The 56,946-nt window shown below is 72.9% G+C and carries 48 protein-coding genes and 1 pseudogene (2 of these 49 cut by a window edge); 27 read left to right on the forward strand and 22 right to left on the reverse strand.

The genetic code is table 11. The annotated features are described in order from the left end of the window. On the forward strand, positions 1–468 hold the 3' portion of the coding sequence (locus ACYUD3_RS01410; protein WP_470962138.1) for an FAD:protein FMN transferase. Its footprint begins 255 nt before the window's first position; only the last 468 of its 723 coding nucleotides appear in the window; its start codon lies off the left edge, out of view; the stop codon is at positions 466–468. 88 nt (positions 469–556) lie between these two features. On the opposite strand, the gene ACYUD3_RS01415 is transcribed toward ACYUD3_RS01410, so the two are convergent. Beyond that, the gene (locus ACYUD3_RS01415) at positions 557–2,560 is read right to left on the reverse strand and encodes an ArnT family glycosyltransferase (protein ID WP_470962141.1); all 2,004 of its coding nucleotides are present in this window, start codon (positions 2,558–2,560) and stop codon (positions 557–559) included. A gap of 364 nt (positions 2,561–2,924) precedes the next feature. Between ACYUD3_RS01415 and ACYUD3_RS01420 the strand changes: the two genes are divergently transcribed. The 3 genes from ACYUD3_RS01420 to ACYUD3_RS01430 are packed head-to-tail and all read left to right on the forward strand — an operon-like array spanning position 2,925 to position 5,544. After that, positions 2,925–4,181 carry an ABC transporter ATP-binding protein gene (locus tag ACYUD3_RS01420; protein ID WP_470962144.1) on the forward strand — a complete coding sequence of 419 codons (1,257 nt, stop codon included), beginning with the start codon at positions 2,925–2,927 and terminating at the stop codon, positions 4,179–4,181. Further along, positions 4,181–4,879 (forward strand): ABC transporter permease, encoded by a 699-nt coding sequence (locus tag ACYUD3_RS01425; protein WP_470962147.1) that lies wholly within the window; start codon positions 4,181–4,183, stop codon positions 4,877–4,879. The genes ACYUD3_RS01420 and ACYUD3_RS01425 overlap by 1 nt, the downstream gene beginning before the upstream one ends. Further along, on the forward strand, positions 4,876–5,544 hold the full coding sequence (locus ACYUD3_RS01430) for an ABC transporter permease (protein WP_470962150.1): 669 nt from the start codon (positions 4,876–4,878) through the stop codon (positions 5,542–5,544). Before ACYUD3_RS01425 ends, ACYUD3_RS01430 begins: the two co-directional genes overlap by 4 nt. Before the next feature lie 56 nt (positions 5,545–5,600). Here ACYUD3_RS01430 and ACYUD3_RS01435 read toward each other — a convergent pair whose 3' ends face one another. From ACYUD3_RS01435 to ACYUD3_RS01450, 4 genes are read right to left on the reverse strand one after another with little or no spacing between them, the layout of a single operon-like run. After that, a complete protein-coding gene (locus ACYUD3_RS01435; protein WP_470962153.1) occupies positions 5,601–6,191 on the reverse strand; it encodes a GTP-binding protein in 591 nt (196 codons plus the stop codon). Then, the gene (locus ACYUD3_RS01440; protein WP_470962156.1) at positions 6,178–6,603 is read right to left on the reverse strand and encodes a DUF742 domain-containing protein; all 426 of its coding nucleotides are present in this window, start codon (positions 6,601–6,603) and stop codon (positions 6,178–6,180) included. The genes ACYUD3_RS01435 and ACYUD3_RS01440 overlap by 14 nt, the downstream gene beginning before the upstream one ends. Before the next feature lie 54 nt (positions 6,604–6,657). Beyond that, the gene (locus tag ACYUD3_RS01445) at positions 6,658–7,164 is read right to left on the reverse strand and encodes a roadblock/LC7 domain-containing protein (RefSeq protein ID WP_470962159.1); all 507 of its coding nucleotides are present in this window, start codon (positions 7,162–7,164) and stop codon (positions 6,658–6,660) included. Next, positions 7,161–9,695: a sensor histidine kinase gene (locus tag ACYUD3_RS01450; RefSeq protein ID WP_470962162.1), complete on the reverse strand. Its 2,535-nt coding sequence runs from the start codon at positions 9,693–9,695 to the stop codon at positions 7,161–7,163. The genes ACYUD3_RS01445 and ACYUD3_RS01450 overlap by 4 nt, the downstream gene beginning before the upstream one ends. A 368-nt stretch (positions 9,696–10,063) precedes the next feature. Here ACYUD3_RS01450 and ACYUD3_RS01455 point away from each other — a divergent pair, with 368 nt between their 5' ends. The 5 genes from ACYUD3_RS01455 to tatA all read left to right on the forward strand — a co-directional run bounded on the left by ACYUD3_RS01455 (position 10,064) and on the right by tatA (position 16,359). Continuing rightward, complete coding sequence (locus ACYUD3_RS01455) at positions 10,064–11,026, forward strand: ABC transporter substrate-binding protein (protein ID WP_470962165.1); 963 nt, start codon at positions 10,064–10,066, stop codon at positions 11,024–11,026. Positions 11,027–11,051: 25 nt separating this feature from the next. Next, complete coding sequence (locus ACYUD3_RS01460) at positions 11,052–12,866, forward strand: aromatic amino acid ammonia-lyase (protein ID WP_470962168.1); 1,815 nt, start codon at positions 11,052–11,054, stop codon at positions 12,864–12,866. A 292-nt stretch (positions 12,867–13,158) separates the two neighbouring features. Then, positions 13,159–13,500 (forward strand): ArsR/SmtB family transcription factor, encoded by a 342-nt coding sequence (locus tag ACYUD3_RS01465; protein WP_470962171.1) that lies wholly within the window; start codon positions 13,159–13,161, stop codon positions 13,498–13,500. Next, positions 13,490–15,955, forward strand: coding sequence for a magnesium-translocating P-type ATPase (gene mgtA / locus ACYUD3_RS01470; RefSeq protein WP_470962175.1), 2,466 nt, complete (start codon positions 13,490–13,492; stop codon positions 15,953–15,955). Before ACYUD3_RS01465 ends, mgtA begins: the two co-directional genes overlap by 11 nt. Positions 15,956–16,083: 128 nt before the next feature. Continuing rightward, a complete protein-coding gene (gene tatA / locus ACYUD3_RS01475) occupies positions 16,084–16,359 on the forward strand; it encodes a Sec-independent protein translocase subunit TatA (RefSeq protein WP_470962178.1) in 276 nt (91 codons plus the stop codon). Between the two features lie 108 nt (positions 16,360–16,467). Here the strand turns inward: tatA and ACYUD3_RS01480 are convergent, their stop codons facing one another. Together ACYUD3_RS01480 and ACYUD3_RS01485 are read right to left on the reverse strand one after the other, a co-directional pair. Next, a complete protein-coding gene (locus ACYUD3_RS01480; protein WP_470963878.1) occupies positions 16,468–16,941 on the reverse strand; it encodes a DUF6114 domain-containing protein in 474 nt (157 codons plus the stop codon). 20 nt (positions 16,942–16,961) lie between these two features. After that, complete coding sequence (locus ACYUD3_RS01485; protein ID WP_470962181.1) at positions 16,962–17,570, reverse strand: DUF6230 family protein; 609 nt, start codon at positions 17,568–17,570, stop codon at positions 16,962–16,964. A 473-nt stretch (positions 17,571–18,043) separates the two neighbouring features. On the opposite strand from ACYUD3_RS01485, the gene ACYUD3_RS01490 reads away from it, so the two are divergent. After that, positions 18,044–18,682 (forward strand): Tat pathway signal sequence domain protein, encoded by a 639-nt coding sequence (locus tag ACYUD3_RS01490; RefSeq protein ID WP_470962185.1) that lies wholly within the window; start codon positions 18,044–18,046, stop codon positions 18,680–18,682. A gap of 27 nt (positions 18,683–18,709) precedes the next feature. On the opposite strand, the gene ACYUD3_RS01495 is transcribed toward ACYUD3_RS01490, so the two are convergent. Then, positions 18,710–19,591: a lytic polysaccharide monooxygenase gene (locus ACYUD3_RS01495; protein ID WP_470962187.1), complete on the reverse strand. Its 882-nt coding sequence runs from the start codon at positions 19,589–19,591 to the stop codon at positions 18,710–18,712. 492 nt (positions 19,592–20,083) lie between these two features. On the opposite strand from ACYUD3_RS01495, the pseudogene ACYUD3_RS01500 reads away from it, so the two are divergent. After that, a pseudogene (locus ACYUD3_RS01500) lies at positions 20,084–21,523 on the forward strand (S8 family peptidase); the annotation flags it as partial. Between the two features lie 413 nt (positions 21,524–21,936). On the opposite strand, the gene ACYUD3_RS01505 reads toward ACYUD3_RS01500, so the two are convergent. Further along, positions 21,937–22,581, reverse strand: coding sequence for a ScbR family autoregulator-binding transcription factor (locus tag ACYUD3_RS01505; RefSeq protein WP_470962190.1), 645 nt, complete (start codon positions 22,579–22,581; stop codon positions 21,937–21,939). A gap of 175 nt (positions 22,582–22,756) precedes the next feature. Here ACYUD3_RS01505 and ACYUD3_RS01510 point away from each other — a divergent pair, with 175 nt between their 5' ends. The 5 genes from ACYUD3_RS01510 (at position 22,757) to phsA (ending at position 30,091) form a co-directional block, all read left to right on the forward strand. Continuing rightward, entirely contained in the window at positions 22,757–23,695 is a 939-nt protein-coding gene (locus ACYUD3_RS01510; RefSeq protein WP_470962192.1) for a ScbA/BarX family gamma-butyrolactone biosynthesis protein, read from the forward strand. 72 nt (positions 23,696–23,767) lie between these two features. Beyond that, positions 23,768–24,424 carry a ScbR family autoregulator-binding transcription factor gene (locus ACYUD3_RS01515; RefSeq protein ID WP_470962195.1) on the forward strand — a complete coding sequence of 219 codons (657 nt, stop codon included), beginning with the start codon at positions 23,768–23,770 and terminating at the stop codon, positions 24,422–24,424. Between the two features lie 115 nt (positions 24,425–24,539). After that, on the forward strand, positions 24,540–25,733 hold the full coding sequence (locus ACYUD3_RS01520; RefSeq protein ID WP_470962198.1) for a damage-control phosphatase ARMT1 family protein: 1,194 nt from the start codon (positions 24,540–24,542) through the stop codon (positions 25,731–25,733). A 164-nt stretch (positions 25,734–25,897) separates the two neighbouring features. Next, positions 25,898–28,078 carry a germacradienol/geosmin synthase Cyc2 gene (cyc2, locus tag ACYUD3_RS01525; RefSeq protein ID WP_470962201.1) on the forward strand — a complete coding sequence of 727 codons (2,181 nt, stop codon included), beginning with the start codon at positions 25,898–25,900 and terminating at the stop codon, positions 28,076–28,078. Between the two features lie 141 nt (positions 28,079–28,219). Further along, the gene (phsA, locus tag ACYUD3_RS01530; RefSeq protein ID WP_470962204.1) at positions 28,220–30,091 is read left to right on the forward strand and encodes an O-aminophenol oxidase PhsA; all 1,872 of its coding nucleotides are present in this window, start codon (positions 28,220–28,222) and stop codon (positions 30,089–30,091) included. A 60-nt stretch (positions 30,092–30,151) separates the two neighbouring features. Here phsA and ACYUD3_RS01535 read toward each other — a convergent pair whose 3' ends face one another. Continuing rightward, the gene (locus ACYUD3_RS01535; protein ID WP_470962208.1) at positions 30,152–30,874 is read right to left on the reverse strand and encodes a CTP synthase C-terminal region-related (seleno)protein; all 723 of its coding nucleotides are present in this window, start codon (positions 30,872–30,874) and stop codon (positions 30,152–30,154) included. Positions 30,875–30,960: 86 nt separating this feature from the next. Here ACYUD3_RS01535 and ACYUD3_RS01540 point away from each other — a divergent pair, with 86 nt between their 5' ends. The 4 genes from ACYUD3_RS01540 (at position 30,961) to ACYUD3_RS01555 (ending at position 34,980) form a co-directional block, all read left to right on the forward strand. Next, positions 30,961–31,815, forward strand: a complete 855-nt coding sequence (locus tag ACYUD3_RS01540; protein WP_470962211.1) for a LysR family transcriptional regulator — start codon at positions 30,961–30,963, stop codon at positions 31,813–31,815. A 231-nt stretch (positions 31,816–32,046) separates the two neighbouring features. Then, positions 32,047–32,661: a PDZ domain-containing protein gene (locus ACYUD3_RS01545; RefSeq protein ID WP_470962214.1), complete on the forward strand. Its 615-nt coding sequence runs from the start codon at positions 32,047–32,049 to the stop codon at positions 32,659–32,661. A 228-nt stretch (positions 32,662–32,889) separates the two neighbouring features. Continuing rightward, positions 32,890–34,002 (forward strand): M24 family metallopeptidase, encoded by a 1,113-nt coding sequence (locus tag ACYUD3_RS01550; RefSeq protein WP_470962217.1) that lies wholly within the window; start codon positions 32,890–32,892, stop codon positions 34,000–34,002. Positions 34,003–34,047: 45 nt separating this feature from the next. Continuing rightward, complete coding sequence (locus ACYUD3_RS01555; protein WP_470962220.1) at positions 34,048–34,980, forward strand: aminoglycoside phosphotransferase family protein; 933 nt, start codon at positions 34,048–34,050, stop codon at positions 34,978–34,980. Between the two features lie 7 nt (positions 34,981–34,987). On the opposite strand, the gene treZ is transcribed toward ACYUD3_RS01555, so the two are convergent. Next, on the reverse strand, positions 34,988–36,733 hold the full coding sequence (gene treZ / locus ACYUD3_RS01560; protein ID WP_470962223.1) for a malto-oligosyltrehalose trehalohydrolase: 1,746 nt from the start codon (positions 36,731–36,733) through the stop codon (positions 34,988–34,990). A gap of 178 nt (positions 36,734–36,911) precedes the next feature. Between treZ and ACYUD3_RS01565 the strand changes: the two genes are divergently transcribed. After that, entirely contained in the window at positions 36,912–37,463 is a 552-nt protein-coding gene (locus ACYUD3_RS01565; RefSeq protein WP_470962226.1) for an FHA domain-containing protein, read from the forward strand. 94 nt (positions 37,464–37,557) lie between these two features. Further along, the gene (locus ACYUD3_RS01570) at positions 37,558–37,986 is read left to right on the forward strand and encodes an SSI family serine proteinase inhibitor (RefSeq protein ID WP_470962229.1); all 429 of its coding nucleotides are present in this window, start codon (positions 37,558–37,560) and stop codon (positions 37,984–37,986) included. Between the two features lie 10 nt (positions 37,987–37,996). On the opposite strand, the gene ACYUD3_RS01575 is transcribed toward ACYUD3_RS01570, so the two are convergent. The 3 genes from ACYUD3_RS01575 to glgX all read right to left on the reverse strand — a co-directional run bounded on the left by ACYUD3_RS01575 (position 37,997) and on the right by glgX (position 43,943). After that, entirely contained in the window at positions 37,997–39,238 is a 1,242-nt protein-coding gene (locus ACYUD3_RS01575; RefSeq protein WP_470962232.1) for a M14 family zinc carboxypeptidase, read from the reverse strand. A 158-nt stretch (positions 39,239–39,396) separates the two neighbouring features. After that, positions 39,397–41,730, reverse strand: coding sequence for a malto-oligosyltrehalose synthase (gene treY / locus ACYUD3_RS01580; protein WP_470962235.1), 2,334 nt, complete (start codon positions 41,728–41,730; stop codon positions 39,397–39,399). Positions 41,731–41,816: 86 nt separating this feature from the next. After that, entirely contained in the window at positions 41,817–43,943 is a 2,127-nt protein-coding gene (gene glgX, locus ACYUD3_RS01585; RefSeq protein ID WP_470962238.1) for a glycogen debranching protein GlgX, read from the reverse strand. A gap of 211 nt (positions 43,944–44,154) precedes the next feature. Between glgX and ACYUD3_RS01590 the strand changes: the two genes are divergently transcribed. Together ACYUD3_RS01590 and ACYUD3_RS01595 are read left to right on the forward strand one after the other, a co-directional pair. Next, a complete protein-coding gene (locus ACYUD3_RS01590; RefSeq protein WP_470962242.1) occupies positions 44,155–45,393 on the forward strand; it encodes an SAV2148 family HEPN domain-containing protein in 1,239 nt (412 codons plus the stop codon). A 126-nt stretch (positions 45,394–45,519) separates the two neighbouring features. Beyond that, complete coding sequence (locus ACYUD3_RS01595; RefSeq protein WP_470962245.1) at positions 45,520–46,242, forward strand: exonuclease domain-containing protein; 723 nt, start codon at positions 45,520–45,522, stop codon at positions 46,240–46,242. A gap of 117 nt (positions 46,243–46,359) precedes the next feature. Here ACYUD3_RS01595 and ACYUD3_RS01600 read toward each other — a convergent pair whose 3' ends face one another. Further along, positions 46,360–47,214 (reverse strand): phosphotransferase, encoded by an 855-nt coding sequence (locus tag ACYUD3_RS01600; RefSeq protein WP_470962248.1) that lies wholly within the window; start codon positions 47,212–47,214, stop codon positions 46,360–46,362. Positions 47,215–47,738: 524 nt separating this feature from the next. On the opposite strand from ACYUD3_RS01600, the gene erm reads away from it, so the two are divergent. Then, on the forward strand, positions 47,739–48,542 hold the full coding sequence (erm, locus tag ACYUD3_RS01605) for an ErmE/ErmH/ErmO/ErmR family 23S rRNA (adenine(2058)-N(6))-methyltransferase (RefSeq protein WP_470962251.1): 804 nt from the start codon (positions 47,739–47,741) through the stop codon (positions 48,540–48,542). Between the two features lie 69 nt (positions 48,543–48,611). Further along, positions 48,612–49,160 (forward strand): DUF1697 domain-containing protein, encoded by a 549-nt coding sequence (locus ACYUD3_RS01610; RefSeq protein WP_470962254.1) that lies wholly within the window; start codon positions 48,612–48,614, stop codon positions 49,158–49,160. Between the two features lie 2 nt (positions 49,161–49,162). Here ACYUD3_RS01610 and ACYUD3_RS01615 read toward each other — a convergent pair whose 3' ends face one another. Continuing rightward, positions 49,163–50,059 (reverse strand): aldo/keto reductase, encoded by an 897-nt coding sequence (locus ACYUD3_RS01615; protein WP_470962257.1) that lies wholly within the window; start codon positions 50,057–50,059, stop codon positions 49,163–49,165. A gap of 38 nt (positions 50,060–50,097) precedes the next feature. Here ACYUD3_RS01615 and ACYUD3_RS01620 point away from each other — a divergent pair, with 38 nt between their 5' ends. Next, complete coding sequence (locus ACYUD3_RS01620; RefSeq protein WP_470962260.1) at positions 50,098–51,120, forward strand: ketopantoate reductase family protein; 1,023 nt, start codon at positions 50,098–50,100, stop codon at positions 51,118–51,120. 482 nt (positions 51,121–51,602) lie between these two features. Here the strand turns inward: ACYUD3_RS01620 and ACYUD3_RS01625 are convergent, their stop codons facing one another. From ACYUD3_RS01625 to cysD, 6 genes are all read right to left on the reverse strand, one after another. Further along, a complete protein-coding gene (locus tag ACYUD3_RS01625) occupies positions 51,603–52,349 on the reverse strand; it encodes a sirohydrochlorin chelatase (RefSeq protein WP_470962263.1) in 747 nt (248 codons plus the stop codon). Positions 52,350–52,355: 6 nt separating this feature from the next. After that, a complete protein-coding gene (locus ACYUD3_RS01630; RefSeq protein ID WP_470962266.1) occupies positions 52,356–53,234 on the reverse strand; it encodes an ABC transporter permease in 879 nt (292 codons plus the stop codon). Further along, positions 53,221–54,012, reverse strand: a complete 792-nt coding sequence (locus ACYUD3_RS01635) for an ABC transporter ATP-binding protein (RefSeq protein WP_470962269.1) — start codon at positions 54,010–54,012, stop codon at positions 53,221–53,223. The genes ACYUD3_RS01630 and ACYUD3_RS01635 overlap by 14 nt, the downstream gene beginning before the upstream one ends. 26 nt (positions 54,013–54,038) lie before the next feature. Further along, positions 54,039–55,145 (reverse strand): aliphatic sulfonate ABC transporter substrate-binding protein, encoded by a 1,107-nt coding sequence (locus ACYUD3_RS01640; protein ID WP_470962272.1) that lies wholly within the window; start codon positions 55,143–55,145, stop codon positions 54,039–54,041. A gap of 237 nt (positions 55,146–55,382) precedes the next feature. Then, positions 55,383–56,705, reverse strand: coding sequence for a sulfate adenylyltransferase subunit 1 (locus tag ACYUD3_RS01645; RefSeq protein ID WP_470962275.1), 1,323 nt, complete (start codon positions 56,703–56,705; stop codon positions 55,383–55,385). Between the two features lie 2 nt (positions 56,706–56,707). Continuing rightward, positions 56,708–56,946 carry the 3' portion of a sulfate adenylyltransferase subunit CysD gene (gene cysD / locus ACYUD3_RS01650; protein ID WP_470962278.1) on the reverse strand. It continues 697 nt past the right edge of the window, so the window shows 239 of its 936 coding nt (coding positions 698–936); its start codon lies off the right edge, out of view; it ends in the stop codon at positions 56,708–56,710.

Below are 56,946 nucleotides of genomic sequence, written 5' to 3' on the forward strand. Positions count from 1 at the left end.
GTCCGGTTGCCGGGGCGGGAGTTCGACCCCTGCGCCGTCGTCAAGGGCTGGTCCGTGCAGCGCGCGGCCGACCTCCTGACCGGCGCCGGCGTGCGCCGCTTCTGCCTCAACGCCGGGGGCGACGTCGTCGTCTCCGGCGGGCCCTGGCGGATCGGCGTACGGCATCCGCAGGCCGCCGACCAGGTGTGCGCGGTACTGGAGTTGACGGACGGGGCGGTCGCGACGTCCGCGTGCTACGAGCGCGGGGAGCACATCATCGACGGCCGTACGGGGCTCCCGGCGACCGGCCTCGACAGCCTCACCATCGTCGCCGCCACCCTCACCCTCGCCGACTCCGTCGCCACCGCCGCCTTCGCCATGGGCCGCGAGGGCGTCGAGTGGGCCGCCGGGCAGGAGGGGTGCGAGGTGTACGCGGTCGTCGAGGGCGGCGGGGTGCTGCGCACCGATGGGGTGCCGGTGGCGGCTTAACTCTCTTATTTTTAGCGGTACTTGTACGGCACGGCAGCGGGCCGCCGGATGTTCTCCGGGGGCCCGCTGCCGTGGTCGGATCGGACGGTCAGCTGACGTCCGAGGCGTCGAGGCGGTAGAGGCCGCTGTACGCGCTCACGGCGGTGCCGTTCTTCTTGATCCAGGCGCTGATCTCGGAGTTGGTGCCCTGGCCGCCGTCGGAGCTGATGACGACGTAGTGCAACTTGCCGGACTTCACCAGGGACTTGAGCTTCGCCAGGGTCATCGCGTTGTCGCTGCCGGACCAGCCGCCCATGGAGATGACCGGCTGGCCGGACTCCAGGATGATCGAGGCGGCCGTCTGGTCGGTGGCGACCGCGACCAGCCAACTGGCGCCGTCCTGGTTCTTCTTGAGGTAGGTGATCATCGCAGAGGAGACTTGGGAGCCGCCCATTCCGCCGCCGCCCTGCCGGGATTCGGTGGCCGAACCGCTGGGCCGCTCACCGGAGTTGGTGCCAGGGCCGCCGTTCCCGCCGCTGCCGCTGGGCCGTTGGCCGCCGCCCCCGCCCATGCCGCCCATCCCGCCGGTGCTCGGACCGGCCGTCGGGTTGGTGCCGTTGGTCGAGGAGGTGGCCGCCGAGGCCGAGTACGCGGCGGGTCCGGCGAGGAGGGCGACGACCGCTGTCAGTGCCGCGAGGCCCATCAGGCGGTGGCGGCGGGTGAAGCGGCCGACCAGGAGACCGAGCACGGCGACCGCTCCGGCCGCGGCGGCGACGATCTCGGCGACCGTGTAGACGGTCCCGGAGCCCGACACCCGCTGGAGCAGGACGACCGTCCAGACGGTGCTCGCCGCGATCGCCGTGGGCAGCACCCACGACCACTTGACGGCCGGGCGGTCCTTGAAGGCGCCGTACAGCATGACCCCGCCGATGCCGGCCAGGGCCGCGATGCCGGGGGCCATGGCGGTGACGTAGTAGGGGTGGAAGGTGCCCTCGGCGAGCGCGAAGGTCAGGTAGTGCAGGACGAACCAGCCGCCCCACAGCAGCAGCGCGGCCCGCTTGGCGTCGGTGCGCGGCGCCCGGCCGCGCAGGACCAGGCCGCCGATGAGGGCGATCGCGGCGAAGGGGATCATCCAGGAGATCTGGCCGCCCATGATCTCGTTGAACATCCGGTAGACGCTCGCGGTGCCGCCGAAGCTCGCGCCGTTGCCCTGCGAGCCCACCGACGAGCTCGCCCCGAAGATCCGGCCGAAGCCGTTGTAGCCGATGACGAGGTCCCAGACCGTGTTGTCGGTCGAACCGCCTATGTAGGGGCGCGAGGAGGCGGGGATCAGGTCGACGACCACCATCCACCAGGCGCTGGAGACGACCAGCGCGACCGTGGCGACCGCCAGATTGCGCAGCCGCCTGCCGAGCGTGGTCCGCGCCGCCCACAGGTAGACCAGGAAGAACACCGGCAGGACGACGTACGCCTGCATCATCTTCGTGTTGAACGCGAAGCCGATGGCGACGGCCGACCACACCAGCGGCATGAGGCGGCCGGTGCGCACCGACTTCAGCAGGGCCGCCGCGCCCAGCAGCATCAGGAAGACGAGGATGGGGTCCGGGTTGGTGTCGCGGGTGATGGCGACCGTGATGGGCGTAAGTGTCAGTGCCAGGGCTGCGATCGTTCCCGCGACGGCTCCGAAGTCCCGCTTCACCATCCGGTGCAGCAGCGCGACCGAGCCGACCCCGACGGTGACCATCGGCAGGGCCAACTGCCAGGTGCCGTAACCGAAGACGCGGGCGGACAGGCCCATCACCCAGAGGGCGAAGGGGGGTTTGTCGACGGTGATGAAGCTGCCGGAGTCCAGGGCGCCGAAGAAGAACGCCTTCCAGCTCTTCGTGCCGCTGTAGACGGCCGCGTTGTAGAAGGAGTTGCCGGAGATCGAAGTCATGTTCCACGCGTACAGCGCGGTCGCCAGGACCAGGATCGCCCAGAGCGCCGGGCGGGCCCAGCGGGGGTCCTCCGGGGCGCCGGTGAACAGACGCCGGACCTTGCCGCGGGCGTCCGGCGGCACGGCCCGGTGCCGGGGGCTCCCGCCCTCGACGGGCGGCGGGGCGAGAGTCGTCATGACGCGTACTCCAGGAGGTCGAGGCCGCTCGTGCGGGTCGGCGGGGTGACGGGTGAAGGGGTGGTGCGGCGCGGGAGATCAGCTCACGCGTTCATGAACATGACCCTCGGGGGTCTGTCTGGGGGGCGGCTGAGGCGGTGCTGAGGGGACGGTGAGAATCAGTGGACTCACAGAAAGTGCACAGTCGGGGGCTGTGCAATCCTCAGTACACACGCCCTTCACACGGCCGAATCGTATGGCGAAATTCAGCCCCGGCAGCCATTGAAGAGATACCCCACAGGCGGTCTAGACTCCCGGCAACAGCCCGTACGGTTCGTCTTCGGCGGCGGGCGGATCCAGCCAGACCCGAAGGGCGTTCGGCGCTTTGATACGAATAGATTCAGTCACCAAGCGATACCCCGACGGCACCACGGCGGTCGACCGGCTCTCGCTGGAGATCCCGGACCGCTCGATCACCGTCCTCGTCGGCCCCTCCGGCTGCGGCAAGACCACCACCCTGCGGATGATCAACCGGATGGTCGAGCCCAGCGAGGGCACGATCTCCATCGACGGCGTCGACACCCGCCGCCAGCCGGTCAACACCCTGCGCCGCGGCATGGGCTACGTCATCCAGAACGCCGGTCTCTTCCAGCACCGCACGATCATCGACAACATCGCCACCGTCCCCCGGCTGCTCGGCCGCGGCAAGGCCGAGTCCCGCTCCCGCGCGGCCGAGCTGATGGAGCGCGTCGGGCTCGACCCCGCGCTCGCCAAGCGCTACCCGTACCAGCTCTCCGGCGGCCAGCAGCAGCGCGTCGGCGTGGCCCGCGCGCTCGCCGCCGATCCGCCCGTGCTGCTCATGGACGAGCCGTTCTCCGCCGTCGACCCCGTCGTCCGCAAGGGCCTCCAGGACGAACTCCTGCGCCTCCAGGGTGAGTTGGGCAAGACGATCGTCTTCGTCACCCATGACATCGACGAGGCCGTCAAGCTCGGTACCATGGTCGCCGTGCTGCGCACCGGCGGCAAGCTCGCCCAGTTCGCGCCGCCCGCCGAACTGCTGACCCACCCGGCGGACGAGTTCGTCGAGGACTTCCTCGGCACCGACCGGGGTATCCGCCGGCTGTCCTTCTTCCCGTCCTCCGGGCTCGAACTGCTCACCGGTCCGGTCGTCGCCGTCGACGCGTCGGCGCAGCGGCTCGCCGCCGCCCGGCGCACCGCCCCCTACCTCCTGGTGACCGACACGGACGGCCGCCCGCTGGGCTGGGCCGAGCCGGACGGCGCCCTCGACCCCGCGCAACTCCTGTCCCACGGGCGGCCGTTCACCGCCGGGCAGGACTCGCTGCGGGCCGCGCTGGACTGCGCGGTGCTCTCGCCCACCGGGTGGGCGGTCGGGGTCGGGACGGACGGAAGGGTGGCCGGCGTGGTCTCACAGCAGGCCATCGGGGAGGCCATCCGGGGGGCGCATCAGGAGAGTTCGGCGGGGGGCTCCGGCAACTCCGGCGCGGCTCGCGGGATTTCCGCCGGCTTCGCCGCGCGCCCGGCCGACTCCGGCGCACAGCCCGCCGACTCCGCCGAGTGCCCCGCCGACTCCGGCGCACAGCCCGGCACTTCAGGTCCCGTCGACCCGAAAGCCCGCCGCTGATGGGTGACTTCAGTCGTTTCTTCGACATCCCCAGCGACCTCCAGCACAGCTGGTTCGGGCTCATCGTGCTGCACCTGCGCGAGGCGCTGCTGCCGGTGCTCGCCGGGCTGCTGCTCGCCCTGCCGCTCGGCCAGCTCTGCGTCCGCCTCAAGTGGCTGTATCCGCCGGTCCTTTGGGTGACGACGGTGCTGTACGCGATCCCCTCGCTGGCGTTCTTCGTCGTCCTCATCGACTACACCGGCATGACCGAGCTGACCGTGATGATCCCGCTCACGGTCTACAGCCTCGTCGTCCTCGTCCCGGCGATCGTCGACGCGGTGCGCTCGGTGCCGCAGGAGACGCTGGCCGCCGCGACCGCGATGGGCTTCGGGCCCGTACGCCGGTACCTCCAGGTGCAGTTGCCGATCGCCGTGCCCGCGATCATCGCAGGCCTCAGGGTCGCGACCGTCTCCAGCATCTCCCTCGTCAGCGTCGGCATGCTCATCGGCAACCAGGGCGCCCTCGGCAACCTGCTGAACGACGCCAACATCTACAACCGCCCCGAGCTGGCCTGGAACTCGGTGCTGACCTCCGCCGCCCTCGCGATCCTCGTCGACGCGGCCCTGGTCGGCGTACGCGTCCTGCTCACGCCCTGGATGCCGGGCGGGCGCCGTGACAAGGCGCAGGCCGGCCCCGTACTGGAGGACGCAGCCCGGTGAACGTACTGCACTTCATCAACGCCTTCTTCAGCGACGGCTCGCACTGGAGCGGCTACGCCGGGATCCCGGCGCGGCTGGGGGAGCACGTCCAGTACTCGCTCCAGGCGCTCGCCATCGCGGCCGGGATCGGGCTGCCGGTCGGGCTGGTCACCGGGCACTACGGGCGCGGCGGCAACGCGCTCTCGCTGGTCGCGACCGCCGCCCGCGCGCTGCCCACGTTCGGCCTGCTGGTCCTCACCACGATGATCATCGGCTTCGGGATGCTGCCCGTGATGATCCCGCTGGTCGTCCTCGCCGTCCCGCCGATCCTCGTCACCACCTACGAGGCGATGCGCTCGGTCGACCCCGCGCCCGTCGACGCCGCCCGGGGCATGGGGATGGGCGAGGCGCAGATCCTCTTCCGCGTCGAACTCCCCGTCGCCCTCGCCCTGATCCTCAGCGGACTGCGCTCGGCGGCCATCCAGATCGTCTCGACGGCGACCATCGCCGCGTACGTCGGCCTCGGTGGTCTCGGCCGGTTCATCATCGACGGCCTCTACCAGCGCGACTTCGAGAAGGTCGTGGGCGGCGCGACGCTGGTCGCCCTCATGGCACTCACGACGCTCGGGCTGTTCTGGGTGATCGCCCGGTTCGCGGTGTCGCCGGGGGTGCGGCGCAGCGCGTAGGACATGGAGAAGCGGCGCCCGCCTTGTGATCAGGCGGGCGCCGCTCTTTCTCGCTCTCAGCCGCCCGTGCGGGCCAGCGCCTGTTCCAGGACGACCAGGAGGGCGTCGCGGACCGAGCCGCGCTCGCGGGCGTCGAAGACCAGCAGGGGCACGCCGTCGGTGACGTCGAGGGCCCAGCGGACCTCGTCGAGGGTGTGCTCGACGCGCCCGTCGAAGGCGTTCACCGCGACCGCGAACGGGATGCGGCGGTGCTCGAAGTAGTCGACGGCGGCGTAGCAGTCGTCCAGCCGGCGGGTGTCGACGATGACGAGCCCGCCGACCGCGCCCTCGACGATGTCGTCCCACATGAAGCCGAACCGCTCCTGCCCGGGGGTGCCGAACAGGTACAGCTTCAGCGTCGGGTCGATGGTGATGCAGCCGAAGTCCATCGCGACCGTGGTCGTCGTCTTGCGCGGGGTGTGTGACAGGTCGTCAACTCCCGCCGCCACTTCAGTGATCGCGGCCTCGGTGGTCAGGGGCTCGATCTCGGAGATCGCGCCCACGGCGGTGGTCTTGCCCACGCCGAAGCCGCCGGCTATCACCAACTTCACCGGCAGCGGCGGCCGTTCGACGGCGACGGCGCCGGTGAGCGGTTCAGTCGGAGTCACGGAGTACCCCCCGGGAGTCGGGGATGGCCCGCAGGCCATCGATAACCCTGCGCAGGACGGACGCGTCGTGGACGACGCCCAAGTCGGGCACGTGCACCGCGAGATGACCCGAGGCGCGCAGATCCTCGGCGAGCACCCGCACCACGTTCAGGTGCAGCCGCAGCCGCGCCGCCATCTCCGCGAGAGACAGCGGGCGGCGGCACGCGGCGACGATGTCGTGCTGCTCGAACGACAGCTTCTCCAACTTCTCCAGCCCGGCGACGGTGGCCACCACCTGTGTCTCCACCGGCATCGGCCGCCCGGCCGTCTCGGCGCCCGCGCCCGCCACCCGGCCCGCGGTGAGCAGGAAGGGCCGTACGGCCGAGGGCGGTCGCGCCGGGGCGCCGTCCTGCGGGGTGGGCCCGTCCGCCATCGCTGCTGGTCCTCTTCTGTCGGCTCGACACCGCTGTGCGCCCCGGACGGGCGGTCAGCGCAGCCTGCTCTTGTTCGCCTGAGCCTGCGCCTGCTGGGCCGCGCCGACGGTGTTCTTCAGCTCGAGCACCAGCTGCGGGCTGAGCGCGGAACCGGCCCGGTTGGCGAACACGGTCATCTCGTAGGCGATGTTGCCGAGCTTCGCCTCCTTGTCGGTGACCACGCCGAGCACGGCGCCGCTGCCGATCGAGGAGACCAGCACATGGCCGCCCTCCAGGTCGATGATGACCTTGTTGAGGCCGCCGAGCCCGTAGTTGCCGGCCGCGCCCGCGGCCAGCGACGTGATGCCGGAGACGATGGCGGCGAGCCGCTCCGAGTCCGCGTGCTCGCGCAGTTCCGACACCGCGATCAGCAGCCCGTCGGAGGAGACCGCGATGGCGTCCACGACGCCCGCGGTCTCGGTGGCGAAACGCCCCAGCAGCCAGGTGAAGTCGGCTGCCGCGGCCCGCAGATCGGTCGGCGTGCTCTCACCCGAGGGGGTGTCACCTGTCGACGTGCTCACTGCTCGGCTCCTTCCAGGAGGTGGTTCTGGTGGTGCATGGGGCTGCGGTCCTCGGTGGGTCGGCGGGCGGGCACATGGTCGTCGGGCGCCGGGGCGGCGGTCTCGCCGGGGGCTTCGGCGGAGTCGGCGTTCGCCTGCCGCACCGCCGCCTCGAACTCCTCCAGCTCGCTGCGGACGGCGTCCGCGTCGGCGGGGCGGGCCGTGTTCCGGGCGGCGGCGTAGCGCTCGGCCGCGTCGGCGGTCGCGTGCAGGGTCGCGCCGCGGACCCGGCGGCGCAGGGGGCGCGGGGCGTCGGGGGCGGGTGCTTCGGCGCGGGCGCGGGGGATGAAGGGGTTCGCTTCGGCGGCGGGGGTGTTGGCGGCGAGGGCTTCGGCGGCGGGCTCTTCGGCGCGGGCCGGAGGCTCCGGGGAGTTCTCGTTCACCGCCGGCCTCGGCTCTCCGGCAGATCCTGACTCCGGCTCAGAAATCGTAGCGGCGAGGGCAGTTGAGGGCACCGGCTGCGCGAGGCTCGCGGCCGACGCCGTCACCGCCGTCGCGGCCACCGCCTCCAGCTCGCCCCCGCTCAGCGTCAGCAGCAGCGACGACGGCAGCGCGACCTCTGCCGTGACGCCCCCGCCGGGCGTGCGCGAGAGGGTGACGTCGATGTCCCAGCGCCGGGCGAGGGCGCCGACGACGAACAGGCCGAGCACCTTCGTCGGCACGAGATCGAGGCGTTCACGGCGCACCAGCCGGGCGTTCTCCTCGGCGAGCCGTTCCGCGCTCATGCCGAGCCCGTGGTCGGCGATCGTCACCGACGCGCCGTCCGCGTGCGAGTGGACGGCGACCTCGACGGGGCTGCCGGCCGGCGAGAACGACACGGCGTTCTCCAGGAGTTCGGCCACCATCAGCGTCAGGTCGCCCACGATGTCGGGCTCCACCATCGCCTCGGACGTGGCCCGCAGCGAGACCCGCTGATACCCCTCGATCTGCCCGAGCGCGGCGCGCACGACGTTGGTGAGCGCGGTCGGGGAACCGTCGAGGACGGTCTCGCGGATACCGGCGAGCAGCATCAGACTGTCGGCGTTGCGGCGCAGGCGTACGGCGATGTGGTCGATGGAGTACAGCCGCTCCAGCAGCGCCGGGTCGGTCTCGCCGCGCTCCACCGCGTCGATCAGCGTGAGCTGACGGGTCGTCAAGTTGCTGACGCGGCGCCCCACGTTGCCGAACATCTCGGCGACGTTGCGGCGGCTGAGCACCTGGCGTTCCAGCAGCGCGGCGGCGGTGGTCTGCACGTTGTTGAACGCCTCGGCCAGCTCGCCGATCTCGTCGCGCGCGGTGACCGGCAGTTCGCGCAGCCGGGGCGGTCCGCTCTCCTCGGCGTCGTCGTCGGCGACGCGGGCCAGCTCGCGCCCGGCGACGTCGGCGACCTCCTGGGCCGCCCCGGTGAGCGCGAGCACGGGACGGACGACCGAGCGGCGCACCAGGACCGAGAAGGCGATCCACAGGACGAAGCCGATGAGGGCGAGGTTCAGCAGCAGTCCGATGCGCCACTGCGCGCTGTCGGCGCTCTCCTCGGCGCGGTCGGCGATCTGCCCGATGAGGGCGTCGGTCACCTTCAGCCGGTTCGCGGCCTGCTGCTGGAAGTCCCCGTAGGCGGCGAGGGCCTGGCGCAGCGCGGTGCGCAACTCGTCGGTGGAGGTGGCCTGGAGGGAGCTGGGGTCGACCGAGAGTTCGGCGTAGTGCTGGTCGACGGCGGCCTGGGCCGGGTTGTGCTCGATGTTGCCGAGCTGGTCGCCCTGCGCCTCGGTGGCGAACCGGGTGAACCGCTCGGCCTGGTAGGTGTACAGCTCCAGGGAGCCGACCGCGCCGGTGAACTCGATCAGCGCGTTGGTGTCGCCGGTGAGCGCGGAGAAGACGCCGGTCTCGAAGGCGCCGTGGGCGGCGTCGGCGCGCAGCAGCGAGTCGAGGAGGTTGCCCGTGAACGTCGTCGCGAGCGCCGAGTTGCGGTCGAGGCCGAGGCCGTTGATGAGGTTCTTCGACGCGTTCATGTACGCGGGGTCGATGTTGTCGGCCGGCAGGTAGCCCTGCTCGATCGTGCTGCGCAGCCCCGCCAGGCCCTCGATCTCGCGCAGCGCCTGCGCCTCGCCGTCGGGCAGCTGGTCGCCGAACGCCTGGCGTACGACGGTGACTTGGTTGTCGACGCCGACCTGGGCGACCCGGTAGGGGTCGGTGGAGGGCGTACCGCCGTCGAAGGACGCCTCGTGCCGCACCGACAGCAGGATGGCCTGCTGGTGTTCGGCCTCCAACAGGGAGATCAGCCGGGCGACTTGGGAGCTGTCGCGCACCAACTGGGCGGCTTCCTTGGCCCGTTCGGACTCGCGCACCAGATCGGTGGCGATGTACGCCAGCAGTACGGCGATCACCGTCAGCGGCACCCCGACCAGGATGTTCAGCTTGCGCTGGAACGGCCACCGGTCGGCGAGGGCCCGCAGGCCGCGGCGGGCGGGCACGGATGCCGGCCGGGCGGGCGCGTCCACCTCGTTCGTGGACACCGGGCCTCCTTGCATAGGCTGGTGGTGCACCGTGCGCGCGACACACACGCATGGCCGATTTTCGATCGCTCTGACATGCTCGGGGGTTCGAACGGGTCGGCGGGCGAATCGTACCGGTGTGTGATCCGCGCCAACTCCGGGAGGCTATCGCTTCCGTGCGGGGTCAACCACGTCGCCCGGGGTCAAGAATCCATTACGAAGCGACGCGGACGGTAATCGGCCACCGGGCGAAACGGAGGCGGAAGCGGCGGGCGGGGCCGGAAATCGAACGCGAGCGAATCGTTAACATGCCCGCTCTTGACTCACGGAGAACGGGCTGGATTGGATCGAGCCACACTCCGCACACCCCCCAGCCGAAAACGGGAACCGTGACTTCCAGCACTCACCCCAGCAGGCCCCTCCGCAGACACCCCGGCGCGGCGACCGCCCTGATCGCCGTGGCGACGGTCCTCCTGGCGGGGTGTGGTTCCTCCGACTCCGGGAGCGGCAACCCGCTGGAGGACGGCGGTTCGGACGGCAAGACCGTCGTCGTCGGCTCGAACAACTTCGCCGAGAGCATCCTGCTCGCCGACATCTACGGCGAGGCGCTCAAGGCCAAGGGCGTCAAGGTCACCTACAAGCCCAACATCGGCAGCCGCGAGACGACGTACGGGCTGCTCAAGAACGGTTCCGTCACCGTGCTGCCCGAGTACAACGGCTCCCTGCTGGCGTACCTCGACTCCAAGGCCCCGCAGACGTCGCTGGAGACGGTCAACGCGTCCGTCAAGGCCAAGCTCGACTCCAAGCTGACGCTGCTGGAGTCCTCCCCGGCCGAGGACAAGGACTCCGTCACGATCAACGCGGAGACGGCCGCGAAGTACAAGCTCACCGCCGCCTCCACCCTCGCCGACCTCAAGGACATCGCGCCCGAGATCGCCCTCGGCGGCTCGCCCGAGTTCCAGACCCGGCACCAGGGCATCCCCGGCCTTCAGTCCGAGTACGGCCTGACCTTCAAGTCCTTCAAGGCACTTGACGCCGGCGGGCCGCTCACGCAGGCGGCGCTGAAGAAGAACACCGTGCAGGCGGCGGACATCTTCACCACCGACCCGACCATCGTCAAAGAGAAGTTCATCGTCCTCCAGGACCCCAAGAACCTCTTCGGCTTCGCCAACGTCACGCCCCTCGTCTACAAGAGCGGCCTGAGCCAGGCGGGCGTCGACGCGCTCAACGCGGCCTCCGCCAAGCTCGACACCAAGACCCTCCTCGACCTCGACGCGCAGGTCCAGCTGGAGAACAAGGACCCGCTCGACGTCGCCAAGGCCTGGCTGAAGTCGGTGGGCCTCGCCTCCTGACGCACCTCCCCTCCCGTCTGGCGCCATGAGTACGAACGAACACCCGGCGTTCCCCGAGCAGTTCAGGGTGACGCTGACCGGATCGGCCCTCACCGTCGGCGAGTTGACCTCGCTCGCCGACGGTGCGGCGGTCCCCGAGATAGCCCCCGAGGCCCGCGACCGCGCCGTGCGCTCCTGGCACACGGCCCGTCAACTCGCCGCCGCCGGGCGCCTGTACGGGCGCGGCACCGGGGTCGGCGCCAACCGCTCGGTGCTGGTGGAGTCCGCCGACGAGGCCGCGCACAACCTCCGCCTGCTGCGCAGTCACGCGGGCGGGGCGGGGGCGCTGCTGCCCACCCGGCATGTCCGCGCGATGCTCGCGATCCGCGCGAACCAGCTCCTCGCCGGCGGCTCCGGCATCCAGCCGGCCTTCGCCGACGCCCTGACGGAGGCGCTGCGCCTCGGCGTCCACCCCGCGGTCAACGAGTACGGCGGCCTCGGCACCGGCGACCTCACGGCCCTGGCCCAGACCGGCCTCACCCTCATAGGCGAACGGCCGTGGGTGAGCGGGTGGCTGGGGGCCGGCGGGGAGGCGGGGGCGCGGGTGGTGACGGCGGTAAGGACGGATGCGGAGGGGTATGAGGGGGCCGGGGCGAGCGGAATCCCTTGCGGGACGGGGGAGTTCGGGGCCGAGTCGGACGGCGGAGGGGGGGCCGGCGTGGTCGAGTCGGGTCGTACGTCCGGCGGCGCCGGGGCGGCTCTTCCGCCGGCTGCACAGGCGCTGTCCGTCGAGCCCGGCGAAGTCCCTTGCGGCGCCGGTGAGTTCGCGGCCCCGCCCGCTTCCCGCCCCCTAGGCACCGCCGTCATCGGCGTAGCCCCCCTCCTCGCAGTGGGCCGGCCCGCCGTGCACACCCATGTCACGCCGTCGCCCCTCAGCCTCCAGCCCGGTGACGCGCTCGCGTTGCTCAGCAGCAATGCGCTCGCGCTCGGGCAAGCCGCGCTGGCCTGGCGGGACTTGGACGTGTTGCTGCGGGCCACGCATGCCGTCGCCGCGCTCTCGCTCGCCGCCGTGTCGGGGTCGGCGGAGGCGTACGCGGCGCCGGTGCACGCGCTGCGGCCGTATCCGGGGGCCGCGCACGCCGCCGGGGAGGTGCGGCGGCTGCTCGGGCTGGGGGAGCGGCCGGAGGGGAACGGGCGGCGGGTGCAGGACCCGTACGGGTTCCGGGCGTTTCCCCAAGTTCATGGGTGCGCGCTCGATGCCGCCGAGCGGTTGCGCGCGGTCGTCGAGGTCGAGGTCAACTGTCCGTCCGAGAACCCGCTGGTCGACCCCGACGGGCTCGCCGCCTATCACCACGGCGGGTTCTTCGCCGCGCCGCTCGCGCTCGCGCTGGACGGGATGAACCTCGCGCTGCTGAAGACGGCCCAGCTGTCGGTGGCCCGGCTCTCGGCGCTGGGGCACCCCGAGCTGACCGGGCTGCCGGCGTTCCTGGCGGCGGGGCCGGCCAGCAGTTCGGGGACGATGATCCTGGAGTACACGGCCAACTCGGCGCTGGCGGAGCTGCGTTCGCACACCATGCCGGCGTCGTCGGGGCACGCCGTCGTCGGCCACGGTCTGGAGGAGGCCGCCGGGTTCGCCGGACAGGCCGCCCGCCAGTCCCTGCGCGCGGCCGACGCGTACGCGACCCTCCTCGGCTGCGAACTGGTCAACGCCGTCAGGGCACTTCGGCTGCTGGACACCCCGCCGCCGAGCCCCGCCTTCACCACCGCAGCGGCCGTCCTGCCCGCCGACACCGCCGACCGCCCCCTCACCGCCGACCTCACCGCGGCGGCCGAACTCCTGCCGGTGCTCGCCGATTTGTAGTTCCCCCCGCCCTCCCACTAAAGTCGATCACGAGCCGGTCGCCCCCAACAGGGCGGCACGGAACACGCGTTGGTGGTCCAAGGAAAGACGCCCCGCTTCCTGCGGGGAAATGCAGGTGCAAGGCCTGCCCGGCGCTCCAGAGCGAAGCCCGACCCGAGAAAAGGGTCGGGCTTCTCGCGTTCCGGGCGCCGCCGCGCGCTCGGGCCCCGTCGGCGGCGAGGCCGTCCCGTAGACTGACCCGGCACATTCTGTGCGACCGTACGGACACCCAGCGCGAAGGAGGGCGGCACCCGTGGCGTTTGAGGATCCCTCCGCCGAGGTGCTCACGCAGACTGCCGAGACGTTCGGGCTGCTGGCCTCGCCGGCGCGGCTGCATATCGTGTGGGCCCTCGCGCAGGGGGAGAGCGATGTCACCGGGCTCGCCGAACGGGTGGGCGGGGCGCTGCCCGCCGTCAGCCAGCATCTGACCAAGCTGAAGCTCGCCGGGCTGGTACGGGCCCGGCGGGAAGGCCGGCGGCAGGTGTATTTCGTGGACGACCCCGACGTCGTGGACGTCGTCCGGCTGGTCGTCGGCCGGCTGACCGACCGCGCCACCGGGGCCGAGCTCCCGGCGCCCCGCCTCCGTGGCCTCTGAGCCGGCCGCGGAGGGCACGGCACTACAGACCCTGCGCCGGCTCGCGGCGCGCCCGCGCGGACTGACCGAGGCCGAGGCCGCGGTCAGGCTCGCGGAGAACGGGGAGAACACCCTCCCCGAAGTCGTCTCGTCGAGCTGGCCCCGCCTGCTGCTCACCGGCCTGCGCGACCCCTTCACCTGTGTCCTGCTCTGCCTCGGCCTCGTCTCCGCGCTGGTCGCCTCCTGGGGCACGGCCACCGTCATCCTCGCCCTCGTCGCCGTCGCCTCCGTGCTGCGCGCGAGCGGCGAGCGGCGCGCCGACCGCTCCGTGGCCGCCCTGCGCGACCTGGTCGGCGGCACCGCCACCGTCGTGCGCAGACCCTCCCCCGACGCGCCCCCGCGCACCCGGGAGATCCCGGTCGGGGAGGTCGTGCCGGGCGACGTCGTGCGGCTCGCGCCCGGGGATCTCGTCCCGGCCGACGTGCGGCTGCTGCGGGCGCGCGGGCTCACCGTGCACCAGGCCGCGCTCACCGGGGAGTCCGCGCCCGTCGCGAAGCACACCGACGCGGACGGGGACGACGCGCTGTGCTTCCAGGGCAGCGACGTCGCCAGCGGCACCGGCACCGGGGTCGTCCTCGCGACCGGCGCGCGGACCCGGTTCGCCGCCGCGCACGCGCCCCCGCAGCGGCCGGCCGACAGCGCCTTCGACCGGTCCGTGCACGGCATCTCCTGGGTCCTGATCCGCTTCATGCTGCTGACGCCGCCGCTCGTGCTGATGGCCAACGCGGCCCTGCGCGGACGCGGCCTGGAGACGCTCCCGTTCGCCGTCGCCGTCGCCGTCGGGCTCACCCCCGAGATGCTCCCCGTGATCGTCACGACCTGCCTGGCCCGCGGCGCGACCCTCCTCGCCCGCTCCCACGGCGTGATCGTCCGCCGCCTGCCCGCCCTGCACGACCTCGGCGCCGTCGACGTCCTGTGCGTCGACAAGACCGGCACCCTCACCCAGGACCGCCCGGTCCTCGCCCGCGCGATAGGCCCCGACGGCGCCGACGACCCCGACGTCCTGCGCTGGGCCGCCGTCCAGACCTGGTGGACCCTCCAGCTCGCCGAACTCCCCGCCCCCGACGCCCTCGACGAAGCCGTCCTGGAGGCCGCGGGCGCGGTGGGGGAGGAGTACGACGGGATCGACGCCGTCCCCTTCGACTCCGTGCGCAGGCTCGCCACGGCCGTCGTGCGCGGACCGCGCCCCGGCACCGTGCGGCTGATCACCAAGGGCGCCGTCGACGACGTGCTCGACCGCTGCGCCCTCGGCGACGAGGAGCGCGAGCGGGTGCGCGACCTCGCCGCGAAGGAGACCGAGGGCGGGCTGCGGCTGCTGGCCGTGGCGAGCGCCGAACGGACCGCGCGGACCCGGACGTACACGCCCGCCGACGAACGCGGGCTCACCTTCCTCGGCCTGGTCGCCTTCAGCGACGCCCTCGCCCCGAGCGCCGCCGAGGCCCTGCGGGGACTCGCCGCCCGGGGCGTCTCCGTGCGCGTCCTCACCGGCGACGACCCCGCCACCGCCGCCCGCGTCTGCCGCGACCTCGGCCTCGACCCCGGCGAACCCGTCGTCATCGGCGAGGGCGAGGTGCCCGACGCGACGGTCTACGCGCGCTGCACCCCCCAGGACAAGGCCCGCGTCGTCAGCGCCCTGCGCGCCGCCGGGCACACCGTCGGCTTCCTCGGCGACGGCGTCAACGACGCCCCCGCGCTGCGCGCCGCCGACGTCGGCATCGCCCCGCGCAGCGCCTGCGCCGTGGCCCGCGAGAGCGCCGACGTCGTCCTCGGCGAGAAGGAGCTGGCGTCCGTCGGGCACGCGGTCACCGCCGGCCGCTACAGCAGCGGCAACATCGCCTCGTACCTGCGCGTCACCCTCTCCTCCAACCTCGGCAACGTCCTCGCGATGCTCAGCGCGGGCCTGCTCCTGCCGTTCCTGCCGATGCTCCCGGTGCAGGTCCTGGCCCAGAACCTGTGCTTCGACGCGGCCCAGCTGGCGTTCGCGTACGACCGTCCCGGCGCCGCCGCGCTGCGCCGCCCGACCGTGCTGCGGCCCCGCGCCTTCCTCAAGATGATCACCGGCTTCGGGGCGCTCAACGCGATCGCCGACCTTGCGACCTTCGGCGTGCTCGCGCTGGCGCTCGACGGGCCGGGCGCGGGGGACGACGAGGCGGTCTTCCACGCCGCCTGGTTCACCGAGAACCTCCTCACGCAGGCGCTGGTCATGGTGCTGCTGCGGACCGGGCGCGGGGGGCGGCCGGGGCCCGTCGGGTGGGCCGCCGCCGTCCTCGTCGCCGTCGGACTGCTCGTCCCGCCCGGCCCGCTGGGCGCCGCGTTCGGGATGACGCCGCTGCCGCCCGCGTACTACGTGCTGCTCGGGGTGCTGCTCGTGCTGTACGCGCTGGCGCTGCTGCCGCTGGCCCGGCGGCAACCCTGACGTCATGAGGGCTTTGCCGAGGTGTGAGGTACGGCTCTCCCTGTGGTCTAAATCAGGTTGTACAGTTGCGCAACGTGGCAACCGTCCGGGAAGTTCCGGAACGGCCCGACGAGAGAGAGGCTGCGGCCATGCTCCGCAACGGTCTGGAACCCTGGCACCTGCTGGTCGTGGCGATCGTCGTCATCGTCCTCTTCGGCTCGAAGAAGCTCCCCGAAGCCGCGCGCGGCCTCGGCAAGTCGATGCGCATCCTCAAGAGCGAGGCGAAGGCGATGAAGGAGGAGAACGAGACTCCGGCGTCGGCTCACGCGGCCGCTCCGGTGACGCCCACGGCCGTGACGACGGCCGCGGAGACGGCCACGGCGACGGCGGCGCGTACGGAGACTCCCGCGCCGGCGGCGAGCTGAACGTACTTCTCGGCAAGTGAAGTGGGCCGGTACGGCTCCGCTGTGCGTGGCAGCGGAAATCCGTACCGGCCCTTGTCGTGCTGTGCGCCGAGGTGGACCCGGCGGTGGTCAGGCGGGCTCCCCGGCCCCCTTGGGCAGCAGCCCCTCCGCCGCCGAACGCGCCTCCTTGCGCCGCTGCCGCCGGGTGCGGCGCGGCTCCTGGTCGGGCAGCCAGCCGAAGGCCAGGCAGGCGCCGACCACTCCGCACAGCAGGCCGATGACGAAACCTCCGATGTTGGAGGTCAGCCAGGTGCCCAGGGACACCAGCACCCCGGTGATCGAATAGAACAGCCGCTGGCCCGGGTTGAACAGGATCAGCAGGCCGCACAGGATCATCAGCGTCGGCAGCAGGTATCCCGCGAGCCCTTGCATGCCGATGTGCAGGATCACCGGGAGCGGTGCCTTCATCGTGACCAGGATCTCCGAGCCGCCGAGGACGAGCAGGACGCCGCCCGGGAAGGGGCGGCGGCCCCGCCAGTGCCGGAAGCGCCGCCAGGCCGTCTCCTCGGACGCGGCCGGAGGCGGAGGGTTCCCGCCGGGCACGGCCGGCGGCTCGGGCTCGGTCACCTCGGGCAGCCCTTGCCGTCGAACCACATGTGCAGCCCCGGCAGCTTGAACACGGCGGCGGTGGCGCCGTAGTTGTGCTGGTACAGGTTGTTGATGACGACCGTGTCCGCCTGCTGGCCGTAGACGCCGCGCGGCCCCTGGACGCCCGCCTTGTCGAAGGTGCTGGCGTCGCGGCCGATCTCGATCCCGCCGAAGTCGGCGTCGCCGGTGATGTCGTCGGAGTCGATGGCGAGGTTCTGCACGCTCACCGGCTTCGCGCCCGCGCCCGCCGTCAGGACCAGCTGGATCCCGCCGAGGTCGACGCTCTGGCACAGGTTGGTCAGCGTGCCGTTCTTCACCACCGAGGTCACGACGAGCACCTGGCCGCCGGTGTCGCCCTGGTTCGGGCTGTTGTCGATCATGTGGTCGAGCCCGCCGAACTGCTCGAAACCGGTGCCTTCGAGTTTGTCGGCGGTGACGACGAACGGCATTCCGGAGATCGCGAACTGGACCCCCAGCGCGCCTTGCGCGGTCAGGATCGCGAGCCCGGCGGCGACCGCGGCGGCGGGCACCGCCATCACGGCGGCCCGGCGCGCCCGGACCCTGCCGCGTCTTTCTGAGGCCATGTCTGCTCCCATGGGCATTAGTCGTGCAGGTTGCTTCATCGGTGCGTTGTCCTGGCGCGGACAGCGGCTGTCGCGCACGCCTCCCCACCACTCCCGGACGAGGTGAGATTCCTACGCGTCAGTAGCCGTCCAGGAAGTTACCGATGGTTACAGCGAGGGGTCAAGGGAGATGTGGAAAAAGGATGGTCATTGTGTAAGGGAATTGACCGTCCGGGACAGGCGACTTCGCGCCGATCCCTTGACGCTGACTGAGTCTCAGGTCTACAAATCGGCGTGGCCCGGCCGGAGACATCCGTACGGCCGGCCCGGATCCGTGGCGCCGGATCCGCAGTGCGGCCCGACCGCCGTGCCCCCGGAGCGTCTTCGTGAGTGTGCCCGGCCCGGCCAGGTCTGTGGCCCCCCTCAGGTCCCTCCTGAGGAACACCCCCCTTTTGTGATCCCCCGCTGTGATCCCTCGGAAAGAGGCACCCGCAATGCGTGCTCGTACCCTCGCCGCCCTCGCCGGCACCGTCGCCGCCCTCACCCTCCCCGCCATCACCCCGGCCTCGGCCGCCGCCGACGCGGTGCTGACCGCGGGCGGCGCGAACGTCGCCGTCGGTGACACCCTGACCGCCTCACTGGCCAGCGGCACCACCGCCACGCTCTACTCCAGCGCGACCGGCACCAGCGGCATCTCCTGCGCGTCCTCGGCGTTCAACGCCTCCGTCACGGCCAACCCGACCGCGCCGGGGACGGCCACCGAGTCGCTGACCGCCCACACCTTCGGCAGCTGCACCACGAACGTCCTCGGCGTCCTCGGGGTCACCAGCATCACCGTCAACAACCTGCCCTACACCGCCTCGGTGGCCTCCGCCGGCACCATCACCGTGACCCCGCCGAGCGGTTCGAGCATCCAGACCACGGTCGTCCTCAGCACCCTGCTCGGCAGCATCACCTGCGTCTACCAGGCGCCGAGCCTGAGCGGCACCACCAGCAACACCGACAACAGCATCACCTTCGCCAACCAGGCGTTCACCAAGTCCTCCGGCTCGTCGCTGTGCTTCTCCGCCGGGTACTTCTCCGCGAAGTACGCGCCGGTGCTGGACGGGTCCAACTCTGTGGTCGTCAACTGAGCAAGGTCTTCAGCTGAGCAAGGGTTCTCAGCGGCGGCGCAGGCGGGCCAGGAAGACCGCGCCGCCGCTGAGGGCCAGGACGGCTGCGGCTCCTCCGGCGAGCAAGGGGGCGGAGGGGCCGGAGTCGGCTGCGGGGGCGCTCTTCGGGGCGGCCGAGGGCAACTCGGGCTCTGGGGAGGGGGGTTGGGGGGTTGCCGACGGGGTGGGGGGCGGTGTGGGCGTAGGGGTCGGGGTCGGCGTCGGCGTCGGCGTGGGTGTCTTGGCGGGCGCCGCGGCTTTCGCGGGGAACACCACGTCCGAGCACGAGTAATACGTGTCCGCCGTACTGCTGTTCTGCCAGATCGTGTACAACACCTGCCGCCCCGTACGGTCGTCGGGCAGCTTCATCGAGAAGCGGTAGGCGCCGCCGGTGAGTTGAGGGTCCGTCACCTGTGCGAACGGCTGCTCCGGCAGCGCGGACCAGGTGAGCGGGCGCGAGGGGTCGTACCCCTCCTTCGTCAGGAACATCTTGAACGTACCGGTGTGCGGGATCGTCGAGGCGTACGTCATGCGCAGGGTCGCGCCCGGGGTGAGGCGGGTCGCGGGCCAGTCGGCGCGGGCCAGGTCGAGGCCCTTGTACGCCGGGAGGCCGCCGCTGCACAGCTCGCCGTCGGGGATGGTCTGCCGGTCGCGTCCGTTCACGTCCGCGACGCGCAGGTTGTCCCAGGCCGCGAAGGACGTGCCGTTCGCCGCGACCGCCGCTTCGCAGGCGGGCGTTCGGGCGTTCGCGCCGCCGTCGGGGGAGCAGGCGTACACCCGGCTGACCGGGCTGGTGGGGGCGCCGTGCGCGGCGGCGGGCGGCGCGGCCCACAGGCCCAGCGCGAGGGCCGCCGCGCAGGCGGCCACATGGTGACGGGTCATCCGGGGCATACGGGACGTCTCCTCGGCCGGGACGGGAACGGCTGCACGGGGCTTGTACGGGGGAGCGGGGGCGGGCGTTCAACGGGCGCCCCCGTGGCGTTCGACGGGCGCCGGCGCTCCGGGGGCGGGCGTTCGACGGGCGGCGGCGCCGGGGTCCACTTGTCCTTCGTCACACTCCCCCCGCTCCGCCGCCACACCTTTCTGCGGGCAAACCTGGTCAATAGCTGTCCGTTCACTGTCTCTTCGCGATGGGAAAGGGTGGGCAAGTGATCGGACAGAGGGTTTCCCCTGTATGCGGATGACTAATTTTTTGCCTACTGTTCCACCACAGCTGACTCACGGGTAACCCCCGGCAGAGGCCGGCCCCGCCGCTCGGCGTCATCGCGCCCGCGCTCGATTCACCCCCCGCCGCTTCACCCCGCCGCCTCCATGGGCCGGCGCCGAAGCGAATCGTCCTGCCGCTCCGCCCCGTGCCGGAGCCGGCTCCGAAAGGCACCCCCCTTGCGTACCTCTCCCGCCCTGCGCCGCAAGCTGATATCCGTCGCCGCGCTCTCCGCCGCCCTGCTGGCCGGCGTCACCGTCCCCTCCGCCGTCGCGCAGGACACCGCCCCGTCGGCCGCCGACGTGCCGGCCGCCCTGACCGAGGCGGCCCCGGGCGCCCCCGCCGAGCGGCTGATCGTCGGCTACAAGTCCGGTGCGGACGAGGCCACTTCGAACCAGGCCGCGCAGGCCGACGCCGCCGCCAAGGGCGAACAGGCCGGTACCGGCGTCGACTTCGAGCGCCGCCTCGGCACCGGCGCCGCGCTCGTCAGCCTCGGTGACGGCAACAGCAGCGCGGACGTCGCCGACGTCGTCGCCCGCTACCAGGCCGACCCGAGCGTCGCCTTCGTCGTCCCGGACCGGCTGAACCAGCCGCAGGCCACCACCCCGAACGACACCGAGTACGCCAAGCAGTGGGACCTGTTCGAGACCAGGGCGGGCATGAACGTGCCGGCCGCCTGGGACGTCTCGACCGGCAGCGGCGTCACCGTCGCCGTCATCGACACCGGGTACGTCGCCCACTCCGACCTCGCCGCGAACATCGTCGCCGGCTACGACTTCATCTCCGACACCGCCACGGCGGCCGACGGCAACGGCCGTGACTCCAACCCGGCCGACCCGGGCGACGGTTACAACGCGAACGAGTGCGGCGCGGGCGTCCCCGCCTCCGACTCCTCCTGGCACGGCACCCACGTGGCCGGCACCATCGCCGCCGTCACGAACAACAACAAGGGCATCGCGGGCATCGCCTACGGCGCGAAGATCTCCCCGCTGCGCGTGCTCGGCAAGTGCGGCGGCTACGACTCCGACATCATCGACGCCATCACCTGGGCGTCCGGCGGCACCGTCTCCGGCGTGCCCGCCAACGCCAACGTCGCCAAGGTCATCAACATGAGCCTGGGCGGCGACGGCGCCTGCTCGTCGGCGACCCAGAACGCCATCAACGCGGCCGTGAACCGGGGGACGACGGTCGTCGTGGCCGCGGGCAACGACAACGAGAACGTCTCGGCGCACAGCCCGGGCAACTGCAACAACGTCATCTCGGTCGCCGCCACCAACCGGTCCGGCGCGCGGGCGTCGTACTCCAACTACGGTGCCAAGGTGGACATCTCGGCGCCCGGCGGCGAGACCTCCGCCTCGGACGCGAACGGCATCCTCTCCACGCTGAACTCCGGCGCGCGCCGGCCGTCCACCGAGTCCTACGCCTACTACCAGGGCACCAGCATGGCCACCCCGCACATCGCGGGCCTCGTCGCGCTGATGAAGTCGGCGAACTCCTCGCTGACCCCGGCCCAGATCGAGTCGGCCATCAAGGCCAACGCCCGTGCCCTGCCCGGCGCTTGCTCGGGCGGCTGCGGCGCGGGCCTGGCGGACGCGGCGAAGACGGTCGCGGCGATCGCCGAGTAGCGCTCACTGGGCGAGGTCTGACGGATCATCAATCAGCCTTTGCCTGACGGCTCTTAACGAATCGTCAACTGGCGCTCCTGCGACAGGAGTCGGCGAATCTCCTTCCCGGCTCCGCAGGAATTCCCCGGGATCTCCCCGGAAAACAAGCGGGTCGACCGGTGTACGCACGTACAGCGGCCGGCCCGCCGTACGTTTTCCCGCCGTTTCCCTGACGTAATCCTGCCGGTCCCCCAGGGTTATCCGCTCCCATGGCCATGGATTCACGTCCGCGGCGGCAACCGTCTCTGTTTGTTTCTACGACGATTTCCACCCGGCTTTCGTGCCGCGCCCCGCCGGTTCACCGCCGCACCACAGACCCCGCGCCGCACAACTCGCCCCGCGCCGGACTCCGTCGCCCGCCGGGCGGATCACGAAGCGGCCCGCTCCGGAGCCAGTATCCGCGCGCCCCGGTCGGCCCGGGTGTCCAGCGCCGGGATCAGCCCGGGCACGGCGATGCCGGGCAGCAGATGCGCCCACATCACCGACAGCCGCTCGCCGAGATCGGCGCGCTGGGTCAGCGCCCGCGACATCAGCTGGATGCCGCTGAACGCGCCGACGATCAGCTCGACCGTCTGCCGCGGCCGTACCGTCGGCAGCAACTCCCCCTGTTCGCGGGCGAGTTCGAGGGTCTCGGTGAGATGATCGGCCCACTGCCGGTACGGCCCGCCGTGGTCGATCCGGTTCGGCGCCTCCTGGTCCACGGCGAGCCGTACGCTGCCGCGCAGCAGCGAACTGGTCAGCAGCCGCTGGCCGACGACGAAGGTCATGTCGACGATCTCCTGGAGCCGGCAGGCCTGCGCCGGCACCGTCCCGAAGGGCACCTGCTCGGCCAGCACCGCCTGGGCGAGCGCCTCCTTCGACGGAAAGTGGAAATACAGCGCGCCCTTGGTGACGTCGAGGCGTTCCAGGACCATCGCGATGGTGGTGGCGGTATAGCCGTGTTCGTCGAAGAGCGCTCCGGCGGCTTCCACGATGGCCTGGCGCGTTTTGATCGCGCGCTCCTGCTTAGCCATAAAAGCCCCTCCACGGCACCGAGTTGGCCGGTCCCGCGATCGTGTGTGAGTTCGCCCCGATCATAGGATGCCGTCGACCGATCCCATTGATGCCAATCCGGTCGCCTCGTACTCTAACGTTCGCTGTGTGGACGATTCACCGTCTGCCGGGGCCCTCGGGGCGCCGTAGGGAGACATGATGACTCGACCGCGGCGGCTCGCCGGAGCTCCACCCCTGACGGCCACCGTCCCCCGCCAGTTCGTCCACCGGGCGTCCGTCGCCGAGACTTTGCTGACCGGCTGGGAGCGAACGGGCGAACACCGTTTCACCGTCTTCGCGCAGTGGCCCAGGGCCCACGGGTTACACGTGTCCCCCGACTGGCTCTCCTACGATCCGCTGCTCGTCGTGGAGACCGTACGCCAGGCCGGCACCCTCGTCTCGCACACCGAGTACGGGGTGCCGCTCGACTGGCAGTTCGTCCTCAACGAGTTCCATGTGGCCACCGTGCCGGGGCAGTTGGGGGTCGGGCCGGTGCCGGCCGAGCCGGTCGTCGAACTCGCCTTCAGCGAGCTGCGATTACGCGGCGGACGGCTCGCCGCCTGCCGGTACACCGCGCGGGTGCTGCGACGCGGCGAGCCCGCCGCGACCGCCGACGTCGCCTTCGGCTGCGTCGGCGAGACCGTCTACCGCAGGCTGCGCGGCGGCCGTACCCCGCAGAGCGTCACCCCGGCCGCCGTCCCGCCCGGACTGCCCCCGGAGGCCGTGGGGCGCGCGCTGCCGGCGGACGTCGTCCTCGCCGAGCCGCCCCCGCAGGTGTCGTACGGAGCCGTCCGCCAACCGTCCGGCAAGCGCTGGCAGTTACGAGTAAATACCGCACACCCCGTTTTCTTTGACCATCCGCTGGATCACGCTCCGGGAATGCTCCTGATGGAGGCGGCCCGGCAGGCGGCGCGCTGCGCGGGCTTCGCGGGCGGCCCCCCGGCCTCCTACCGTGCGGTCTTCCACAGATACGCTGAACTGGACGAACCTGTGTGGATCGAGGCCGCGGACACCTCCGGCGGGGAGATCCAAGTGATCGCCGTGCAAGGGGAGTCGGCAGTCTTCGACTGCGTGGTGGGTACAGCCGCAGGGTGAGTTATTGTGTACAGGGGGTGAGAAACAAACGGCATGACCCGTTCTTTTACCGGCCCAGGAGTGTTCTAGTCGATGGCGAGGCAGTTACGCGCCGAACAGACGCGCGCGACGATCATCACGGCAGCTGCCGATCTGTTCGACCGGCATGGCTACGAATCGACGAGCCTCAGTGACATCGTCGAGCACGCCCAAGTAACCAAGGGCGCCCTGTACTTCCATTTCGCGGCCAAGGAAGACCTGGCCCACGCGATCATGGAGCTCCAGTCCCAGGCGGCGCAGCGCGTCGCGGGCGAGATCGACAACCGGGGTTACTCCTCGCTCGAAGCGCTGATGCGCCTGACGTTCGGCCTCACCCGGCTGTCCGTCGAAGGCCCCATCGCCCGCGCGGGGTTGAGGCTCGCCACCGGCGGAGTGGCGGTGAAACCGCCGCTGCGCCACCCCTTCGCCGAGTGGTCCGAGCTGATCGCCCGCGGACTGCTGGGCGCCGTCCGCGAGGCGGACATACACCAGGACATCGATCTCGACGCCGTCGCGCACTCGTTGGTGTGCTTCTTCGTCGGCACCAGAGTGGTCGGCCGCTCCCGCGAGCCCTCCACCCGGCTGCCCCGCCGGATGGCGGAGATGTGGTACGTCCTGATCCGCGGCCTCGTCCCGGTCCCGCGCCGCCCGCGCTATCTGAGCCTCGCGGCCCGGCTGGAGCGCGAGACCATGGCGGCCAGTGTGTCCTGACACCCCGTCCAGGCAGGGTGAGATCCGTACGGCGGGCACGCGGGCGCGCCGTACGGTGTGGGGCATGGCGCGGAGCCGCCGGTGACGGGGCGGACCGCGCGCTACGGTGATCCGCATGCCCCACATCCCCGCCCCGCCCGTCCTCAGCGGCGCCGAACCGGGCTCCTTCCGCCACACGGTCCTCGCCGACCGCCACCCCGCGATCATCCGCCAGACCCGCGAGGCCTTCCCCTACGACGCCCCCGTGCACGCCGCTCTCGACGCGCTCGCCGAGAGCTGCGCCCGGGGCGTCCTGGAACCGCTCCCCGCCACCGCGCCCGACCTCGCGCACTGGCAGGCCTGGGGGCTCGGCGAACAGCTCGGCCGCTCCTGGTACGACGTGCCGTGGCTGTGGGCGGAGAGCTACTTCTACCGCCGACTCCTCGAAGCCGTCGGGTACTTCGGGCCCGGGGTCTGGCAAGGGGTCGATCCTTTCCGGCCGTTCAAGCTCGCGGAGCTCGAATCTTTTGAGACGGACGAGGAGTTGGCCGCTCTTGACGAGCTGGAGGGGCGGCCGACGGAGGAGCGGGGGCGGGCGCTGCTGCACGGCTCGCTGTGGGGGAACCGGGCGGATCTCGGGTTCCGGCTCTCCGAGGCGTCGGGTTCTTCCGGCGTGGGTGCCCGGCTGCGGGCGGCCGTGCCCGGTGGCCTGGTCGCCGATGACGGCGACGCGCTGTGGGGGCTGCTGAAGGACGCCGGGACCGTCTTCGTCGTCGCCGACAACGCGGGCCGCGAACTCGTCCCCGATCTGCTGCTGATCTCCCATCTGCTGGCCGAGGGGCACGCGCGGAAGGTCGTCCTGCACCTCAAGCCGTACCCGTACTACGTCTCCGACGCGACGCCCGCCGACGCCGTCGACGCGCTGCGCCGGCTCGCCGCCGCGCCCGGGGCGGCAGGGCGGCACGGGCGGCGGCTGTGGGACGCGGTCGCCGACGGGAGCCTCGTCCTGCGCGCCCATCCCTTCTCCGCCTCGCCGCTGCCGTACGCGCGACTGCCGGGCGGGCTGCGGGCGGAGTTCGGCGGGGGCGCGCTGACGGTCTTCAAGGGGGATCTCAACTACCGGCGGCTGGTGGGGGACCGGATGTGGGCGCCGACGACGCCCTTCGCGGAGGCCACCGCGCACTTCCCGGGTCCGGTCGCGGCGCTGCGGACGCTCAAGTCCGAGGTGATCACGGGGTTGACGGCGCGGACGGAAGGGGAGTTGACGGCGGCGGAGGGGGAGGGGTGGCGGACCGGGGGGAGGTACGCGCTGATCCAGGTGCGGGGGTAGCGGGGGCGCGCGTGCGGGCGGGGCGGCGCGAGTGCGGCGAGGGGCTCGCGTTGTGCTAGCGCAAACCGTTTCTCCGTACGGGGGTTCGGGCTTGATTCACGCGATGGTGTGATCATGTGCAGCGGGGCGGATGACCCGTTCCGGGTGTGGGTAGGGCCGGGGCCATGACGCAGCCGTTCGAACTCCCGCACTTCTACATGCCGCATCCCGCGCGGCTGAACCCGCACGTCGACGCGGCCCGCGCCCACTCGACGCGGTGGGCGCGCGACATGGGCATGCTGGAGGGCTCGGGCATCTGGGAGCAGGCCGACCTCGACGCGCACGACTACGGCCTGCTGTGCGCCTACACACACCCCGACTGCGACGCGGACGCGCTGTCGCTGATCACCGACTGGTACGTGTGGGTCTTCTTCTTCGACGACCACTTCCTGGACATGTACAAGCGCACCCAGGACCGCGCGGCCGGCAAGGCGCACCTGGACCGGCTGCCGCTGTTCATGCCGCTGGACCTCACCACGCCCGTCCCCGAGCCGCGCAACCCGGTCGAGGCGGGGCTCGCGGACCTGTGGGCGCGCACGGTGCCGGCGATGTCCGAGGACTGGCGGCGCCGCTTCGCCGTCTCCACCGAGCACCTGCTGAACGAGTCGATGTGGGAGCTGTCCAACATCAACGAGGGGCGGATCGCCAACCCGGTCGAGTACATCGAGATGCGCCGCAAGGTGGGCGGCGCCCCCTGGTCCGCCGGGCTCGTGGAGTACGCGACCGCCGAGGTCCCGGCCGCCGTCGCGGGCACGCGTCCGCTGCGGGTGCTGATGGAGACGTTCTCCGACGCCGTCCACCTGCGCAACGACCTCTTCTCCTACCAGCGCGAGGTCGAGGACGAGGGGGAGAACAGCAACGGCGTCCTCGTCCTGGAGACGTTCTTCGGCTGCACGACCCAGGAGGCCGCCGACACCGTCAACGACATCCTGACCTCGCGGCTGCACCAGTTCGAGCACACCGCGTTCACCGAGGTGCCCGCCGTCGCGCTGGAGAAGGGGCTGCGCGCCGACGAGCTGGCCGCCGTCGGCGCGTACACCAAGGGGCTCCAGGACTGGCAGTCGGGCGGCCAGGAGTGGCACATGCGCTCCAGCCGGTACATGAACAAGGGCGCCCGGCAGGTCTCCCCCTGGGAGCGGCTGACCGGCCCCGGCACCTCCGCCGCCGACGTCGGCGCCCTGCTCGCCACGGCCGCCGCCGAGCGGCTGCGCGCGTACACCCACGTGCCCCACCAGAAGGTCGGCCCCTCGCTGCTGCCCGAGCTGCGCATGCCGTTCCCGCTGGAGCTGAGCCCCGCGCTGGAGGGCGCGCGCGAGCGGCTGCCGCACTGGATGCACGCGATGGGCATGCTGGAGGAGGGCGTCTGGGACGAGGACAAGCTGCGCGCGGCCGACCTGCCGCTGTGCGCGGCGGGCATCGACCCCGACGCGGACGACGCCGAGCTGGACCTCAGCTCGCAGTGGCTCGCCTGGGGGACCTACGCGGACGACTACTACCCCCTGGTCTTCGGCGGCCGGCGCGACTTCGCGGGCGCCCGGCTCGCCACGGCCCGCCTCTCGCAGTGCATGCCCCTGGACGGCGAGGCCCCGCCCCTCCCGGCCAGCGGCATGGAGCGCGGCCTGACCGACCTGTGGGCGCGCACCACGGCGGGCATGACGGCCGAGGAGCGGCTGCCGCTGAGGCGCGCGGTCGACGTGATGACCGAGAGCTGGCTGTGGGAGCTGTCCAACCAGCTCCAGGGGCGCGTCCCCGACCCGGTCGACTACCTGGAGATGCGGCGCGCGACCTTCGGCTCCGACCTCACCCTGAGCCTCGCCCGCCTCGGCCACGGCCCGGCGGTCCCGCCCGAGGTCTACGCGAGCGGTCCCGTGCGCGCGCTGGAGAACTCCGCGATCGACTACGGGGCCCTCCTCAACGACGTCTTCTCCTACCAGAAGGAGATCGAGTACGAGGGCGAGGTGCACAACGCGATCCTCGTCGTGCAGAACTTCTTCGGCTGCGACTACCCCACGGGCGCCCGTGTCGTCGCCGACCTGATCAACCAGCGCATGGAGCAGTTCGAGCACATCGCCGCCCACGAACTGCCGGTCCTGTACGACGACTTCGCTCTCTCGGCCGAGGCGCGCGCGGCGATGGACGCCTATGTCGCCGATCTGCGGCACTGGATGGCGGGGGTGCTGAACTGGCACCGCCGGGTGGACCGCTACAAGCCGGAGCACCTCGCCCGGCGCGCGCACGGCTTCCTGCCGGACCGGGCGCCGGTGCGGCCGGGGCTTTGGGGGCTTCCGGTTCTTCCGGTGGGGTGAGGGGCTTCCGGCGGGGTGCGGGGCGGACGGAACGGATCAATTCTTACGGAACGGTACATTCCGGGAACCCTGGACGGGGTGCGCTGCGTCTCCTGAGGTGAAGGAACGCTTCATCGCCCACCCAACGGGGGTAGCGCCATCGTGACCGACACCGTCGAGACCTTCGAGCAGACCTACGAGAGCAGCGCACCGGCGGCAGGACCGCGCGAACTGACGCCGTACGCCGCCCCGCTGACCGTCCCGCCCGTCCTGCGCCCCGCCGAGGGCCCGGTGACCCAGGAGACCGAGATAGCCCTGCGGCCCGCCTGGATCCGCCTGCACCCGCAGCTGCCGCCCACCTTGATGTGGGGCTACGACGGGCACGTCCCGGGCCCCACCGTCGAGGTGCGGCGCGGGCAGCGGGTCCGCATCGCCTGGACCAACCGCATACCCAAGGGCGCCGAGTACCCGGTCACGGCCGTCACCGTGCCCGTGCGCGCGCCGGGTACCCCGCCCGCCACCACCGAGCCCGGCCGCGGCGGCGCCGAGCCCGACAAGGACGTCGCCGCCCTGCCCGCCTGGTCCGTGACCCACCTGCACGGCGCCCAGACCGGCGGCGGCAACGACGGCTGGGCCGACAACGCGGTCGGCTCGGGCGACGCCCAGCTCTCCGAGTACCCGAACGAGCACCAGGCCGTCCAGTGGTGGTACCACGACCACGCCATGAACATCACCCGCTGGAACGTGATGACCGGCCTCTACGGGACCTACCTCCTGCGCGACGACGAGGAGGATGCCCTGGGCCTGCCCTCGGGCGACCGCGAGATCCCCCTGCTGATCGCCGACCGCAACCTCGACACCGACGAGGACGGCACCCTCAACGGCCGCCTGCTGCACAAGACGGTGACCGTCCAGCAGAGCAACCCCGAGACCGGCATGCCCGTCACCATCCCGTTCTCCGGCCCGTACACCACCGTCAACGGCCGCATCTGGCCGTACGCCGACGTCGAGGCCGGCTGGTACCGCTTCCGGCTCCTGAACGCCTCCAACGCGCGCATCTACAACTTCGTCCTGATCGACGAGGACGGCACCCCGGTGCCCGGCGTCGTCCACCAGATCGGCAGCGACGGCGGCCTCCTGCCGCGCCCCGTGCCGATCGACTTCGACGCCGTCATGCCCACGCTGATCGCCGCCCCCGCCGAGCGCTTCGACCTCCTCTTCGACCTCCGGGGCTTCGAGGGGCGCACGCTGCGGCTCGTCAACAAGGGGCCCGGGCAGGCTCCCGGGGTGCCCGACCCGGCGGGTGATGTGCGCTACCCGGACGTTCTGGAGTTCCGCGTCGGCGGCGCGTGCGCGCAGGACGCCTTCGAACTCCCCGAGGTGCTCTCCGGCTCCTTCCGCCGCCTCACCCACGACACCCCGCACGGCCACCGCCTCGTCCTGCTCACCCCGCCCGGCACCAAGGGCGGCGGAGGACACCCCGAGATCTGGGAGATGGCGGCCCTGGACAGCGCCGACGGCCTCCAGCTGCCCGCCGACGGCATCGTCCAGGTCACCGGCGCCGACGGCGTCACCAAGACCTACCGGCGCATCGCGCGGACCTTCAACGACGGCCTGGGCTTCACCCTCGCCGAGGGCACCCACGAACAGTGGACCTTCCTCAACCTCTCCGGCATCACCCACCCCATGCACATCCACCTGGCCGACTTCCAGATCCTCGGCCGCGACACCTACGACGTCACCGGCTTCCGCCCCGACGCCGGCGGCACCGCCACCCCCGTCGTCCTCGACCCGGCCACCCCGGGCCCCGTCCCGCCCAACGAGCACGGCTACAAGGACGTCTTCCGCGCCCTCGGCGGCCAGGGCCTGCGCGTCATGGGCCTGTTCGACGGCGCCTACGGGCGGTTCATGTACCACTGCCACCTGCTGGAGCACGAGGACATGGGCATGATGCGGCCCTTCGTCGTCATGCCGCCCGAGGCGATGAAGTTCGACCATGGGGGGCATGGCGGGCACGGGGGGCACATGGGGTGACGGCGGGCTGCCCGCGCGGGATGGTCTTCTGCGCGTCGGCGATCCGCGCGCGGAGGCCGTTCAGTGATCCACGCGCGCGCGGGTGGCGTGCTCCACCGCGGCTCGCGCCAGCGCCCGGATCACCGGGTGGGGGCGCGAGCCGTCGCCGTGCAGCTCCGGCTGGAAGAGGGTGGCCAGGAAGAAGGGGTGGCCCGGGAGTTCGGCGATCCTGGGGGCGCCCTCGTCGTCGTGGCCGGTGAAGCGCATCCCGTGCGCGCGCAGGGTGTCCAGGTGGCGCGAGGGGCCGTACGCGCAGAAGTACCGCTCGACACTGCGCCGCGCGCCGGTCGCGGCCTCCGCGAGGGTGTTGGGCCCGATGGTGACGGCGGCCTCGTGGCCGACCAGGGAGCAGGCCAGCGGGGTGATCATCGGGTCGGGGGCGCCGGGGTCGTTCTCGGCGTGCGCCGCGTCCGGCAGCCCGCAGACGTCGCGGGCGAACTCCAGCAGCGCGTGCTGGAACCCGCCGCACGTCCCCAGGAACGGCACGCCCTCCACGCGCGCGCTGCGGATCGCCGCCAGCACCCCCGCCTCACTGCGGTACGGGCTGCCCGGCAGCACCCACACGGCGTCGAAGCCGCGCACCGCCCCCTCGGCCGCCGCGTCCTCGGAGGGGATCCAGTAGGCGTCCAGGACCAGCCGGTCCCGCACGGCGAGCGCCTCCAGGAGCGCCGGGATCCGTGTGTGCGAGACGACGTGCGGGGAGCGGTCCCCGACCAGGGCGACACGAGCGGTGTGCGAAGTCATGCCGTCCATCCTGGAAGCCGCCCGGGTTCACGTCCAACGATGATTCCTGGACTGTCCATCAGCAGAACTGATGACACCCTGGCGGTATGGACCCCCACCTCCTGCGCACCTACGCCACCGTCGCCCGCCTCGCCTCCTTCTCGGCCGCCGCCCGCGAGCTGGGCTACACCCAGTCCGCCGTCTCGCAGCACATCGCGGCCCTGGAACAGGACCTGGGAGCCCCGCTGCTGACCCGCCGCCCCGTGACCCCGACACCGGCCGGAGAACGCCTCCTGGAGCACGTGGGCCCCCTCCTGCTCCGCCTGGCGGCCGCCCGCGCCGACGTCGTACGGATGGCCGCCGCGCCCGCGTACGGTCTGACGCTCGCCGCCGCCCCGACCGCGCTCGGCGCCCGCGTGCTCGCCGCGCTGCCGCCCGCCGGGGTCACCCTGCGCGTCCTTCCGCGCGCGGACGTCTGCGCGGAGGTCGCCGCCGGCCGGGCCGACCTCGGGCTGGCCGACGGGCTGACCGCGCCCAGCGATCCGCTGCGGCTGCCCGACGTGGCCCCGCTGGCCACGACCGGCGTCGCCGAGGGCCCCGTGCACGTCCTGCTGCCGGCGGGCCACCCGCTCGCCGCGCGCCCCGGGCTGCGCCTCGCCGACCTCGCCGACGCGCGCTGGCTCGACGCCCCCGACACCGCCCTCCCGCTGACCCAGATCCGCGCGGCGAGCGGCGACGGCTTCCGCGCGGCCCTGCGGTACGACGGGACGGACGTCCGCGTCCTCACCGCCCTGGTCGCCGCGGGGCACGGGCTTGCCCTGCTGCCCCGCGAGGCCGCCGAGCGCGTTCCCGGGACGGTCGCCGTACCGGTCGCGGCACCGCGCGTGGTGCATCGGGTGGAGCTGGTGTCCGGAGGGGGAGTGGGAGGGGCGGCGCGGGAGTTCGCGCGGGCGCTGGGGTGATTCTTTGAGGCGTCGCCTTGGGGAGGCGTTCCCTTGGGCTGAGGGCGTTCCCTTGGGCGAGTTGGGGGCGTCCCCTTGGGCGAGCTGAGGGCGTTCCCTTTGAGTGCGGGGGTGTCCCGCGCGCGTGCGGGACCGTCGCCACTACCTCCCCAAGAGCCCCGCCAGTCTCACTCGTTCGTGTCTCGTCGGGTGGCTGCGGGCCGGGTAGAGCATCAGCCGGAGGCGATCCCCATGGAACAGACTGTGTTGCGGCCCAAGCCCCTGCCCGGTGGCGAGCGGACCGGTGGTGACGGCGGCCGGCCGCATGCCGCGCGGCGGCGCCGGCGGCGGCTGACGAGCCTGCTGTTCGGGCTGCTCACGGGAACGGTGCTGGTGCTGTGCGGCGTCGGGCTCGGGACGGTCGGGACGACGGTGATCGGGATGAGCAGGCCGGGGGAGCTGCGGCAGGGGGTGGGGGTGGGGGCGGGTTCGGGGGCTCCCGGGGGTGGGGCTTCGGCGGCGGTGAGGTCCGCGCCCGCTTCTGTTGCGCCGGGGGCTGGTTCGTCGGGAGCCGGTTCGTCGGGGGCCGGTGCGGCGCCCGCGCGGGCCGCTCTCGGGATGGAGGTCGTGGATGCGGCGGGGGCGGGTGCGGAGGTCGTCGGGGTGCATGTGCCGGGGCCGGGGCACGCGGCGGGGCTGGTGCGCGGGGACGTGCTGGTGGCGTTCGGCGGGGTGCGGGTCGGGTCGGCGGCGGACCTGGTGCGTGAGGTCGGGCGGGCGCGGCCGGGGCGGGGTGTCGGGGTGACGGTGCTGCATCGCGCAGGGGACCGGCAGCGGCTGACGATCGTGCCCGGGGTCGTCGTCTGAGGGCCTGAGGGTCTGAGGGGAGGGCGGTGGGTCGTCCGCTGCGGTCGTATCGGATGATCAGCGGGTAAATGTCGGGGCCTGTGGAAAACCTCCGGCCCGCCTCGGCCGGATACGCCACGATGGGCGCAGGCCGCGTCGCCGGTGCGGGACGCGGCGGACCGGCTCGCGCGGCCCCCGCCGCCCGGGCAGGATGCTGCCCGTAGCCCCGCTCCCGTCGAGGAGGCCCGCATGACCCCCTTCACCGCCGACGACCACCGGGCCCGGCTGGAGCGCGCCGCCCGCGCCGCCGCCGACGCCGGCCTCGCGGGGCTCCTCGTCGCGCCGGGCCCCGACCTGACCTGGCTCACCGGCTACACGCCGACGGCGATCACCGAACGGCTCACCCTCCTCGTCCTCGCCCCGGGCCGCGACCCCGTCCTCGTCGTCCCCGCCCTGGAGGCCCCGGACGCCGCCAAGGCCCCCGGCGCGCCCGCGCTCACCCTGCGGGACTGGACCGACGGCAAGGACCCGTACGCGCTCACCGCCGGCCTCCTCGACGCCCGCGGCCGGTACGGCGTCAGCGACAACACGTGGGCGCTGCACCTGCTGGCCCTCCAGCGGACCCTGCCGGACACGGCCCACGCGCCGCTCACCGAGGCCCTGCCCCTGCTGCGCGCCGTCAAGGACGCGGCGGAGCTTGAGCTGATGGCCGCGGCCGGCGCGGCGGCCGACGCCGCGTTCGAGGAGATCCGCGAGACGCCCTTCGCGGGCCGCCGCGAGTCCGAGGTGGGCGCCGACCTCGCCCGGCTGCTGCGCGCCCACGGGCACGAGCAGGTCGACTTCACCATCGTCGGCTCGGGCCCCAACGGCGCCAATCCGCACCACGAGATGGGCGACCGCGTCATCGAGCGCGGCGACATGGTCGTCCTCGACTTCGGCGGACTGCGCGACGGCTACGGCTCCGACACCACCCGCACCGTCCACGTCGGCGAGCCCACCGAGGAGGAGCGCCGCGTCCACGACATCGTGCGCGCCGCCCAGGAGGCCGGATTCCGGGCCGTGCGCCCGGGAGCCGCCTGCCAGGACGTCGACCGGGCCGCCCGCGCGGTCATCGCCGACGCCGGGTACGGCGAGCGGTTCATCCACCGCACCGGGCACGGCATCGGGGTCACCACCCATGAACCGCCCTACATGATCGAGGGCGAGGAACAGCCCCTGCTGCCCGGCATGTGCTTCTCCGTCGAACCCGGGATCTATCTGCCCGGCCGCTTCGGGGTGCGCATCGAGGACATCGTCACCGTCACCGAGGACGGCGGGCGCCGGCTCAACACCACCACGCGCGAGCTGGTCATAGTCGACTGAAGCCCCCGGCAGCCCCCGACCACCCCGACCTGTGACGGCGCGACCATGACCCAGGCAGCGACACCCACCGCGGACACCGTCCGCAGACTCGCCCGCACCCTCCTGAAGGACGGCCCCGCCGACGGGCCCGACGTACGCCCGGTCGCCCCGGGCGAGGGCCACTCCACCTGGTGGGTCGGCCCGCGCCATGTGCTGCGCCTCGCGCCCGACCGTGAGGCCGCCGCCCGTCAGCGCCGCGAGCTGCGGCTGCGGGACGTGATCCGCCCGCACGTGCCCGTGGCCGTCCCCGCGAGCGTGGCGCACGGCGAGTGGTCACCCGGGCTGACGTACACCCTCGACACCCTGGTGCCCGGCGGCACCGCCGAGGAGCACGACGTGTCGGCCGTCGGCGAGGCCGACCTCGCCGGGCTGCTCACCGGACTGCGCGAGGTGCCGGTACGGCAGGCCGAGGCGCTCGGGGTGCCGCGCGCCGCCCCGCGCTCCCTGGAGGCGCTGCGCCGCATGGCCGTCCAGGCCGCCGAACGCCTCGCCGGGGCCGACGAGTTCGACCCCGCGCGGCTGCGCCAGCTCACCCCGCCCGGCGCCGCCCAGCTCGCCGCGCAGCCCGCGCCCGCCGTCCTCGTCCACCACCGGCTGTGCGCCGAGCACCTGGTGCTGAGCGCCGACGGACGCGTGCGCGGTGTCCTCGACTGGACCGACGTCGTCCTGGGCGACCCCGCCGAGGACATCGCCGGCCTCGCCCTGGCCGTCGGCTCCGGCGCCGCCGTCCGCGCGGCCACCCTCGCCGGCTACGGCGCCCGCCCCTGCCTGCGCGGCCTGTGGCTGGCCCGCTGCGACACCCTCGTCCGCCTGGCCGCCCTCCTGGACGGCCCGCCCACCGCCCTCCCTGCCGCCCGCACGCACCTGAGACGCGCCTGGGAGGCGATCATGCTGGAGCGGGTCACGGAGCTGAAGGGGGACGGTGACGAGGACGAGTAGGGCCCTCTCAGTCCTGTTCCAGGACCACGCACGACTCCCCGGGCAGCCGCAGCAGGCCGTCGCTCCCCGGGGGGTCCACGGGGTGCCAGGCGGCCAGGACGCGGGCCGGGCGGGGGCCCAGGGGGACGGCTGCCGGGGTGGCGGCGAGGTTGACGGCGACGCGCAGGTCGCCGCGGCGGCAGGCGAGCCAGCGGGCGTCCTCGTCGAAGGCGACGCGGACCTCCCCGAGACCGGGGGCGGTCAGGTCGGGGTGGGCGGCGCGCAGGGCGATCAGCTCCCGGTACCAGGCCAGCACGCGCGCGTGGGGCTCGCGGGCGGGCTCCGACCAGTCCAGGCAGGACCGCTCCCGGGTCGCCGGGTCCTGCGGGTCGGGCACGTCCTCCTCGGCCCAGCCGTGCGCCGCGAACTCCCGCCGCCTGCCCCGCCGTACGGCGTCCGCGAGGGCCGGGTCGGTGTGGTCGGTGAAGAACTGCCAGGGGGTGCCCGCGGCCCACTCCTCGCCCATGAACAGCATCGGCGTGAACGGCCCCGTCAGCGTCAGCGCCGCCGCGCACGCGAGGAGGCCGGGGGAGAGGGACGCGGCGAGGCGGTCGCCCTGCGCGCGGTTGCCGATCTGGTCGTGGGTCTGGCTGTAGCCCAGCAGCCGGTGGGCGCCCACCCGCGCGCGGTCCAGCGGACGCCCGTGCCGGCGCCCCCGGAACGCCGAGGGGGTCCCGTCGTGGAAGAAACCGCGCGTGAGGGTCTTGGCGAGCGCCGCCAGGGGAGCGCGCGCGAAGTCCGCGTAGTAGCCCTGGGACTCACCGGTCAGCGCGGTGTGCAGGGCGTGATGGAAGTCGTCGTTCCACTGGGCGTGCACCCCGAGGCCGTGCTCCGCGCGCGGGGTGATCACCCGGGGGTCGTTCAGGTCGGACTCGGCGATCAGGAACAGCGGCCGGCCCGTCTCGGCGGCGAGCGCGTCGACGGCCGCCGACAGCTCCTCCAGGAACGGGTACGCGCGCGTGTCCTTCAGCGCGTGCACCGCGTCGAGCCGCAGCCCGTCCAGCCGGAAGTCCCGCAGCCACGCGAGCGCGCTGCCCACCAGGAAGTCCCGCACCTCGTCCGACCCCGGCGCGTCCAGGTTCACCGCCGCACCCCAGGGCGTGTGATGACGGTCCGTGAAGTACGGCCCGAACGCGGGCAGATGGTTGCCCGAGGGCCCCAGGTGGTTGTGCACGACGTCCAGGACCACGCCGACGCCCAGCGCGTGCGCCTCGTCCACGAACCGCTTCAGCGCGCCGGGGCCGCCGTACGGCTCGTGCACCGCCCACAAGGACACCCCCTCGTACCCCCAGCCGTGCCGGCCAGGGAACGGGCACAGGGGCATCAGCTCGACGTGGGTGACGCCCAGGTCCGCGAGATGGCCGAGGCGGGCGGCGGCGGCGTCCAGGGTGCCCTCGGGGGTGAACGTGCCGACGTGCAGCTCGTACAGGACCGCCCCGCGCAGCGGACGCCCCGGCCACGGCGCGCGCCACGCGTGGGCGCCCTGGTCGACGACCGCGCTCAGCCCGTCGGGGCCGTCCGGCTGGCGCCGCGAGCGCGGGTCGGGGAGCACGGGGCCGTCGTCCACCGCGAAGCCGTAGCGCGAGCCGTCCGCCGCCTCGGCCTCGCCCGTCCACCATCCCGGGCGCTCCGGATCGCGCTCCAGCGCGCGCGGGGCGCCGTCGCAATGGAGCGTCACTTCGGCGGCCTGCGGTGCCCACACCTCGAACTGCACGGACGGTTCCCCTTCGTCGCTCCAGCGCGCTGTCACCGGCCCGGCGCCGGACGGCCCGTCCATCGTGCCGCCCCCGCCGCCCGATCCGCCGCCGGAACGCGGCTTTCCGTAACGGTGTCGCTCCAGGGACCTCCCCTTTTCTGGACACCCCGGGGGCGGCTGACCGACAATCAGCCGCGTGACGTCGTCCTTCGAGTTCAACACGTATCCCGCGCGGCTCTCCGACGCGGAGCGCGACAAGGCGCTCAAGGCGCTGCGGGACGGCGTCGCCATGGGCCGTCTGTCGCACGACACGTTCATCCGCCGCATGGAACTGGCCCTGGCCGCCCGCCGCGTCGACGAACTCGCCGTCCTCACCGCCGACCTGCCCCGCCAGAAGGGCATCTCCCGGATGGTGTTCGGCACCGTCGGGGCCGTCTCCGGGTTCACCGTACGGCTGCGCAGCGCCTGGCGCGCCGAGCGGCTGCCCAAGCTGCTCCTGCCCCACCCCGAAGCCGCCCAGGGGCTGCGCATCGGCCGGGACCCGGCGAGCGGGCTGCGGCTCACCCACGAGAGCGTCTCGCGCGTCCACGCCGAACTCGGCCGGCAGGGCGGCATGTGGATCCTGCGCGACCTCGGGTCCACCAACGGGACGACCGTCAACGGGCGCCGGGTGATCGGCGCGGCCGTCGTGCGCGAGGGGGACCAGATCTCGTTCGGGAGCGTGGGCTTCCGGCTGGCGGCGGACTGACGTTCGTACGAACATGTCAACTGGGTAAGGGGAGTTGCCCACCTTCGGGTGAGCGTTCCTAGGGTGTGCGCGCCGGTGTGCCGATGCACAGGGAATGACTCGTCTCTCCCTGCCCGCAGTGGCCCCGCACCGCCTCCTGGCCGCCGCCGCCGTCCTGCTGCTCGCCGTCTGCGCCGCCCCCGCCCAGGCGACCGCCGGCCGTGACCGCATCCCCGGCAACTGGCTCCAGCTCAGCCTCACCACCGGCAACTCCCAGTCCAGCGACACCCGGGGCACCCTCCTGATGTGCAACCCGCCCCAGGGGCACTCCCGTGCGGTGGAGGCCTGCCGTCAACTCGCCGCCGCGCACGGGGACATCGACAAGATCCCGCACGAGAACACCATCTGCAACATGATCTACGCCCCGGTCACGGCCTCCGCGCGGGGCGTCTGGGACGGGCGGCGCGTCGAGTACCGGCACACGTTCGGCAACGCGTGCGAGATGGGCGCGCAGACGGGGGCGGTGTTCGCGCTGGACAAGTAAGGGCCCTGCTTCAAGCCGCCCTCCCGCGCGCGTGCAGCGCCGCCGCGACCACCGTGCGGGACTGTAGCTCCACCTGGTCGGCCAGCGGCACCCAGCGCGCGTGGAAGTGATCGGCGAACGAGGCGCTCCACACGCGCACGAGGTGCTCGACGCGCGGCGCCGCGCTGTCGCCCTGCTCGCGCAGGACCCGCAGCAGCATGGCCGCCGCCCGCAGCGGGAGCCGGCGGCCGAAGGCGTCGACACTGCTGACGTACGCCCGGGTCGAGTCGGCCGGCGGGGTGCCGTCCCAGTCGTCGGCGAGGCCCGGCACCAGGTCCAGGCCCCAGCGGGCCGCCCGCAGCAGGGGGCTGTCGGGGCCCTGAAGGCCCGTCAGCGCCCCCGCGGCGGCCTCCTGGACCTCTCCCGCCTCCCGCCGCAGCCGGGCCGCCAGAAGCCGCAGGGCCGCCGCCGGATCGGGGTGCGGCGCCCGGTCGCCGACCCGGTCGCTCGCCCACATCGGCACCTCCACGATCGCCGTGAGGCCGCCGTAGTGGTGCGTGCGGTACCAGGTGCTGCGCCGGGCGTCGTCCGGCATGCTCGGGTAGGCCGCGCCCGCGCCGGGCCCCGGCATCACATGCACGCCGGGGCCCGACACCGGCCAGCCCACCGCGTCCGAGGCGCCGGCCTCCAGCGGGATGCCCAGCTCCGCCGCCGACGCCGCGAACGGCGCGGCGAGCCCGGGGATGTCCCGGGTGAGCTGCACCCAGCTGCCGCCCAGGTCGGTGCCGTGCAGCGACACCTGGAGGTAGGGCCGCAGCTCGTCGATGACGCCGGTCAGCGCGCGCGTCTCGGGCGGCAGCCGGTCCGGCGGCAGTTCGGCCGGCGACCACTCCGGCTGCTCGGGACCTGCCGGGCGGTAGAAACCCAGGTGGTACTCCAGCAGGCTGCGCGGCGCCGGCGCCGTGTGCAGGCTCGCGCCGTCGGGGTCGGCGCACACCAGGAAGTGCCAGGAACGCCCCGCGCGCAGGCGCTGTTCGCGCACCACCCGTTCGGCGAGCGCCAGCAGCGTGGGCCCGCCGGTCTGCTCGTTGGCGTGCGCGCCCGCGACGACCAGGACGGCCCTCGGGGCGTGCCCCACCGACAGCAGGTGCAGCGGCCGTCCCGCGCGGGACGCGCCCACCTGCCGCACAGCGCACAGACCCGGCCGGTGCGCGGCCAATGCGCGCGCGGAGGCGGTCAGTTCGGTCAGTGTGGGGTAGCGCGGCTCCGGCAAGACTCACCCCCGTCGCCTTCGTCCTGCGTCGCCATCTCCCACTACCCCACGCCCGCCAGACGGTGTCAAGCGGATGCCGGCAGGCCTTACCCGCTCCTCAGACAGCGGGGCGCCCGCTCTCGGGAGCAGCGTCCGAAAGGCCGCCCCGCGCCCTGGGTTCACTCCCCGACCCGCTCCAGCAGCCCCACCGGCAGCTCCCCGAACCACTCCGCCACGCGCGCGTGCCCGGTGAACTCCCGCCCGGGGACGAGGACGTCGGCCCACCGCCCCGGCGGCAGCGCGAGCCGCGTCCCCCGCCAGCCGCCCGCGCGCGCGAGCCGCAGCGACAGCCGGGTCACCGCCGCGACGACGGTCCCGGAGCGCGCGTACGCTACACAGTGCTCCCCGGCCGGCCCCTCGGCGGCCAGCGGGGCGTACGACGCGGCCGTCCCGAACGCCTCGGGGCGCCGGCGCCGCAGCCGCAGCGCGGCGGCCGTCAACGCGGCCTTGTCGTCGGCCTCTTGGGGCGGGAACACGGCCGGCCGCCGGTTGTCGGGGTCGACGAGCGCCCGGTACTCGGCCTCGGCGCCCTGGTACACGTCCGGCACCCCGGGCATCGTCAGATGGACGAGCGCCGTCCCCAGGACGTTCGCGCGGATGTGCGGCGCGAGGCGCGCGCGCAGCGCCTGCACGCGCGCGCCGGGCGCCCCGCACGGACCCGCCGCCACGAACGCCTCCACGGCCTCCTCGTACGCGCCCTGCCGCTCGGTCCAGCTGGTGCGCAGCCCCGCCTCCCGCACCTGCTTCAGCAGCGCCTCCCGCACGCGCGCGGGGTCGGCGGGGCCGAGCCCGAACACCGTCTGCCAGGCCGCCCACGCCAGATGCGCGTCCGGGACGGCGCCCGTCTCCCGGCCGGCCTCCGTGAGAAGCGTGTCCCAGTGCGCGGGGCACTCGGTGAGCACCGCGAGCGCGGCCCGCACGTCGGCGCTGCGCTTGGTGTCGTGCGTCGTGACGACCGTCCCGGTGGCCGGCCAGTCGCGCTGCACGCGCGCGCAGTACGCGTGGAACCGCTCCGGCGCCACGGCGGGCGCCCCCGGTTCCCCGCCGACCTCCGTCGCCGACAGCAGCGGCACGTACCGGTAGAACGCCGTGTCCTCCACGGACTTGGCCCGCAGCGCCGACGAGGTCTGCGCGAACCGCACCCGCAGCCCGGCCCCTTCGGGCACGTCCTCGACCAGCAGCCGCCGCACGACGTCCACGGCGGCTGCCTCCTCGGGGACGGTGAAGGCGGCGCGGGCCTCGGCGGCGGCCTTCTCGGTGAGGACGGCCGACGGGTCGTCACCGGCGTAGGGGCGGTAGACCTCCAGGCGGACCAGGAGTTCCGTCAGGGCCGTGCGCAGGGCCCAGGGGGCGCGGTCGCGGGCGGCGGGGTCGGGGGAGGCGGCGCAGGCGCGGACGGCCGTGCGGGTCAGCCGGTCCAGTTCGGCGGCGAGTTCGTGGGTGATCACCGCGTACGCGGCCCGGCGGACGGTCACCGCCCAGTCGCCGCCCAGATCGGCCTGTACGCCCGTGTGACGGCCGTACAGCTCCCGCAGGTCCCCCGCTCCCTCCGGGTCCGTGAAGAGGCCGTCCACGTGCCGCAGGGCGTCGTAGCCGGTGGTGCCGGCCACCGGCCAGGAGCGGGGCAGGTGTTCGCCGTCGGCGAGGATCTTCTCGACGACCGTCCAGCGGCCCCCGGCCGCCTCGCGCAGCCGCTCCAGGTAGCCGCCGGGGTCGGCGAGGCCGTCGGGGTGGTCCACGCGCAGGCCGTCCAGGACGCCCTCCGCCAGCAGCCGCAGCAGCGTGCCGTGGGTGGCCGCGAAGACCTCCGGGTCCTCCACGCGCACGCCGATCAGCTCCGAGACGCTGAAGAACCGCCGGTAGTTGAGTTCCGTGCGCGCCAGCCGCCACCACACCGGGCGCCACCACTGGGCGGCCAGCAGCTCCTCCAGCGGCAGCCCGTCCGTGCCCGCCCGCAGCGGCAGCACGTGGTCGTGGTAGCGCAGCGTCCCGTCCCCGACCCGCAGCCGCTCCAGCTCCTCGCCGAGCGGGCCCCCGAGGACGGGCAGCAGCACCTGCCCGCCGCACGCCTCCCAGTCGATGTCGAACCAGCGCGCGTACGGCGACGCGGGCCCCTCGCGCAGCACCTCCCACAGGGCCCGGTTGTGCCGGGGCGCCATCGCCATGTGGTTCGGCACGACGTCCGCGACCAGCCCCAGCCCGTGCCCCCGCGCCGTGCGCGCCAGTTCCCGCAGCCCCGCCTCGCCGCCCAGCTCCCCGCGCACGCGCGTGTGGTCGACGACGTCGTACCCGTGGGACGAGCCCGGCACGGACTCCAGGACCGGTGACAGATGCAGGTGCGAGACGCCGAGGTCCGCCAGGTACGGGACGGCCGCCGCCGCGTCCGCGAAGGTGAACGCGGGCTGGAGCTGGAGCCGGTAGGTGGCCGTGGGGACCGGGTGGCGAGGGGTCATGCCCCTTGCGTACCCGCCCGGCGGGCGTTCTGCGCGCCCACGACACGCGGGGCGCGCTTCCCGGACCGCACCGGGCCGGGCCCCCGCTAGGCCGGCCGCCGCAGCACCAGCACGCTGCGGTCCACCAGCGTCAGCCGGTCGCCCGCCGCCACCTTCACCGCCTTCGCGGCCGACCCCGCGTCGCCTTCCGTCACCGACTCGGGCCGGTCGGTGTCGACGACCACCTGCCACTGCCGGCCGTGGTCCGGCGGCACCACGAACTCCAGCGTCCGGGGCGAGGCGTTGAACATCAGCAGGAACGAGTCGTCGGCGATCCGCTCGCCCCGGGGGCCCGGCTCGGAGATCGCGTTGCCGTTGAGGAACACCGTCAGGGCGGACGCCCGCGCCGACGTCCAGTCCTGCGGCGTCATCTCCCGGCCGTCCGGGGTCAGCCAGGCGATGTCCGACAGGTCGTCGTGGGTGCCCTCCACGGGACGGCCGTGGAAGAAGCGCCGGCGCCGGAACACCGGGTGCTCCCGGCGCAGCCACACCAGCGCGCGCGTGAAGGCGAACAGTTCGCTGTCGCCCTGCGGCCACTCGACCCAGGACAGCTCGCCGTCCTGGCAGTAGGCGTTGTTGTTGCCGCCCTGGCTGCGCGCGAACTCGTCGCCGTGGCTGAGCATCGGCACCCCCTGGGACAGCATCAGGGTGGTGACGAAGTTGCGCATCTGGCGCGCCCGCAGCCGCAGCACCCCAGGGTCGTCGCTCTCGCCCTCCACCCCGCAGTTCCAGGACCGGTTGTGGCTCTCGCCGTCCCGGTTGTCCTCCCCGTTGGCCTGGTTGTGCTTCTCGTCGTACGACACCAGGTCGCGCAGCGTGAAACCGTCGTGGCAGGTCACGAAGTTGATCGAGGCCAGCGGGCGGCGGCCGTCGCCCTGGTAGAGGTCCGAGGAGCCGGTCAGCCGGGAGGCGAACTCCGCCAGGGTGCGCTGCTCGCCGCGCCACAGGTCGCGCACGGTGTCGCGGTACTTGCCGTTCCACTCGGTCCACAGCGGCGGGAAGTTGCCCACCTGGTAGCCGCCCTCACCGACGTCCCAGGGCTCCGCGATCAGCTTCACCTGGGACACCACCGGGTCCTGCTGCACCAGGTCGAAGAACGACGACAGCCGGTCCACCTCGTGGAACTGCCGCGCCAGGGTCGCCGCCAGGTCGAAGCGGAAGCCGTCGACATGCATCTCGGTCACCCAGTACCGCAGCGAATCCATGATCATCTGGAGGACGTGCGGGGAGCGCATCAGCAGCGAATTGCCCGTCCCCGTGGTGTCCGTGTAGTACCGCTGATCGTCCGCCAGCCGGTAGTAACCAGGGTTGTCGAGCCCCCTGAAGGACAGCGTCGGCCCCAGGTGACTGCCTTCCGCGGTGTGGTTGTAGACGACGTCCAGGATGACCTCGATGCCCGCCGCGTGCAGCGCCCGCACCGCCGACTTGAACTCCAGGACCTGCTGCCCGCGATCACCCCAGGACGCGTACGTGTTGTGCGGCGCGAAGAAGCCGATCGTGTTGTAGCCCCAGTAGTTGCGCAGCCCCAGGTCGGCCAGCCGGTGGTCGTCGACGAACTGGTGCACCGGCATCAGCTCCAGGGCCGTCACCCCCAGCCGCGTCAGATGCTCGATCACCGCCGGGTGCGCGAGCCCCGCGTAGGTGCCCCGCAGCTCCTCGGGGAGCGCCGGGTGGCGCATCGTCAGGCCCTTCACATGGGCCTCGTAGATCACCGTGTGGTGGTACTCCGTGCGCGGGGGACGGTCGTCGCCCCAGTCGAAGTACGGGTTCACCACCACCGACGTCATCGCGTGCGGGGCGGAGTCCAGGTCGTTGCGCCGCTCCGGCTCCCCGAAGCGGTAGCCGTACACCTCCTCGCCCCAGCGCACCGCCCCGGCGACCGCCTTCGCGTACGGGTCCAGCAGCAGCTTCGCCGAGTTGCAGCGCAACCCGCGCGCGGGCTCGTACGGGCCGTGCGCCCTGAACCCGTACCGCTGTCCGGGCATCACTCCTGGGAGGTACGCGTGCCGTACGAAGGCGTCGCTCTCCCGCAGTTCCACCGCCGTCTCCGAGCCGTCGTCGTGCAGCAGACACAGCTCCACTCGGTCCGCGGCCTCCGTGAAGACCGCGAAGTTCGTACCGGCGCCGTCGTACGTGGCGCCCAGGGGATACGCCTGTCCAGGCCAGACCTGCATGGGACGACTCTCCCAGGTGCGGCACGCTCCATGGGGTCACTCGCGCTCCCCAGGGCGCGCCGTCCGCCCCGCGCGCGGGGCAACGGGCGGGCGAAATCTAGAAGGTTGAGTGCGACCCTGTCCATCCGGCTGCACCCGCGACCACTCCCGGAGTACCCTTCCTTGATCGTTGGCACGGGGACAACCCAGGGGTGTGGAAGGCGGTGCTCGGGTGGGCTCGGGAGGGCTGGAGCTGCCCCCTGGTGACGAGGGTCACGAGGGGAGCTCCGCAGACATCCCGCCCGGCACGGTGTCCCTGGCCAGACCCATGGAGACGGGCGCCATCGGGCCGGAGCTGGACTGGGACGCCGACGCCTGGCGCGAGGTGCGCACCCGCGCCCAGCGGGCCGGCCGCGCCTACATCTGGCTGAACCTCGTCGAACAGCGCCTGCGCGCGGTCGTCGCGGCCGTCCTGCGGCCCGTCTACGAACCCGTCCACGGCGACGAATGGGTCGTCGCCGCCGCCGGACCCGCCGGCCAGGAATGGGTGCAGCGCGCCGTCGCCGTGCGCGAGGTCAGCCGCCGCAAGGGCTACCTCCTCGACCCGGCCGACGACAACGTCATCTCGTTCCTGACCCTGCCCCAGCTGCGCGAGCTGATGGTCCAGCACTGGCCCTGCTTCGAGCCCTACTTCGACGACCGCCGCGACCTCGAACTCGCCCTGGACGAGCTGGAGGTCACCCGCAACGTCGTCTCCCGCAACCGGGCGCTGTCCAAGACCGTCCTCAGCCAGGCCGAACGCGCCTCCTCACGGCTGCTGGAGATGCTCGGCACCGGCGGCGGCGCGCCCTCCGCGCGCAGGCTGCCCGTCGACGCCGTCGAGGACCTCGTGGGCGACCGGTACGCCGACGTCGTCGCCGTCCACTCCGACCGCGTCCGCCTGATGCGGCAGTTCCCCGCCGAGGACCTCTTCGGCGGCGCCCGCAGGCTCGACGCCATCGGCATCGGCCTCAACCTCCTCGTGCAGAACTTCTCCGGCCGCCGCCTGATCCGCCTCGCGGAGGCGGGCGCGCGCGTACGGCTGCTGTTCCTCAACCCCGCCTCCAGCGCCGTCAAGCGCCGCGAGCGCGAACTCGGCATCAAACGCGGCGAGCTGAGCCGCGCGGTGGAGATGAACATCCTGCACGTGCGCCGCGTGCGCTCCCGGCTGCGCGACCCCGACGCCTTCCAGATCCAGGTCTACGACGAGACGCCGCGCTTCACGGCCTACCTCGTCGACGGCGACGGCTCCGACGGCGTCGCGGTCGTCCAGTCGTACCTGCGGGGCATGCGCGGGATGGAGGCGCCGGTGCTGGTGCTGCGCAGCGCGAACCGGGTGCTCAGGTCCGACGGCCTCGACGAGGGCGGGCTCTTCCCGGCGTACCGCGAGGAGTTCGAGCTGGCGTGGTCGGATTCGCGGCCGGTGTCCTGAAGTCGCCTTGAATGTCCGGGATTTCCGGGTTTTCCCGGGCTGAGCGGAAGGCGGTCCTCCGATTGTCAGTGGTGCGTGGGAAGGTGGGGACCACTGGGGGAAGCACCACCGAGAAGGGGGGCCGTCATGGCCTGGCACCAGGAGCTGATGATCGGGTTCGACCTGGAGACGACGGGCACGGACCCGCGTGAGGCGCGCATCGTCACCGCCGCCGTGATCGAGGTCGAGGCCGGCCGCGAACGCGGGCGCAGGGAATGGCTCGCCGATCCGGGCGTGGAGATCCCGGCCGACGCGGTCGCCGTGCACGGCATCAGCAACGAACGCGCGAGCGCGCAGGGCCGCCCCGCCGACGAGGTCGCCGACGCCGTCGCGGGCGCCCTCGTCGACGCCTGGCAGTCCGGCGTCCCGGTCGTCGCCTACAACGCGGCCTTCGACCTCACCCTGCTCGCCGCCGAACTCCACCGGCACGGGCTGCCGTCCCTGCGCGAGCGGCTCGGCGGGCAGGAGCCGGCGCCGGTCGTCGACCCGTACACCGTCGACCGGCACGTCGACCGCTACCGCCGGGGCAAGCGCAACCTTGAGGCCGTCTGCGCCGAGTACGGCATCACGCTCGGCTCCGCGCACAACGCCGCCGCCGACGCCCTCGCCGCCGCGCGGCTCGCCCGCGCGATAGCCGACCGGTACCCGAAGGTCGCCGAGCAGTCCCCGGCCGAGCTGCACCGCAGCCAGATCGGCTGGTACGCCGAGTGGGCCGCCGACTTCCAGGCGTTCCTCCGGCGCAAGGGGGAGGCAGACGCGGTGGTGGAGGGGGTCTGGCCGGTGCGGGAGGTGGTGGGGCAGGGGGCGTAGCGGGGTTTTCTCGGGGAGGGGCGCGGGAGGTCAAGGAGCCTGTGTACGAGGGGAGTCGAGGGGCCCGGGGTGTGTGCCGGGCCGGGGCGGCGGGCGTCCCTCAGGGCGGCCGGGCGGTCAGAACGGGTACCAGCGCACCGACTCGTCGCCGTCGCGCAGCGAGGCCACCCGGCGTTCGAACTCCGCGCGCGCCTTGGGGTTGGCCGGGGCGTGCTGGGCGACCCAGGCGCAGCTCGCGGTCTCGCGGGCGCCGCGCAGGACCGCGCAGCCGGACCACTCGCGCACGTCCCAGCCGTACGTCCCGGTGAACGCGTCGTAGGCCGCGTCCGGTACGCCGTAGCGGTCGTGGGACAGCGCCATGACGACCAGGTCGTGCTCGCGCAGATCCGCCGAGAAGGTCTCCAGGTCGACCAGGACGGGGCCGTCGGGGCCGATGTGGACGTTGCGCGGCAGCGCGTCCCCGTGGATCGGGCCCGGCGTCAGATACGGCGTCAGGGCCGCCGAGGCCGCCGCGAAGCCGTCGCGCCGCTCCCGCAGGTACGCCGCGTCCGCCGGGTCGACCGCGTCGCCCGCGAGCCGCAGCCAGCGCTCCACGCCGGAGAGCAGGTCCCGCGCGGGCAGCGCGAACGGCGGCGCCGGCAAAGCGTGCACGAGGCGCAGCAGTCCGGCCAGGTCGCGGGGTTCGGCGGGGCGTACGGGGTCCGGCAGCCGGTGCCACACCGTCACCGGGTGCCCGTCGGCCAGCAGCGGCTCGGGCGCCGCCGCCCGCACCGCCGGCACGCCCTCCCGCGCGAGCCATCCGGCGATCGCCAGCTCGCGCCGCGCGCGGTCGAGGAGGGTGGCGTCCCGGCCCACCTTCACGACCGTGCCGCCCGCCGCGAACACCGCGTTCTCGCCCAGCGCGAGCAGCGCCGCGTCCGCCGGCAGCAGCCCGGTGCCGGCCAGCACCTCACGCGCGCGTGCCTCGTCCATTCGCCCTGTCCTCCGTCTCACCGCGCGGCCATCGCCCGGCCGCACGTCCGCTGTCGCCGCGCCATGCCGACACCGGTACGCCGCGCGGCCGTCGGTATTCGGCCATGTGGGGGTCAGTGTCGCATTCGGGGCGGGGGTGCCCGAGGGCGGTATGCCTGGGGTGGGCCGGCGGTGTGCCGAAAACCCTTTGCCCCCCTCGCCGTCCCCTCCCTACCGTGTTCCCGTGGCAGCACAAGCGATCATCAACACCGGTCTCGGCCGGGGCAGCACGCATTACGTCAGAATGCGTCGCCGTCCCGGAGCCCTGACCGGTCCGGGGAACGGCGCCCAGTGACGGCCGAGGCCGGCGGACGGAGTCCGTCGCCGGCCGTGCCCGCCGACGGCTGAGCCGCAGCGGCGCCTCTTCTTCCCGCATGCCTGGCAGGGCGCACCGATGTGCGCCCCTTCGGCATGCCCTCCTCCTGTCTTCCGGTCGGGGCCACGGCTGCCCGTACCCCACCCACGGAAGACAAGGACACGAGCCCATGGCCCGTCCCCGCATCGCACCCCGCCGCGCCTTCTCGCAGAACTTCCTCACCGACCGCGCCACCGCCCGCCGCCTCGCCCAACTCGCCGTCCCCGAAGGCAAAACGGCACCCCTGCTGCTCGAAGTCGGCCCAGGACAAGGCGCGTTGACCGAACACCTCGCCCCCCGCTGCCGCGAACTGCGCGCCTACGAGATCGACCCCCGCCTCCTGCCGGGACTGCGCGACCGCTTCGCACACACCCCCCAAGTCACCGTCATCGGCGCCGACTTCCTCACCGCCACACCCCCGCGCACCCCCTTCTCCGTCGCCGGCAACCTCCCCTTCGCCGGCACCTCCGCCATCGTCGACTGGTGCCTGCGCGCCCCCGCCCTCACCGACGCCACCCTCCTGACCCAACTCGAGTACGCCCGCAAACGCACCGGGGACTACGGGAGTTGGACCCTGCTGACGGTACGGACCTGGCCCCGGTTCGACTGGCGGCTGGTCGCCCGGGTACCGCGTACGAGGTTCTGGCCGGCCCCGCGCGTCGACGCCGGCGTCGTACGCCTCGAACGCCGTCCCGTTCCCCTGATCTCCCCGGACCGGTACGGGAGTTGGTGCCGTCTGGTCGAGCTGGGCTTCTCCGGTGTCGGTGGCTCGCTGCACGCCTCGCTGCGCCGGGGGTGGGCCAAGCGCCGGGTGGACGCGGCGTTCGGGGCGGCGGGGATCGGGCAGCGGGCGCTGGTGGGGGAGGTGGCGCCGGAGCGGTGGCTGCGGCTGCACGGGGTGCTGTGCGGGGAGGGGGCGCGCGGGCTGTCGTGACGCCCGGGTTCTGACGACGCGGGCCGCGTCCCAGGGGCGCCGGCCCGCTCACCCCCTAGGGTGACGCCCATGACGACGATGTACGCCGCCCTCCTGCGCGGAATCAACGTGGGCGGCAACCGCAAGCTCCCGATGGCCGAACTGCGGACCCTGATGACCGGCCTCGGGTACACCAGGGTCGCCACCCATCTCCAGAGCGGGCAGGCCGTGTTCGCCGTCGGGCGGGGGGACGAGGAGTCTTTGGCCGCCGATCTCGCGGGGGCGATCGGGGAGCGGTTCGGGTACGACGTCGATGTGCTCGTCCGCGATCACGCGTATCTCAAGGCGATCGTCGACAACTGTCCTTTTCCGTCGGCGGAGTTGGCGGCCAAGCAGCTGCATGTCACCTACTTCTCCGCGCCGGTGGACGCGGCCCGCTTCGCCGAGGTCGACTCCGCCGCTCACCTTCCCGAGGAGTTCCGGGTCGGGGACCGTGCCCTCTATCTCTACGCCCCCGACGGCCTCGGCCGGTCCAAGCTCGCCGAACAGCTCGCCCGGCCGCGCCTCACCAAGGGGCTGATCGCCACCAGCCGTAACTGGAACACGGTGACGAAACTCGTCGAACTGACCGCCGGGTGAGGCTACTTGGCGAGGGTCAGCCGCTCCAGCTGCGCCGGTGACAGGTGTACGGCCGCGGCGGCCAGGTTCTCGTCCAGGTGGGCCCGCGATCCTGTGCCCGGTGTCGGGCACAGGACGGGGGAGCGGTGCAGCAGCCATGCCAGGGCGATCTGTGCCGGGGTGGCGGCGTGGGCGGCGGCGATCTCCGTGCACGCCGGGTCCGTGGTGAGGGTTCCGTTGCCCAGCGGGAACCAGGGGAGGAACGCGATCCCGCGCTGCTCGCACAGCTCCAACAGGGGCTCCGAGGAGCGGTCTTGGAGGTTGTAGCGGTTCTGGACGGCCGCGATCGGGGTCAACTCCAGGGCGGACAGGAGCTGTTCGGGGGTGATCGTGTCGAGGCCGATGTGGCGGATCTTTCCCTCCGCCTGCAACTCGGTGAGTGCGCCCAGCTGTTCGGCCATCGGGACGGTCGTATCGATGCGGTGCAGCTGGTAGAGGTCGATACGGTCCAGGCGCAGCCGGCGCAGGCTCGCCTCGCACATCGCGCGCAGGCGCTCGGGGCGGGCGTCGGTGTGCCAGGCGCTGTCGCTGGTGCGGACGACTCCGCCCTTCGTCGCGATCACCAGTTCCGGGGGGTACGGGTGCAGTGCCTCGGCCACCAGCTCCTCGGCGAGGTACGGCCCGTAGTTGTCGGCGGTGTCGATCAGCGTCACCCCGAGTTCCACGGCCCGCCGAAGCAGGGCCACGGCGTCCCGGGGGTCCCCGCGAGGACCCCAGTAACCGGCACCGGTCAGCTGAGCGGTGCCGAAACCTAGGCGGCGGAGGGGGAGTTGGCGGGCCAGGTGGAAGGTGTCGGCGGGGTGGCTGTGGGTTGCCGGAGCCCCCGTGCCCGCCCAAGAACCCCCACCCCATCCGCTCATTTCATGAACCCTACACATTCCTGTGCGAAGCTCACCCCATGCGCTACATCATCATCGGAGCAGGAGCCGTCGGCGGTGCGATCGGTGGGCGGCTTGCCGGGGCCGGGCGGGAGGTCGTGCTGGTCGCGCGTGGTGCGCATCATGCCGCGTTGGCCGAGAGCGGGCTCCGACTCCGGGTTCCCGAGGGTGAGTTGACGTACCGGCTGCCCGTCGTCGACTCGCCCGGCCCGCTCGGTGAGCTGCGCGCCGACGACGTGCTCGTCCTCGCCGTCAAGACGCAGGACAGCGAGGGCGCGCTGGCCGCGTGGGGGGCCGCCCCGGTCGCCGGGGGCGGCAGCGCGGGTGAGCGGCTGCCGTTGCTGTGCGCCCAGAACGGCGTCGAGAGCCAGCGGATCGCCCTGCGGCGCTTCGCCCATGTGTACGGCGTCTGCGTGTGGCTGCCGGCCACGCATGTCGAACCCGGTGTGGTGGCCGCCGCCGGCAGTCCATGCACCGGCATCCTCCACCTCGGGCGCTATCCGCACGGCACCGACGAGGTCGCCCACCGGGTCGCCGCCGATCTCCGGCAGGCCGAGTTCGAGGCGCCGGTCGTTCCCGATGTGACCCGCTGGCAGTACGCCAAGCTGCTCACGAATCTCGGCAACTCCCTTGAGGCGCTGGGTGGTACGGATGCCGTCGTCGCGCTCGGCGAGCAGACGCGGGCGGAGGGGCGGGCGGTTCTGAAGGCGGCCGGGATCGCGTTCGCCGACCCGGCGGAGGAGAGGGCGGTGCGCGCCGACAAAATCACCCTCGTCCCGCTCCCCGGCACCTCCCGCGAGGGCGGCTCCTCCTGGCAGTCCCTCGCACGCGGCACCGGCAGCATCGAGGCCGACTACCTCAACGGCGAGATCGCTCTTCTGGGCCGGCTGCACGGGATCCCGACCCCGCTGAACGACCTGCTCCAGCGACTGGCCAACACCGCTGCCCGCGAACGCCGTTCGGCGGGATCGATGCCGGTGCCGGAACTGATGCGGCTGGCGGAGAAGGCGGGGGTGCGGGGACAGGGGGCCGGGGAGCTTTAGCGGACGCGGCGCGGCTGGAACTGCGGCGCGGCCAGGATTGCGGCTCGGCCGGAACTACAGCGCGGCTCGGCCGGCATCGCGCCGCCGCCCGAGCCCACCCCCGCCGCCCGAGCCGCGCCACCCTTTGAGCTGCGGCGCAGAGGCGCGAGCTCGGCTCCGCCCCCGCTGCCTGCCCCCGGCCCTGCCGCTCGAACTCCGGCCCTGCCCGCGCTCAAGCCGCCCCGGCCCCGCCGCTCGAACTCCGACCTCGCCCGCGCTCAAGCCCACCCCCGCCGCCCGAGCCGCGCCGTCCTTTGAGCTGCGGCGCAGAGGCGCGAGCTCGCCCCCCGCCCCGCCGCCTGCCCCCGGCCCCGCCGCTCGAACTCCGGCCCCGCCCGCGCTCAAGCCACCCCCCGGCCCCCACTCCAAGCCCGCAGCACTCCCCGCCCCCGAGCCCGCACCGCCCCCCAAGCCACGGCCCCCCCACTCACAGACAACCCCCCTCAACCCCCCACCACCCCCACCAACTCCCTCCCCACCACCACCTCGTCATACCTCCCCCACACCACCCGAGCCACCTCCTCCGCCGCCCCCAACACCCCCCCGACCACATCCGCCCCCACCGCCCCCCGAGCAATCCGGTCCGGCAGAAACCCCGGCGCCAATACGTACGGCGCGACAGCCACCCGTGCGCACCCCCCCTCCCGCAGCTCCCGTACCGCCTCCTCCGTCCGAGGAAGGGCCGCGGAGGCGAACGCGGGTCGCACGGCGCACCAACCTGTGCGCCACCACTCCCGCGCGATGTCGGCGATCACCGCGATCGCCTCCGGGTCGGTGGACCCCGCCGAGGCCAGCACGACCCCGGTCGAGGACTTGTCGGCGGGGCTCAACCCCGCCTCGTACAAACGCCGTTCCAGCGCGGACAGCAGCAGCGGGGAGGGGCCGAGGACCTCCGTCTGGCGGATGCGCAGACTCGGCGGGGCGGCCTGGAGGACCGCCGGGATGTCCGACTTGGCGTGGAACGCGCGGGTCAGCAGCAGCGGCAGGGCCACGACGTCGTCGGCGCCCTCCGCCGCCAGCGACTCCAACACCCCTTGCACGGAAGGGACGTCGAAGTCGAGGAAGCCGGTCTCCACCCGCAGGCCCGGCCGCATCGAGCGGACCCGGCGCACCAGCGCGCGGACCGTCGCGGCGTGCCGCGGATCACGGCTGCCGTGGGCGATGAGGAGGAGAACCGGCTTGCCTGGCACGGGCGTTCAGTTCCGTACCAGCAGCCCGCGCGAGCGCAGCACCCGTCGCTCCAGCGGGCTGAAGATGAGCAGGTCGATCGCGATGCCGACGAACAGGATGAGGAGGATCGCCTCGAACACCATGGCCATGGAGTTGGCGTTGCGGCCGAACTCCAGCAGCGCGCCGAGGCCGAGGCCGAGGTCGGGCGAGCTGGCGATGATCTCGGCGGCCATCAGGGAGCGCCAGGAGAACGCCCAGCCCTGCTTGAGGCCGGCGAGATAGCCGGGCAGCGCGGCCGGCATGACGATGTGCCAGGCGCCCTTGAGACCGGTCGCGCCCATCGTGCGGCCCGCCCGCAGGAACAGCGGGGGGACCTGGTCGATGCCGGAGACGAGGCCGTTGGCGATCGAGGGGACCGCGCCGAGCAGGATCACCGCGTACATCATCGAGTTGTTCAGGCCGAGCCAGATCACGGCCGGCGGCACCCACGCGACCGACGGCAGCGACTGGAGCCCGGAGAGGATCGGGCCGATCGCGGCGCGCACGAACTTCACCCGCGCCACCACCAGCCCCAGCGGCGTACCGATGGCGAGCGCCAGCAGGAAGCCGAGCAGGCCGCGCGACACGCTGGTCCAGACGTACCCCAGCAACTCCCCTTGCAGCCAGGCGTCCTTGAACTCGCCGGCCACGGCGGACGGGGAGGGCAGCCGGACCGGGTCGTCGACGATCTTCAGGGTGATCAGGGCCTGCCAGACCACCAGGACGACGACGATCGCGGTGACCGGCGGCAGCACCTTGGTGCGCAGGGTCGTCGTCCACGGGACCCGGCTGGTGACCGTGGTCTCCAGCGCGTCGAGACCGGCCTCGACACCCCCTGCGCGGGGCTTCGTCTCACTGCTGGCCATGGCGGCTGATCTCCCCACGCAGTACTTCGGTGATCTCCAGGGACAGCTCCGCCACCGGCGCGTCCTCGATGCGGCGCGGCTGCGGGATGCCGACGCTCCACTCCCGGGCCACCCGGCCCGGCCGCGACGACAGCAGCACCACGCGCTGCGCGAGCCGCACCGCCTCGCGCACGTTGTGCGTGACGAACAGCACCGACAGGCCCGTCTCGGCCCAGATCCGGGTCAGTTCGTCGTGCAGCACGTCCCGGGTGATGGCGTCCAGCGCCGCGAACGGCTCGTCCATCAGCAGGAGTTGGCTGTCCTGGGCCAACGCCCTTGCCAGCGCCACGCGTTGGCGCATACCGCCGGACAGCTCGTGCACCCGCTTGCCGTACGCGCCCTCCAGCCGGACCAGGGCCAGCAGCTCCTCGGTGCGCGGGCGCCGTTCGGGCTTGGGAACTCCCCTGAGTTTCAGGGCGAGTTCGATGTTCTTGCCGGCCGTGAGCCAGGGGAACAGGGCGTGTTCCTGGAACATCAGGGCCGGGCGGCCGTCGGTCGTGATGCGGCCCGACGTCGGCTCGTCGAGCCCGGCGACCAGGTTGAGCAGCGTCGACTTCCCGCAGCCCGACGCCCCCAGGAGGGTGACGAACTCGCCCGGCGCCACGTCCAACGTGATGTCGTCCAGGACGAGTTGCTGCCGTCCGGCGGGGCCGGCGAAGGACTTCGAGACGTGCTCGATACGGGCGGCGTGCCGTACGGACTCGGCGCCGTCGGCCGCTCGGGCGAGGGCAGTGGCCATGATCGTCACCTCCTGGGGGAGAACGGTTACTTGACGCCGAGGCCGGCGTCGGAGACCGGGCTCTGCCCCTCGGCCTTGAGGACCTTGTTCAGGATCGACAGGTCGTAGATGCCGTCCAGCTTCGGCTTCTGCAACAGGCCCGCCTTGACCGCGTGCTCCGCCTCGGTGTCGAGGGTGGCGGCCAGCGGGTCGTCGATGAACTGGATGGACGCCCACGCCGGGTCGAGGACCGCGGCCGGCAGCGCCTTGCCGGAGTCCACCGCGAGCTGCTGGTTGGCCGCCGCCTTCGCCTCGGCCGGGTTGGCGTCGATCCACTTGTTGGCCTCGACCGACGCCTTCAGGACCGCCTCGACGGCCTTCGGGTGCTCCTTGAGGAAGTCCTGGCGCACGATGATGTTCGTGATCACGAACTTCTTGTCCGGCCACAGCGACGCCTCGTCCAGCAGCACCTTCGCGCCCTCGGCGACCAGCTTCGACGCCGTCGGCTCAGGCACCCAGGCCCCGTCGATGGAACCGGACTTGTAGGCGTCCGGCGTCACCTTGTTGTCCGTGCGGACGACCGACACATCGCCCTTGCCGCTCTTCGCGTCGACCTTCCAGCCCTGCTCGGAGATCCAGTTGAGGAACGCCACGTCCTGCGTGTTGCCGGCCTGCGGGGTCGCGATCTTCTTGCCCTTGACGTCCGCCAGGGTCTTGATCTTCGCCGGGTTCACCACCAGCTTCACCCCGCCCGACGCCGAACCCCCGATGATCCGCAGGTTCGAACCGCCCGACGCCGTATAGCCGTTGATCGCCGGGGACGGGCCGATCCAGCCGATGTCGATCGACTTCGCGTTCAGCGCCTCGATCTCCGAGGGGCCCGCGTTGAAGATCTGGTACGCGGCCTTGGTCGCGCCCAGCTCCTTCTGGAAGAAGCCCTTCTGGACCCCCACCAGCGCGGTCCCGTGGGTCAGGTTGCCGAAGTAGCCGATCTTCACGGAGTCGAGTCCGTCGACCTTCTGGGCGCCGGCGGCGACCTTCTGTTCCGAGGAGGTGTCCGTCGACTTCGACCCGTAGCCGCAGGCGGCCAGCGTCAGCAGGGGCAGGGCGGCGGCTATGGCGAGGCCGCGGCGCAGCAAGGGGGAGGCAGGCACGGGAGGGGTTCCTCTCGATGGCCCGGCGGTCACGGCCCTGAGCAGGCCGCGGCCGGGGGTTCGGCAACGGGTTTTCGTCGATGACGGGACGTCCGGCGGGGGGACAGGGCGCGCGAGCGGTGCGCGTACGTCAGCGCGCACATCGGGCCACCCCGCCCTGCCCGCTGCCGAGGGCGCCGCTGCCGACCCGGCCGCCCTCCTTCGCGAACGTCGAGTAGAAATCCACCTGAGTCATCGTCAGAAGTCCCAACCGTCGTCCCCGGCCGCGTCCTTGACGGGCTCGGGGGAGGCGAAGGACTCACCGACCATGCCCGCGGTCAGCGTCGTGCCGTCGGCGGGGTCGATGAGGATGAAGGAGCCGGTGCGCCGCGAGTCCGCGTACGCGTCCACCGGCAGCGGCTCGGCCGTGCGGATCTTCACCCGGCCGATGTCGTTCGCCGCGAGCTGCCCCGGGTGCGGGTGCAGCGACAGGTCGTCCAGCGTCAGCCGCGACGGGATGTCCTTGACGACCGCCTTCACCGTCCGCGTCCCGTGCTTGATCAGCACCCGGTGGCCCACCGACAGCGGCTGGTCGGCGACATGGCACACGGTCGCCTCCACGTCCTGCGTCGTCGCCGGCGCGTCCTGGCTGGGCACGATCAGATCGCCGCGCGAGACGTCGATGTCGTCGGCCAGCAGCACGGTCACCGACTGCGTCGTCCACGCCACGTCCACCGGCACGCCCAGCAGGTCGATCCCGGCGATCGTCGAGGTGCGCCCCGACGGCAGCACGGTCACCGGCTCGCCGACCCGGAACGAACCGGCGGCGATCTGCCCGGCGTACCCCCGGTAGTCGGGGTGCTCGGCGGTCTGCGGACGGATCACGTACTGCACCGGCAGCCGCGCGTGGCAGTGCGCCAGGTCGTGGGAGACGGGGACGGTCTCGAGGTGTTCCAGGACGGTCGGGCCGCCGTACCAGTCCATGTGCGCCGACGGTTCCACGACGTTGTCGCCGGCCAGGGCCGAGATCGGGATCGCGGTGACGGCGGGGACGCCGAGTTCGGTCGCGTACGCCGTGAACTCCTCGGCTATCCGCGCGAACACGGGCTCGCGGTAGTCGACGAGGTCCATCTTGTTCACGGCGAGGACGACGTGCGGGACGCGCAGCAGGGCCGCGATGGCGGCGTGCCGGCGGGTCTGCTCGACGACGCCGTTGCGGGCGTCGACGAGGATCACCGTCAGCTCGGCGGTGGAGGCGCCGGTGACCATGTTGCGGGTGTACTGCACATGGCCCGGGGTGTCGGCGAGGATGAACCGGCGTTTGGGGGTGGCGAAGTAGCGGTAGGCGACGTCGATCGTGATGCCCTGCTCGCGCTCGGCGCGCAGGCCGTCCGTCAACAGGGCGAGATCGGGGGCGTCTTGGCCCCGGCTCTCGGACACCCTTGCCACGGCTTCGAGTTGGTCGGTGAGGACCGACTTGGAGTCGTGCAGGAGGCGCCCGACGAGCGTGGACTTGCCGTCGTCGACGGAACCGGCCGTCGCGAACCGCAGCAGCGTCGTCTCGGTGAGTGTCGTGCTCATCTCTAGAAGTACCCCTCGCGCTTGCGGTCCTCCATCGCGGCCTCGGACATCTTGTCGTCGGCGCGGGTGGCACCCCGTTCCGTCAGCCGGGACGCGGCGATCTCCGTGATCACCTGCTCCAGCGTCACCGCCTCGGAGTCGACGGCGCCCGTGCAGGACATGTCCCCGACCGTGCGGTAGCGCACCAGCCGCTTCTCGACGGTCTCCGACTCCTTCGGCCCGCCCCACTCCCCGGCCGTCA

The organism is Streptomyces sp. AMJ-169, from assembly GCF_055597585.1.

Bases quoted from the DNA above. Each gene is read 5' to 3' on its own strand.
- ACYUD3_RS01415 (WP_470962141.1), bottom strand. From the start codon at position 2,560: ATGACGACTCTCGCCCCGCCGCCCGTCGAGGGCGGGAGCCCCCGGCAC.
- ACYUD3_RS01425 (WP_470962147.1), top strand. From the start codon at position 4,181: ATGGGTGACTTCAGTCGTTTCTTCGACATCCCCAGCGACCTCCAGCAC.
- ACYUD3_RS01440 (WP_470962156.1), bottom strand. From the start codon at position 6,603: ATGGCGGACGGGCCCACCCCGCAGGACGGCGCCCCGGCGCGACCGCCC.
- ACYUD3_RS01460 (WP_470962168.1), top strand. From the start codon at position 11,052: ATGAGTACGAACGAACACCCGGCGTTCCCCGAGCAGTTCAGGGTGACG.
- tatA (WP_470962178.1), top strand. From the start codon at position 16,084: ATGCTCCGCAACGGTCTGGAACCCTGGCACCTGCTGGTCGTGGCGATC.
- ACYUD3_RS01485 (WP_470962181.1), bottom strand. From the start codon at position 17,570: ATGGCCTCAGAAAGACGCGGCAGGGTCCGGGCGCGCCGGGCCGCCGTG.
- ACYUD3_RS01490 (WP_470962185.1), top strand. From the start codon at position 18,044: ATGCGTGCTCGTACCCTCGCCGCCCTCGCCGGCACCGTCGCCGCCCTC.
- ACYUD3_RS01495 (WP_470962187.1), bottom strand. From the start codon at position 19,591: ATGCCCCGGATGACCCGTCACCATGTGGCCGCCTGCGCGGCGGCCCTC.
- ACYUD3_RS01505 (WP_470962190.1), bottom strand. From the start codon at position 22,581: ATGGCTAAGCAGGAGCGCGCGATCAAAACGCGCCAGGCCATCGTGGAA.
- ACYUD3_RS01510 (WP_470962192.1), top strand. From the start codon at position 22,757: ATGATGACTCGACCGCGGCGGCTCGCCGGAGCTCCACCCCTGACGGCC.
- ACYUD3_RS01515 (WP_470962195.1), top strand. From the start codon at position 23,768: ATGGCGAGGCAGTTACGCGCCGAACAGACGCGCGCGACGATCATCACG.
- ACYUD3_RS01520 (WP_470962198.1), top strand. From the start codon at position 24,540: ATGCCCCACATCCCCGCCCCGCCCGTCCTCAGCGGCGCCGAACCGGGC.
- cyc2 (WP_470962201.1), top strand. From the start codon at position 25,898: ATGACGCAGCCGTTCGAACTCCCGCACTTCTACATGCCGCATCCCGCG.
- ACYUD3_RS01535 (WP_470962208.1), bottom strand. From the start codon at position 30,874: ATGACTTCGCACACCGCTCGTGTCGCCCTGGTCGGGGACCGCTCCCCG.
- ACYUD3_RS01540 (WP_470962211.1), top strand. From the start codon at position 30,961: ATGGACCCCCACCTCCTGCGCACCTACGCCACCGTCGCCCGCCTCGCC.
- ACYUD3_RS01545 (WP_470962214.1), top strand. From the start codon at position 32,047: ATGGAACAGACTGTGTTGCGGCCCAAGCCCCTGCCCGGTGGCGAGCGG.
- ACYUD3_RS01550 (WP_470962217.1), top strand. From the start codon at position 32,890: ATGACCCCCTTCACCGCCGACGACCACCGGGCCCGGCTGGAGCGCGCC.
- ACYUD3_RS01555 (WP_470962220.1), top strand. From the start codon at position 34,048: ATGACCCAGGCAGCGACACCCACCGCGGACACCGTCCGCAGACTCGCC.
- ACYUD3_RS01570 (WP_470962229.1), top strand. From the start codon at position 37,558: ATGACTCGTCTCTCCCTGCCCGCAGTGGCCCCGCACCGCCTCCTGGCC.
- treY (WP_470962235.1), bottom strand. From the start codon at position 41,730: ATGACCCCTCGCCACCCGGTCCCCACGGCCACCTACCGGCTCCAGCTC.
- glgX (WP_470962238.1), bottom strand. From the start codon at position 43,943: ATGCAGGTCTGGCCTGGACAGGCGTATCCCCTGGGCGCCACGTACGAC.
- ACYUD3_RS01595 (WP_470962245.1), top strand. From the start codon at position 45,520: ATGGCCTGGCACCAGGAGCTGATGATCGGGTTCGACCTGGAGACGACG.
- ACYUD3_RS01600 (WP_470962248.1), bottom strand. From the start codon at position 47,214: ATGGACGAGGCACGCGCGCGTGAGGTGCTGGCCGGCACCGGGCTGCTG.
- erm (WP_470962251.1), top strand. From the start codon at position 47,739: ATGGCCCGTCCCCGCATCGCACCCCGCCGCGCCTTCTCGCAGAACTTC.
- ACYUD3_RS01610 (WP_470962254.1), top strand. From the start codon at position 48,612: ATGACGACGATGTACGCCGCCCTCCTGCGCGGAATCAACGTGGGCGGC.
- ACYUD3_RS01615 (WP_470962257.1), bottom strand. From the start codon at position 50,059: ATGAGCGGATGGGGTGGGGGTTCTTGGGCGGGCACGGGGGCTCCGGCA.
- ACYUD3_RS01620 (WP_470962260.1), top strand. From the start codon at position 50,098: ATGCGCTACATCATCATCGGAGCAGGAGCCGTCGGCGGTGCGATCGGT.
- ACYUD3_RS01630 (WP_470962266.1), bottom strand. From the start codon at position 53,234: ATGGCCAGCAGTGAGACGAAGCCCCGCGCAGGGGGTGTCGAGGCCGGT.
- ACYUD3_RS01635 (WP_470962269.1), bottom strand. From the start codon at position 54,012: ATGGCCACTGCCCTCGCCCGAGCGGCCGACGGCGCCGAGTCCGTACGG.
- ACYUD3_RS01645 (WP_470962275.1), bottom strand. From the start codon at position 56,705: ATGAGCACGACACTCACCGAGACGACGCTGCTGCGGTTCGCGACGGCC.